Origin of the sequence: Flavobacterium sp. ZB4P23, from assembly GCF_003970375.1 — a bacterium.
In the GTDB taxonomy this organism is placed as follows: domain Bacteria; phylum Bacteroidota; class Bacteroidia; order Flavobacteriales; family Flavobacteriaceae; genus Flavobacterium.
Genome location: NZ_RYDK01000002.1, coordinates 284,440 through 342,110 on the forward strand (window position 1 = coordinate 284,440; position 57,671 = coordinate 342,110).

Annotated in this window: 54 protein-coding genes, 1 tRNA gene and 1 pseudogene (2 of these 56 only partly in view); 30 read left to right on the top strand and 26 right to left on the bottom strand. The window is 35.3% G+C overall.

Features of this window, described 5'->3' with window-relative positions; all coding sequences use genetic code 11:
• From htpG to EKL99_RS04455, 3 genes are all read left to right on the top strand, one after another.
• Positions 1–708: the final stretch of a molecular chaperone HtpG gene (htpG, locus tag EKL99_RS04445; RefSeq protein WP_126576470.1), read on the top strand. It extends 1,194 nt beyond the left edge of the window; only the last 708 of its 1,902 coding nucleotides appear in the window; its start codon lies beyond the left edge, outside the window; its stop codon occupies positions 706–708.
• Positions 709–1,088: 380 nt separating this feature from the next.
• The gene (locus EKL99_RS04450; RefSeq protein ID WP_126576471.1) at positions 1,089–1,520 is read left to right on the top strand and encodes a hypothetical protein; all 432 of its coding nucleotides are present in this window, start codon (positions 1,089–1,091) and stop codon (positions 1,518–1,520) included.
• Positions 1,521–2,376: 856 nt separating this feature from the next.
• Positions 2,377–2,793 (top strand): DUF4440 domain-containing protein, encoded by a 417-nt coding sequence (locus EKL99_RS04455; RefSeq protein ID WP_126576472.1) that lies wholly within the window; start codon positions 2,377–2,379, stop codon positions 2,791–2,793.
• A 50-nt stretch (positions 2,794–2,843) separates the two neighbouring features.
• Here the strand turns inward: EKL99_RS04455 and EKL99_RS14625 are convergent.
• Positions 2,844–3,062: pseudogene (locus tag EKL99_RS14625) on the bottom strand (RNA pseudouridine synthase); the annotation flags it as partial.
• An 85-nt stretch (positions 3,063–3,147) separates the two neighbouring features.
• Between EKL99_RS14625 and EKL99_RS04465 the strand changes: the two are divergent.
• Positions 3,148–3,702 carry a transposase gene (locus tag EKL99_RS04465; RefSeq protein ID WP_126576473.1) on the top strand — a complete coding sequence of 185 codons (555 nt, stop codon included), beginning with the start codon at positions 3,148–3,150 and terminating at the stop codon, positions 3,700–3,702.
• Between the two features lie 212 nt (positions 3,703–3,914).
• Here EKL99_RS04465 and EKL99_RS04470 read toward each other — a convergent pair whose 3' ends face one another.
• From EKL99_RS04470 to EKL99_RS04495, 6 genes are all read right to left on the bottom strand, one after another.
• Positions 3,915–4,880: a sodium-dependent bicarbonate transport family permease gene (locus tag EKL99_RS04470; protein WP_126576474.1), complete on the bottom strand. Its 966-nt coding sequence runs from the start codon at positions 4,878–4,880 to the stop codon at positions 3,915–3,917.
• A 36-nt stretch (positions 4,881–4,916) separates the two neighbouring features.
• On the bottom strand, positions 4,917–6,269 hold the full coding sequence (locus EKL99_RS04475) for a dihydroorotase (RefSeq protein WP_126576475.1): 1,353 nt from the start codon (positions 6,267–6,269) through the stop codon (positions 4,917–4,919).
• A gap of 3 nt (positions 6,270–6,272) precedes the next feature.
• Positions 6,273–7,232 (bottom strand): L-threonylcarbamoyladenylate synthase, encoded by a 960-nt coding sequence (locus tag EKL99_RS04480; protein WP_126576476.1) that lies wholly within the window; start codon positions 7,230–7,232, stop codon positions 6,273–6,275.
• A 3-nt stretch (positions 7,233–7,235) separates the two neighbouring features.
• Positions 7,236–8,072 carry a DUF6671 family protein gene (locus EKL99_RS04485; protein WP_126576477.1) on the bottom strand — a complete coding sequence of 279 codons (837 nt, stop codon included), beginning with the start codon at positions 8,070–8,072 and terminating at the stop codon, positions 7,236–7,238.
• Positions 8,065–8,367, bottom strand: a complete 303-nt coding sequence (locus EKL99_RS04490; RefSeq protein ID WP_126462128.1) for a hypothetical protein — start codon at positions 8,365–8,367, stop codon at positions 8,065–8,067. The genes EKL99_RS04485 and EKL99_RS04490 overlap by 8 nt, the downstream gene beginning before the upstream one ends.
• Before the next feature lie 301 nt (positions 8,368–8,668).
• Positions 8,669–10,105: an NADP-dependent isocitrate dehydrogenase gene (locus EKL99_RS04495; RefSeq protein ID WP_126453535.1), complete on the bottom strand. Its 1,437-nt coding sequence runs from the start codon at positions 10,103–10,105 to the stop codon at positions 8,669–8,671.
• Positions 10,106–10,195: 90 nt separating this feature from the next.
• Between EKL99_RS04495 and EKL99_RS04500 the strand changes: the two genes are divergently transcribed.
• The 11 genes from EKL99_RS04500 (at position 10,196) to EKL99_RS04550 (ending at position 18,877) form a co-directional block, all read left to right on the top strand.
• Positions 10,196–11,116 (top strand): LysR family transcriptional regulator, encoded by a 921-nt coding sequence (locus EKL99_RS04500; RefSeq protein ID WP_126453533.1) that lies wholly within the window; start codon positions 10,196–10,198, stop codon positions 11,114–11,116.
• Between the two features lie 99 nt (positions 11,117–11,215).
• A complete protein-coding gene (locus EKL99_RS04505; RefSeq protein ID WP_126576478.1) occupies positions 11,216–11,362 on the top strand; it encodes a DUF2721 domain-containing protein in 147 nt (48 codons plus the stop codon).
• A 109-nt stretch (positions 11,363–11,471) separates the two neighbouring features.
• Complete coding sequence (locus EKL99_RS04510) at positions 11,472–12,368, top strand: DMT family transporter (RefSeq protein WP_126555115.1); 897 nt, start codon at positions 11,472–11,474, stop codon at positions 12,366–12,368.
• Between the two features lie 68 nt (positions 12,369–12,436).
• A complete protein-coding gene (locus EKL99_RS04515; RefSeq protein ID WP_126462116.1) occupies positions 12,437–12,790 on the top strand; it encodes a MauE/DoxX family redox-associated membrane protein in 354 nt (117 codons plus the stop codon).
• 4 nt (positions 12,791–12,794) lie between these two features.
• The gene (locus EKL99_RS04520) at positions 12,795–13,403 is read left to right on the top strand and encodes an alpha-ketoglutarate-dependent dioxygenase AlkB (protein WP_126576479.1); all 609 of its coding nucleotides are present in this window, start codon (positions 12,795–12,797) and stop codon (positions 13,401–13,403) included.
• 45 nt (positions 13,404–13,448) lie between these two features.
• Positions 13,449–14,276 (top strand): sterol desaturase family protein, encoded by an 828-nt coding sequence (locus tag EKL99_RS04525; RefSeq protein WP_126576480.1) that lies wholly within the window; start codon positions 13,449–13,451, stop codon positions 14,274–14,276.
• A gap of 118 nt (positions 14,277–14,394) precedes the next feature.
• Positions 14,395–14,673 (top strand): DUF2805 domain-containing protein, encoded by a 279-nt coding sequence (locus EKL99_RS04530; RefSeq protein ID WP_126462107.1) that lies wholly within the window; start codon positions 14,395–14,397, stop codon positions 14,671–14,673.
• 62 nt (positions 14,674–14,735) lie between these two features.
• On the top strand, positions 14,736–15,080 hold the full coding sequence (locus EKL99_RS04535; RefSeq protein ID WP_126576481.1) for a hypothetical protein: 345 nt from the start codon (positions 14,736–14,738) through the stop codon (positions 15,078–15,080).
• Position 15,081: 1 nt separating this feature from the next.
• Positions 15,082–16,029 (top strand): alpha/beta hydrolase, encoded by a 948-nt coding sequence (locus EKL99_RS04540; protein ID WP_126576482.1) that lies wholly within the window; start codon positions 15,082–15,084, stop codon positions 16,027–16,029.
• Between the two features lie 55 nt (positions 16,030–16,084).
• Positions 16,085–17,953, top strand: a complete 1,869-nt coding sequence (locus EKL99_RS04545) for a peptidase M61 (protein ID WP_126576483.1) — start codon at positions 16,085–16,087, stop codon at positions 17,951–17,953.
• Between the two features lie 213 nt (positions 17,954–18,166).
• Positions 18,167–18,877 carry a DUF4369 domain-containing protein gene (locus EKL99_RS04550; RefSeq protein WP_126555130.1) on the top strand — a complete coding sequence of 237 codons (711 nt, stop codon included), beginning with the start codon at positions 18,167–18,169 and terminating at the stop codon, positions 18,875–18,877.
• Positions 18,878–19,065: 188 nt separating this feature from the next.
• Here EKL99_RS04550 and EKL99_RS04555 read toward each other — a convergent pair whose 3' ends face one another.
• The 7 genes from EKL99_RS04555 to idi all read right to left on the bottom strand — a co-directional run bounded on the left by EKL99_RS04555 (position 19,066) and on the right by idi (position 22,697).
• Positions 19,066–19,530, bottom strand: coding sequence for a hypothetical protein (locus tag EKL99_RS04555; RefSeq protein ID WP_126555133.1), 465 nt, complete (start codon positions 19,528–19,530; stop codon positions 19,066–19,068).
• A 130-nt stretch (positions 19,531–19,660) separates the two neighbouring features.
• A tRNA-Thr gene (locus EKL99_RS04560) sits at positions 19,661–19,734 on the bottom strand.
• Positions 19,735–19,812: 78 nt separating this feature from the next.
• Positions 19,813–20,079, bottom strand: coding sequence for a hypothetical protein (locus EKL99_RS04565; protein WP_126453511.1), 267 nt, complete (start codon positions 20,077–20,079; stop codon positions 19,813–19,815).
• 68 nt (positions 20,080–20,147) lie between these two features.
• A complete protein-coding gene (locus tag EKL99_RS04570) occupies positions 20,148–21,110 on the bottom strand; it encodes a type I phosphomannose isomerase catalytic subunit (RefSeq protein WP_126555135.1) in 963 nt (320 codons plus the stop codon).
• Positions 21,111–21,258: 148 nt separating this feature from the next.
• Entirely contained in the window at positions 21,259–21,714 is a 456-nt protein-coding gene (locus EKL99_RS04575) for a peroxiredoxin (RefSeq protein WP_126555138.1), read from the bottom strand.
• The gene (locus EKL99_RS04580; RefSeq protein WP_126555142.1) at positions 21,714–22,124 is read right to left on the bottom strand and encodes a 6-carboxytetrahydropterin synthase; all 411 of its coding nucleotides are present in this window, start codon (positions 22,122–22,124) and stop codon (positions 21,714–21,716) included. The genes EKL99_RS04575 and EKL99_RS04580 overlap by 1 nt, the downstream gene beginning before the upstream one ends.
• A 12-nt stretch (positions 22,125–22,136) precedes the next feature.
• Positions 22,137–22,697, bottom strand: coding sequence for an isopentenyl-diphosphate Delta-isomerase (gene idi, locus EKL99_RS04585; protein WP_126462079.1), 561 nt, complete (start codon positions 22,695–22,697; stop codon positions 22,137–22,139).
• A gap of 290 nt (positions 22,698–22,987) precedes the next feature.
• Here idi and msrB point away from each other — a divergent pair, with 290 nt between their 5' ends.
• The 5 genes from msrB to EKL99_RS04605 all read left to right on the top strand — a co-directional run bounded on the left by msrB (position 22,988) and on the right by EKL99_RS04605 (position 27,408).
• Positions 22,988–23,548 carry a peptide-methionine (R)-S-oxide reductase MsrB gene (gene msrB / locus EKL99_RS04590; RefSeq protein ID WP_126555145.1) on the top strand — a complete coding sequence of 187 codons (561 nt, stop codon included), beginning with the start codon at positions 22,988–22,990 and terminating at the stop codon, positions 23,546–23,548.
• Position 23,549: 1 nt separating this feature from the next.
• Positions 23,550–24,164 (top strand): peptide-methionine (S)-S-oxide reductase MsrA, encoded by a 615-nt coding sequence (msrA, locus tag EKL99_RS04595; protein ID WP_126555148.1) that lies wholly within the window; start codon positions 23,550–23,552, stop codon positions 24,162–24,164.
• A gap of 211 nt (positions 24,165–24,375) precedes the next feature.
• Complete coding sequence (locus EKL99_RS04600) at positions 24,376–25,683, top strand: amidohydrolase (RefSeq protein WP_126555151.1); 1,308 nt, start codon at positions 24,376–24,378, stop codon at positions 25,681–25,683.
• A gap of 251 nt (positions 25,684–25,934) precedes the next feature.
• Positions 25,935–26,099, top strand: a complete 165-nt coding sequence (locus tag EKL99_RS14410; RefSeq protein ID WP_156063255.1) for a hypothetical protein — start codon at positions 25,935–25,937, stop codon at positions 26,097–26,099.
• A gap of 220 nt (positions 26,100–26,319) precedes the next feature.
• On the top strand, positions 26,320–27,408 hold the full coding sequence (locus EKL99_RS04605) for a glycoside hydrolase family 130 protein (RefSeq protein ID WP_126462068.1): 1,089 nt from the start codon (positions 26,320–26,322) through the stop codon (positions 27,406–27,408).
• Positions 27,409–27,715: 307 nt separating this feature from the next.
• Here the strand turns inward: EKL99_RS04605 and EKL99_RS04610 are convergent, their stop codons facing one another.
• Positions 27,716–29,281, bottom strand: coding sequence for an NAD(P)/FAD-dependent oxidoreductase (locus EKL99_RS04610; RefSeq protein ID WP_126576484.1), 1,566 nt, complete (start codon positions 29,279–29,281; stop codon positions 27,716–27,718).
• Between the two features lie 212 nt (positions 29,282–29,493).
• On the opposite strand from EKL99_RS04610, the gene EKL99_RS04615 reads away from it, so the two are divergent.
• Positions 29,494–29,733, top strand: a complete 240-nt coding sequence (locus EKL99_RS04615; protein WP_126462062.1) for a hypothetical protein — start codon at positions 29,494–29,496, stop codon at positions 29,731–29,733.
• 95 nt (positions 29,734–29,828) lie between these two features.
• On the opposite strand, the gene EKL99_RS04620 is transcribed toward EKL99_RS04615, so the two are convergent.
• Positions 29,829–30,224, bottom strand: a complete 396-nt coding sequence (locus EKL99_RS04620; protein WP_126562241.1) for a hypothetical protein — start codon at positions 30,222–30,224, stop codon at positions 29,829–29,831.
• 9 nt (positions 30,225–30,233) lie between these two features.
• Positions 30,234–32,429 (bottom strand): ATP-dependent DNA helicase RecQ, encoded by a 2,196-nt coding sequence (locus EKL99_RS04625; protein ID WP_126555163.1) that lies wholly within the window; start codon positions 32,427–32,429, stop codon positions 30,234–30,236.
• 85 nt (positions 32,430–32,514) lie between these two features.
• On the opposite strand from EKL99_RS04625, the gene EKL99_RS04630 reads away from it, so the two are divergent.
• The 5 genes from EKL99_RS04630 (at position 32,515) to EKL99_RS04650 (ending at position 35,770) form a co-directional block, all read left to right on the top strand.
• On the top strand, positions 32,515–33,480 hold the full coding sequence (locus tag EKL99_RS04630) for an SIS domain-containing protein (protein WP_197037210.1): 966 nt from the start codon (positions 32,515–32,517) through the stop codon (positions 33,478–33,480).
• Complete coding sequence (gene tatC, locus EKL99_RS04635) at positions 33,480–34,295, top strand: twin-arginine translocase subunit TatC (protein ID WP_126576485.1); 816 nt, start codon at positions 33,480–33,482, stop codon at positions 34,293–34,295. The genes EKL99_RS04630 and tatC overlap by 1 nt, the downstream gene beginning before the upstream one ends.
• A complete protein-coding gene (locus EKL99_RS04640; RefSeq protein ID WP_126453460.1) occupies positions 34,288–34,641 on the top strand; it encodes a carboxymuconolactone decarboxylase family protein in 354 nt (117 codons plus the stop codon). The genes tatC and EKL99_RS04640 overlap by 8 nt, the downstream gene beginning before the upstream one ends.
• Before the next feature lie 94 nt (positions 34,642–34,735).
• Complete coding sequence (lptB, locus tag EKL99_RS04645; protein ID WP_126453458.1) at positions 34,736–35,476, top strand: LPS export ABC transporter ATP-binding protein; 741 nt, start codon at positions 34,736–34,738, stop codon at positions 35,474–35,476.
• A 57-nt stretch (positions 35,477–35,533) separates the two neighbouring features.
• On the top strand, positions 35,534–35,770 hold the full coding sequence (locus EKL99_RS04650) for a DUF5808 domain-containing protein (RefSeq protein ID WP_126555169.1): 237 nt from the start codon (positions 35,534–35,536) through the stop codon (positions 35,768–35,770).
• Here the strand turns inward: EKL99_RS04650 and EKL99_RS04655 are convergent, their stop codons facing one another.
• On the bottom strand, positions 35,771–36,634 hold the full coding sequence (locus EKL99_RS04655; protein ID WP_126555172.1) for a glycoside hydrolase family 25 protein: 864 nt from the start codon (positions 36,632–36,634) through the stop codon (positions 35,771–35,773).
• 7 nt (positions 36,635–36,641) lie between these two features.
• Positions 36,642–37,358, bottom strand: a complete 717-nt coding sequence (locus EKL99_RS04660; protein ID WP_126555203.1) for a phosphatidylcholine/phosphatidylserine synthase — start codon at positions 37,356–37,358, stop codon at positions 36,642–36,644.
• A gap of 531 nt (positions 37,359–37,889) precedes the next feature.
• Between EKL99_RS04660 and EKL99_RS04665 the strand changes: the two genes are divergently transcribed.
• Both EKL99_RS04665 and EKL99_RS04670 read left to right on the top strand, forming a co-directional pair.
• Positions 37,890–38,876 carry a PorV/PorQ family protein gene (locus tag EKL99_RS04665; RefSeq protein WP_126576540.1) on the top strand — a complete coding sequence of 329 codons (987 nt, stop codon included), beginning with the start codon at positions 37,890–37,892 and terminating at the stop codon, positions 38,874–38,876.
• Between the two features lie 218 nt (positions 38,877–39,094).
• Entirely contained in the window at positions 39,095–40,234 is a 1,140-nt protein-coding gene (locus EKL99_RS04670; protein ID WP_126555175.1) for a DUF4105 domain-containing protein, read from the top strand.
• A gap of 537 nt (positions 40,235–40,771) precedes the next feature.
• Here EKL99_RS04670 and EKL99_RS04675 read toward each other — a convergent pair.
• The 5 genes from EKL99_RS04675 to EKL99_RS04695 form a co-directional block, all read right to left on the bottom strand.
• On the bottom strand, positions 40,772–42,637 hold the full coding sequence (locus EKL99_RS04675; protein ID WP_126555178.1) for a S8 family serine peptidase: 1,866 nt from the start codon (positions 42,635–42,637) through the stop codon (positions 40,772–40,774).
• A 112-nt stretch (positions 42,638–42,749) separates the two neighbouring features.
• Positions 42,750–44,189: a RagB/SusD family nutrient uptake outer membrane protein gene (locus EKL99_RS04680; protein ID WP_126555181.1), complete on the bottom strand. Its 1,440-nt coding sequence runs from the start codon at positions 44,187–44,189 to the stop codon at positions 42,750–42,752.
• An 11-nt stretch (positions 44,190–44,200) separates the two neighbouring features.
• Complete coding sequence (locus tag EKL99_RS04685; protein ID WP_126555184.1) at positions 44,201–47,230, bottom strand: SusC/RagA family TonB-linked outer membrane protein; 3,030 nt, start codon at positions 47,228–47,230, stop codon at positions 44,201–44,203.
• Positions 47,231–47,962: 732 nt separating this feature from the next.
• Entirely contained in the window at positions 47,963–49,513 is a 1,551-nt protein-coding gene (locus EKL99_RS04690; RefSeq protein WP_126462039.1) for a RagB/SusD family nutrient uptake outer membrane protein, read from the bottom strand.
• A gap of 4 nt (positions 49,514–49,517) precedes the next feature.
• Entirely contained in the window at positions 49,518–52,622 is a 3,105-nt protein-coding gene (locus tag EKL99_RS04695; RefSeq protein WP_126462036.1) for a TonB-dependent receptor, read from the bottom strand.
• 199 nt (positions 52,623–52,821) lie between these two features.
• Here EKL99_RS04695 and EKL99_RS04700 point away from each other — a divergent pair, with 199 nt between their 5' ends.
• The gene (locus tag EKL99_RS04700) at positions 52,822–53,481 is read left to right on the top strand and encodes a ribonuclease HII (protein ID WP_126562336.1); all 660 of its coding nucleotides are present in this window, start codon (positions 52,822–52,824) and stop codon (positions 53,479–53,481) included.
• A 25-nt stretch (positions 53,482–53,506) separates the two neighbouring features.
• Here EKL99_RS04700 and lipB read toward each other — a convergent pair whose 3' ends face one another.
• Positions 53,507–54,238: a lipoyl(octanoyl) transferase LipB gene (gene lipB / locus EKL99_RS04705; RefSeq protein ID WP_126555190.1), complete on the bottom strand. Its 732-nt coding sequence runs from the start codon at positions 54,236–54,238 to the stop codon at positions 53,507–53,509.
• 1,325 nt (positions 54,239–55,563) lie between these two features.
• On the opposite strand from lipB, the gene lysS reads away from it, so the two are divergent.
• Positions 55,564–57,273, top strand: coding sequence for a lysine--tRNA ligase (lysS, locus tag EKL99_RS04715; RefSeq protein ID WP_126555192.1), 1,710 nt, complete (start codon positions 55,564–55,566; stop codon positions 57,271–57,273).
• Positions 57,274–57,605: 332 nt separating this feature from the next.
• On the opposite strand, the gene EKL99_RS04720 is transcribed toward lysS, so the two are convergent.
• Positions 57,606–57,671 carry the end of a carboxymuconolactone decarboxylase family protein gene (locus EKL99_RS04720; protein ID WP_126568854.1) on the bottom strand. 486 nt of this gene lie beyond the right edge of the window, so 66 of the gene's 552 nt are visible here — the last part of the coding sequence; the start codon falls outside the window, past its right edge; its stop codon occupies positions 57,606–57,608.

Here is a 57,671-nt window from a genome sequence, read left to right on the forward strand (position 1 = left end):
TTTTACGAAAAAGCTGGAGCATTTGTTTTGTATCCAACAGTGGATGGTAAATATTACACGCTGGAAGAATTAAAAGAAAACCTTGCGGCAAATCAAACGGATAAAGACGGGAAATTAGTGGTTTTATATGCTGGAAATAAAGAAGCACAACACTCTTATATCGAAATTGCAAAAGACAAAGGATATGAAGTTTTATTGTTGGATTCTCCAATTATCTCGCATTTAATTCAAAAAATTGAAGGCGACAACAGCAACATGACTTTTGTACGTGTGGATTCGGATCATATTGATAATATAATCAAGAAAGAGGAAACTACTATTTCTAAATTATCGGAGGAAGAGCAAACCAACTTGAAAACTGTTTTAGAAGCTATTGTTCCTAAACAAACGTATTCCGTACAACTGGAAGCTTTAGATAGCAATGCTTCGCCATTTATCATCACGCAACCGGAATTCATGCGTAGAATGAAAGAAATAAGTCAGTCTGGCGGCGGTGGAATGTTCGGAATGGGAAATATGCCGGAAATGTACAATTTGGTTGTAAATACTAATTCTGAGTTGGCAACAAGTATTCTAAACAATAAAGACAAAGACGCTCAGGAAAGTTTGGTCAAACAAGCGCTTGACTTAGCTAAATTATCACAAAACCTATTAAAAGGAGAAGCGTTGACCGCTTTTGTGAAAAGAAGTTTTGAGCTGATTAAATAAGCAGAGAACCCATTTTATGAAGTAAGTATGAATCTCTATTCTAAACTTGCTTCGGAATATTCAAAATATTAAAGCTGTCCAACCTTGGGCAGCTTTTTTTTTGGAGCAAAACGATTGTTTTCCAGAATCACTTACCTCCCGCTATACGCTGCAATCTTTGCTTATGGCTCCCGCCACAGCAAAGGATTTTCACTTCTATCGGGGCTATTTACAGCATTTTAGGGCTATAACTTCGTTTAACAAAAGGAATAACTGATTGATGATTTGTAAAGGATTATTTATATATTTGTTAGCAAACAGTTATTCAATAGCGTCAATCAACCAAATTTTGGATGCATACTGGCTTTAGAATGACGTATATATGATAATTACCCGCAATCATGAAAAAAATCATACTAACATTCATATTACTATTTGCAAGCTTTTACATCATAGCTCAAAATCCGAATATTGCTTTCCAAGATAAAATCATAAAAGTGAAACTTGTAAAATCAATTTCTTATGAGGCATGTGACAAAAAGGACTTGAAGAAATATGGAGTCGTATTAGAATTTGATGTTCTACATCCAGAAGATAAAAAAATCTTTGGTGATAAAATATATGCTGCCACTATTTGCTACGATTTTCCAGGAGATGCTACGTTTGACAGAAACAATGATTTGGATTTACAACTTTATGAGAAAAAATACTACCAATGGGAAATTTCAATTCTTAATGAAGCATTATTTGAAAAAAATATCGGAAGAAAGAAGTATTGGGTGAAAAATATTAGCAGAAAATTTAATTTATACTGTGGTCCGAAAAAAGAATAACTGCTAGACTGCCGTTTACGATCAATAGCTAATTTTTTGTTTTGTCCCCGATCGCTCCGATTTACCACAACAGTTAGAGCAGTTTTGCAAACTGTGCCCGATCGCGCGGATATACCCACAGCTATCGCGAGCGTCCCGCTCGTGAAAATTCTTAAGAGTAACTAAAGCTTCTACAGGAATTAATCATATTATACTAAAAACAAATAAATTATGTCAAGAATTGTAATGGTAGTAGGTTTAGTAATCGTTTTTATAGGTTGGATTTTATACCGACTAATAATTAAAAAAGACTTAAATAAAAATTTAAATAATGTATACCTTGGACTATTTTTTATAATAATATGGGCAGTGTTTTATTTTTTTATTGTTGAATATTTTTAAAAATCGTGTACAAGTGGTTATGCACCCTCAGAAGCTAGATCGCGGATTTACTTTTTTTTGACAGCGACAGCGCGGATTTGCAATCCGTGCGCACATAGAATATCTACAAAGGGAATTTGCAATTTCAAAATTTCAAAAAAAGTATCCTGTAACATATTTAATTGATTAATTGGAATAGGCACGGATTGCAAATCCGCGCTAACGGATTTTCATATTTTGTTTAAGAGAAGTATAAATAAAAACTAATTTTTTATCCTGAAAATGAATTCATGAGATGTACAGGAATAAATAATTAACGCTGCATTTTATATTGGGGTAAAATTGTACAAAAATTAAAAAGTAGTTCAAGTATTTTATAGTACAATATTTCATAAAATTAAATGGGAATGAACACGATTTTTTGAATACATTTGATTTATGAAAAGGGATAAAGGTTGTCCACAATAAAGTTAAAATCAATCAAATCGCAAAAAAAATGAGAAAAATCATATTATCAATAGTGCTCTTATTTTGTAGTCATTTATCAATTGCTCAAGAGAAAGAAATTAAAGCAGTTTTAGAAAAACAACGTTTAGATTGGAATAATGGGGATATGATTGGGTATATGCAAGGTTATTTAAAATCCGATTCTTTACTATTTGTTGGAAAAACAGGACCATTTTACGGCTGGCAAAAAAACTTAGAGATCTATCAACAAGTTTATCCTGACAAAGCTGCAATGGGTACTCTAACTTTTAATATCAAACAAATAAAAATGATTGATAGCGAACATGCCTTTGTTTTAGGTGCTTGGAATTTGCAAATGGAAAAAGGAGAACAAAAAGGATTTTTTACTTTAATAGTAGAAAAATTTAAAGAAGGTTGGAAAATCGTAGTTGACCATTCTAGTTAGTTTTTTTTTAGTGAAAGGTTGTGACGAAATATTTATATGAAATGAGTTTTCTAAATTGCATTCCAAATTACATCATCAGGAGTTGGCGCCAAGATTTCCATATTTTCTTTGGTAACAGGATGGGTAAAGACTAGTTTTCGAGCATGTAAATGAATGCCTCCATCTGGATTACTTCGATCAAAACCATATTTTAAATCGCCTTATATGGGTGAGCAAATAGCCGAAAGCTGTGCGCGAATTTGATGGTGTCTGCCCGATCGCACCGATATACCGCAATCGTTAGCGCAGTTTTGCAAACTGTGCCCACAATAATGTGCAAAAAATAGTGAGCAAACAATACAAATAACACAAAAAATGTCGACAAAGTATAAAGCCACAACAACTGAAGACGCTTATTTTATTACTATAACTACAATGGGTTGGGTAGATATTTTTACACGATTAAATCAAAAACAAATTATTATACAAGCGTTACACTATTGTCAAGATCAAAAGGGCTTAGAAATTTATGGATATTGTATTATGCACAGCCATATTCATCTGCTTTGCAAAGCAACAAACGGTTTTATATTATCCGATGTGATGCGTGATTTTAAAAAATATACATCTAAAAAAATTATTCAGGCTATTATTGAAGAACCGGAAAGCAGGAGAGAATGGATGTTGGATTATTTTAAAAAAGCTTGTCAGCATTTAAAACAAGAACAACAATACAAAGTTTGGCAAAACGGCTATCATGCAGAACATGTTTACAGCAATAAATTTATTAGACAAAAAATGGATTACATACACAACAATCCTGTAAATGAAAAAATTGTAACGATGCCGGAAGATTATTATTTCAGTTCTGCAAGAAATTATGCTGCATTAGAAAATGAATTAGAGGTGATTTTATTAGATTTATTTTAGTTGCCAATTGAAATGGGCACAGTTTGCAAAACTGCGCTAACGATTGTCTGTAAATAATAGCGATTGGATTTATTAAATTTAATTTAGTTGCCAATTGAAATGGGCACAGTTTGCAAAACTGCGCTAACGATTCTCTGTAAAGAACATTCATGTTATTACCAATAGTTTTTGAAACAATTAATAAGTGCTACTACATTGGTCAAAGCAACTGTCTAAAGGTGACACAGCACAATTGAAAAATAAATGGGCATCCCAAAAGTAATGTTAAAAGGAAACGTTACTGCCAAAGCCATGGGTAAAAATATTCCTGGATTCGCCTTTGGAACGGCTATTTTCATCGCGGCCGGAACGGCAATATAAGAAGCACTGGCCGCTAAGACAGCAAAAATAAAACGATTCCCAACATCCTCGGTAACGAATTGACTTAGAAAAGCAACAATACACCCGTTGATCAATGGGAAAACAATAGCAAAAAAGACGCTAAACCAGCCACTTTTGAAAAAATCATTTAATTTTCGTCCACTAACAATTCCCATGTCCAGTAAAAATAAAGCCAAAAACCCTTTGAAAATATCAGTAGTAAACGGCTTAATTCCTAAAGCCTGTTGCTCACTGGCCAAAAACCCAATAACCAAACTACCTAGAATCAAGAGCACGCTTCCATTAGTAAATGAATGTTTGATAATCGTGGTCATCTTCGTTTTTTGAACTTTTTCCTTACTAAATAATCGGATTAAAATCACTCCGATAATGATTGCAGGAGCTTCCATCAGCGCCATAACAGCAACCATGTGGCCGCTAAAATTGTAATTTTGAATTTCTAAAAAAGAGATGGCCGTTACAAAGGTCACTGCACTCACGGATCCATAAGCCGCAGCAATGGCTCCCGAATTCTCAATGCTAAACTTTTTCTTTAAAATAAAAAAAGTATAAAGTGGAATTAATACCGCAATCAATACCCCAAAAACAATAGACCAAAGTATGTCAACAGTAAAGTGACTGTGCGCTAGTTCCTGTCCGCCTTTAAAACCAATCGAAAAAAGAAGGTACAGCGATATAAATTTAGAGGTATTCTCCGGAATTTCTAAATCACTTTTGACATAGACGGCTATAATTCCCAACACAAAAAACAACAAGGCAGGATTAGTTAAATTATCCAGTAATAAACTAAGATTCATATTTTAATTATTTTAAAATTATTTTATACATTTTGATTATCTTATCTTTTCAAATCGCAATCTTTTTCCTTTTATATCTGTCTTTACTAGTCCTTTTTCATACACCAAATTTCCATTTACAAAAGTTGAACTGATGCTGCTTTTAAAAACCTGTCCTACAAAAGGAGACCATTTGCATTTATATAAAAGAGAGTCTGGAGTTACTTCCTGTTTTTTATTTAAATCGACTAAAACTAAATCGGCAAAATAGCCCTCCCTTATATAGCCTCGTTCTTTTATTCTGTAAATTTCGGCTACATTATGGCTCATTTTCTCCACTACTTTCTCCAACGGAATTTCACCACGATGAAATAATTCTAACATTGCTAAAAGAGCATGTTGTACTAATGGTCCGCCGGAATGCGCCTGAAAATAATTCCCTGCTTTTTCGGCAACAGTATGAGGAGCATGATCCGTTGCAATAATATCTATTGAATTATTGAGCAAATACTGCAGTAAACCTTTTCTATCTTGCTCTGTTTTTATGGAGGGATTCCATTTGATCTTGGAGCCCAGTCTTTCATAATCGGTATCCGAAAACCAAAGATGATGTATACAAGCCTCGGCGGTGATTCGTTTTTCTCTGATCGGTGTATGATTATCAAATAATTTGGCTTCCGCCAAAGTTGAAATATGAAAGAGATGCAAGCGTGTTTGGTGTTTTTTAGCAATTTTCAATACTCGTTCAGTTGCTTTTAGGCAAACTTCCTCATCCCGAATAAGAGAATGATAAAAAAAAGGAATTTCAGTTCCGTAAATTAGTTTATAATCCTCCGTATTCTTTTTTATCAGTGAATCATCTTCGCTGTGCAAAGCTACCAAGGTATCGGTTCTTGAAAAAAGTTGCTCCAAAAATTCTGGATAGTTGGCTAAAATTCCCTCGTCATTATTAAAATAAAGCCCATCATCCGTAATTCCACATACATTTTCGGTATTTGTTTTTAAAGCTTCTTCCAAGTTATTTTTTGAAATTCCCATAAAAAACGAATAATTAGCAATTGATTTTTCCGCCGCCATCTTGTATTTTTCTTCTAATAACTCTTGAGTCAGCGTATTGGGAATCGTGTTGGGCATATCCATAAAGGAGGTGATGCCACCAGCCACAGCGGCAACCGACTCTGAATAAATAGTCCCTTTATGTGTTAGTCCCGGATCTCTAAAATGAACCTGATCATCAATTACACCCGGAAGCAGATAAAGTCCTGTCGCATCAATTTCGATATATTTTTTTGCAGGATTTAGTCCAATTGATGGTGCTATCTTTTCAATTCTTTCTCCTGAAATCAGAAGATCTAAATTAAGTATATGTCCTTCATTGACCACTTTTGCATTTCTGATAATAGTATCCATATCTTATTTTTTAGTGGCTCTTTCTAATCGATCGTTTATCGTTTTGCCTAAACCCACATCTGGAAAACGTTCTGCTATAATCAAGTCAAGTGTACACTCATCTAATCGATGCAAAGCAGCATACAATTGCGATGCGGCTTCTGCTAAATTGCCTGTTGTCGATAGAATTTCCTGTTGTACAATTTTTGGATCACCAATCCCTTTTTGGAATACTAAAACTCCAATTTTTTGATCCGGAAACATTTTTAGCTTCTCCGTCACATCAGCTGTCAAAAAAGTCGTCGTCGAAGGAGCATAGTGCTTAGAAAACATGCCTGGTGCCGCTGGAGCAATATCATCATGGGTAATCATTTTTACCGGCCCAACAATTGCTTCAATATCCTCTACAGCCAAAGAACCCAAGCGATATAAAATAGGCTCCCCATTTTCAAATCCGATGATTGTTGACTCTATTCCCCTTTGACAAGCTCCACCATCCAAAACCATTGGTAACACCTCTTCAAAATAGTCAGCAACATGTATTGCTGTAGTGGGACTAAGAGAGCCAAACGGATTAGCACTCGGAGCCGCTAGAGGATAGGCTAACTGATTCAGCAGGGCTAAGGCTACTGGGTGATTTGGAACTCTGATCGCTACGGTATCTTTACCACCGGTAACCAAATCCGGAATGGAAATTTGCTTTTTTAAAACCAAAGTTAAAGGTCCCGGCCAGAAAGCTTTTGCTAACAAGTTCGCTTTTTCAGGAATGTCTCTCGCTATTTCAGAAAGGACAGTTGCCGATTTTATATGAACAATTAACGGATTAAAAAACGGACGTTTTTTAATCGAAAATATACGCTCTACCGCCTTTGAGCTGTAAATATTGGCGGCTAAACCATAAACCGTTTCGGTAGGAATTCCTATGGTTTGCTCCTGATTTAAAAGCGCAACAGCTTTTGGAATCGAACTACTGATTACACTCATATCTTATGGATTACAGGAATCGCAGAATCCTGGTTCTTCGGTTATTTTTTGATGGGGATACATTTTTTCAGAACTAAAAAAGCACTTTTTACAACTGTAAATAAAACTCAAGGTAGATCGTGTGGGCGCTGAACACCATGAACAAGGCAAGCCCTGTTTCGCATCTATCACACAATAACCCGGTGCTTTACAGCTTGGACATTCCGTTTTTATAGTTTCCAATAATTTTTGCGCCGCTACTTTTATCACACCCATACGAGTGGGGTTGTACAGCGCACGCATATCAGTTTCAGCATAAACACTCCCATATTTGTTCACAAGGTGCTGAAAAGTATCTTCCAATTCACTTTTTGTGGTAATCCCTTTAACTAGTGTTGTTAGATCATCAGGCTTGCTTCGCAAAATTATGGCATGGGCAGGAAATTGAATCTTATTTGCAAAATCCAAAAGCATTTCTTTACTAGAAATATTTTCTCCATGAAAATTAGTTTTCAAACTGAGTTCTCTGGCAATGATTTCTAAGTCGTTTTTTTTATCGATAAAAATTAAAAACTCATCATCGGCCTGGGCAAAAAAGATAGAAGGATGTGAACCAAAAGAGCCTTCGCTGGCAATAGCCAAATCGCAGTCAAATTCTTCCATTGCCGCCAAACATTTAGCCCTGACGGTTTCAACTGCCGTATTTTTCCGCTCCACTTCACCTGAAAAAGTGCCGAAAATATCCGAATCATAACTTTCAGGAACAAAACAGTGAACACCTAATCCTTTTTCAAAAATTGGAGCAATCACTTTTTCTTTGTGATGCTTGGTGGCAATGAGTAATTGTCTACCCTCAAACATTCAATTCAGTTTTTACTTTAGGACACAGTACAATTTGAATTACACTGTCAATTTTCAGTTCCAAATCCTTTGACGACGCTTCTTTGATGAGTTCCTTGATGTATTCAGAGGCTTCTAAAAGAGTTTCAAGCCTTATTTTTGAATGCGAACAGTCTTCATCAAATCGAATTTGATTGCTAAATTTTTCTAAATTATGATAATTAATCTTATTGTTGATTAACGAAAACAGTACTTTTCCTGCTTCTGATGGTGCAAACTGACCTTCAACTAGCTTAAATTGATATTCTTTTTCCATAATACTTTATAATGAAATTTTATTTTTTTGTAATGTGTAGATCGTGAAAAATATTCCCAAACCTAGAAACAGTGTGAAAAATAAGTTATTAGGTGCTACGATTGTCAATAGTATTCCACCAATCAACCAAACTATTCCAAAGACCAAACTAATTTTTTTATTTTTATTTTTCATAGGGACTAATTTTTTTTACTACTTAATGGAGCGTGTTAGGAATAACTCACCTTATTAAATTCTTTAAAGGAAACAGCACATTTAGTGAAAGAGTACCAATTAAATAAAGGAGAAGTTAACGCATTTCTTACTGTCCTTGACCCAATGAAAAAGCCATTTTCCCGTCAAATTTATATAAATTTTCAGTTTTGATGCTATCGATATTATGGTCGATGCATTGCTGCAATAATCCAATGATCTCCTCTTTGTTAACTAGTACTCCATCCTCAGCTTTGAAACGGCATCTCCAGTGATCTGTACAAAAGGTTTGTTTAAATCCTTCGGGCCAAACTTTGATTCCTCTATTGGAAATCATATTCAGTTTTAGATTTTCAGTCCCTATATTTTTTAGAATTTCGGCTAGCGAATTAGGATCGGTTCCATTCCAATGCACAAATACATCGTGACCTACCAATTCTTTTTTTGCAGCTGGTCTTCTCTTATATTTCGGGAGATCTAAGGCTTGAACATTTTTATAATCTACAGCAGGAAGCTGTTTTGGTTTTTGCCCTAAATTTAGGATTACTGCGTCGGCAAATTCTGAAGTCCCTACTTTTGCAGTGCTTACGCCTTCTTTGAAGATATCATAGGTATGTATTCCGTCTTCAAGCGTTTTCAGCCATGCATTTTGTACTTTACTAGCCACTTCGTTTTGCCCAATATGATTCAGCATCATTACTGCTCCTTGTAATAATCCCGACGGATTCGCAACATTTTGTCCGGCTCTTCTGGGTGCAGATCCGTGAATTGCTTCAAACATTGCACATTCTTCTCCAATATTTGCTGAGCCTGCCAGCCCCACAGAACCGGCAATTTGTGCAGCGATATCAGAAATCACGTCACCGTATAAATTTAAGGTTACAATAACATCAAAATTCTCTGGTGTATCGCTCATTTTTGCAGCACCAATATCTATAATCCAGTGCTCGTTTTCAATTTCAGGATACTCTCTCGCTAACTCATCAAACACTTCATGGAATAATCCGTCCGTCTGCTTCATGATGTTGTCTTTTGTGAAACAAGTTACCTTCTTTCTTCCATACTGTTTGGCATATTCAAAAGCATAGCGGACAATTTTTTCACAGCCTGGACGACTAATGATTTTCAAACACTGCACAACTTCATCCGTTTGCTGATGTTCTATTCCCGCATATAAATCTTCTTCATTTTCACGAACAATGACAATATCCATTTTTGGATGTTTTGTTTCCACAAAAGGGTGCAAACTCATACATGGTCTAACATTAGAATATAATCCTAAGAATTTTCTAGTGGTAACATTCAAGCTTTTATAACCACCACCTTGCGGAGTAGTAATTGGAGCTTTGAGAAATATTCTATTGTTTATTATAGAATCCCAAGATGACTTTTCAATTCCGGAGGTATTGCCTTTTAAATACACTTTTTCACCTACTTCAATTTCATCGAATTCGATTTGTGCGCCCGCTGCCTTAATAATTTTCAAAGTAGCATCCATTATTTCAGGTCCTATTCCGTCTCCTTTTGCTATTGTTATTCTTTGCATATCTTTTTGTTTGTTTTTTTTTTACAAAAGTAAAACCGGCTATCCATATATTTTTATTTATATTTGTAATACAAAACATAAAAATTATTTATGAATTATACACTACACCAGCTGCATGTCTTTTTAAAAATTACCCAAAATAAAAGCATCACTAAAGCCGCAATGGAACTGCACCTTACACAACCCGCAGTATCCATTCAATTAAAAAATTTTCAAGATCAATTTGATGTACCGTTAACAGAAGTAATCGGAAGAAAGCTGTTTGTTACTGATTTTGGCAAAGAAATCGCCATGGCTGCAGAAAAAATTCTAAATGAAGTGCATGCAATCAATTATAAAACAATGGCATTCAAGGGACAACTGACAGGACGATTAAAAATTTCTGTCGTATCAACCGGGAAATATGTAATTCCCTATTTTTTATCTGATTTTTTGAAACAAAATCAAGGTGTCGAATTGATTCTGGATGTGACCAATAAAACTAAAGTGTTGAAAAACTTAGAAAGAAATGAAGTAGATTTTTCTCTGGTTTCCGTGTTACCAGAAACCCTGCAAATCGAGAAAGTGGAGCTTATGCCTAATTCCCTTTTCCTAGTTGCTAATAGTGATCAAAAAATGGGAAAAGGAATTCAAGAAAAAAAAATCATAGAAACCTTACCCATCATCTATCGCGAGCAAGGATCAGGAACAAGATATGTGATGGAAAAATTTATAGAACAGAATCAATTAACAGTTTCAAAAAAAATGGTGCTGACCGGAAATGAAGCGGTAAAACAAGCCGTACTGGCTGGACTTGGATGCTCGATCATGCCTTTAATTGGTATAAAAAACGAGCTTAATAATGGAGACCTACAAATTATTCCGGTAAAAGGCTTGCCTATTCAATCCAACTGGAATTTAATTTGGTTAAAAGGCAAAAAGTTTTCACCTGTAGCCGATGCCTATTTAAAATTTATTCAAAAAGAAAAAACTAGAATCATCGAACAAACCTTTAACTGGATTACACTTTAAAAATTTAAGTCAGTAAAGGAAAACTCCTCTTATTCATTGCAATACTAAAATGCATCAAAAGATTAGCAATATTTGCCTTTACAATGATTCTATTAAATTATGATTTTACAAATAGAAACTTCAGCATTACTTTTTAGCGCAACTTCGTTGATTTTATTGGCGTATCTCAACCGGTTTTTGGCTAATGCTACAATCATAAGAGGATTAAAAAAAACCTTCCACGAAAAGCAAAATGATGTAATTTAATTGGAAATCAAAAACCTGAATTTATGGTTGACTCTGATATTATCTACCAATTTACACCTTATAACTAGGAACTAAACCCTATCTTTGCCCGCTTTTTAAAATTAAAAAAATGATAAAAAATAGTGTCTTAAAAGGAGTTTTCTTAGTTGGTCTCGGCGCAACGAGTTACGGAATGCTGGCTACTTTTGTAAAGATAGCCTACGGTCAAGGCTACACCACTCCCGAAGTTACCGTTGCCCAATTTGTATATGGAATCATGGGAATGCTGCTGATCAATATGTTTCAAAAAGCTAAGAAAGGAAAAACCGTTATAAAAGCATCCCAAAAAAACATCACTCAGCTGATGCTTGCCGGAACTTCTTTAGGATTTACGAGTATCTTTTATTATTTGGCAGTAAAATACATTCCTGTTTCTATTGCGATTGTTTTATTGATGCAAACCGTCTGGATGGGTGTTTTATTCGAAATGATTTTAGAAAAAAAAATTCCTTCTACTCAAAAAATAGTTTCCGTATTTATTGTCTTAACCGGAACTATCCTTGCTACCAATGTCTTCGAGAATAGTATCGTTTTAGACTGGCGCGGTATAGCTTTAGGGCTTTTAGCAGCAGCTTCTTTTACTACAACTATGTTTACCGCTAATCGTGTGGCAACTCATATTTCCTCGGCACAACGCAGTTTATTCATGTTGTTGGGAGGTGCTGTCATCGTGACCTTTTTTGCAATCTCAACACAAACTACTCCTTTTAACTTTGAAATTTTCATGAAATGGGGAATCATTTTAGCCCTTTTCGGAACCATAATTCCACCTTTATTGTTGAATGCCGGTTTTCCGCTGACTGGAATCGGACTGGGAAGTATTGTTTCGGCACTGGAACTTCCCGTATCGGTACTTATGGCATATCTCTTATTGAATGAGCAGGTAAACCTGATCCAATGGCTTGGCATTATTTTAATTATTTTAGCAATTATCATAATGAATGTAAACCTGAAGCGAACCTCCTAATTGCAGTTTCAATCCATTTGCACTGATTTTAATAAAATTTTTATAAATTCGTATTAAATAACTTTACTATGAATTTACCTTGGCATTTATATGTGATGGCTTTCGTCTACTTTATCGCAGGATTAAACCATTTCAGGAATCCCAGACTGTACTTGAAAATCATTCCTTCGTACTTTCCAAATCCAAAATTATTAAATTACATCAGTGGTTTAGCAGAAATATTTCTGGGAATTTCGCTTTGTATTCCGTTACTTTCCAACTATGCCGCTTGGGGGGTGATCGCTTTGTTGATTGCTATTTTTCCAACACATTTGTATATGTATTTTGATGAAAAAGCAAGAATGGGTCTGCCAAAATGGGCCTTACTATTGCGAATGCCACTACAATTATTTTTAATTTACTGGGCGTACCAATATACTTAATCTCGTGAAATCACTTTTCGAATCCACATCAGAATCCGTATTTATTGACTTGCCAGATGCGGAGATCATCTACTATCCTCAATTTTTTGACCAAGAACAAGCCGATATTATTTTTGCCGAATTAATGCAAGATATTCCTTGGCAACAAGACGATATTCGTGTATACGGGAAAATTCATCCGCAGCCTCGTTTGACGGCTTTATTTGGAAACGAAGGAAAACCTTACTCGTATTCGAATATAACGATGCAGCCACATCCTTGGAATTTGCTTTTGCAAAAGCTAAAATCTCAAATCGAAAAAAGTGCTGATACTACTTTTACAACCGTCTTACTCAACCAATATCGCGACGGAAAAGACAGCAACGGTTGGCATGCTGACAACGAAAAAGAATTAGGAATCAATCCCATAATTGCGTCGTTGAGTTTTGGAGCCCAACGAACCTTTCAACTCAAACATAATTTAGATAAAGACCTAAAAAAAACTATCATACTGGAACATGGAAGTTTGTTGCTGATGAAAGGAACGACACAACATTTCTGGAAACACCAGATTCCAAAAACCACAAAACCTATTGGCCCCAGAATAAATGGCACTTTCCGGGTAATCAAATAATTACTTTCATAAAAAATTATTAAATTTGGAATAAATATCTGAATTATGAATGATATCATTACTTATTTTTCTACCATTCCATCGTCACACCGAAGTTTAATTCTTGTGGGCGGAATCACTTTTTTCTGGCTGATCGAAAATGCTTTTCCGCTTTTTAACTTCACCTATAAAAAATGGCATCACGCCGGCATCAATATTTTTATGACCTTCACGACTATTGCTGTCAATTTTTGCCTAGCTTTTATTTTATTAAAAGCGGCTGACTGGACAATTGCTACAAATTTTGGAATTTTACAATGGCTTCCTGAAATGCCGCTATGGCTTTACGCCCTTATTGGATTGCTTTTATTGGATTTAATAGGCGCTTATCTGGTGCATCTAGTCGAACATAAAACCAAGTTCCTGTGGCGTTTTCATTTGATTCATCATACAGACACCTGGATTGACACCACAACCGCCAATAGACACCATCCGGGAGAAAGTGTGATCCGATTTACATTTACCGCTTTGGGTGTTTTAATCATTGGAAGTCCCATGTGGATGATTTTTCTATACCAAACATTATCTGTAGTAGCAACGCAATTCAATCATGCTAACATTTCACTTCCTAAAAAAATAGATACTATTATGAGCTATTTTATAGTATCGCCAGACATGCACAAAGTACACCACCATCATGTTTTGCCTTATACGGATAGTAATTATGGCAATATATTTTCAATCTGGGATCGGTTATTTGGCACATTTATGACACTTCCAAAAGAAGAAATTATTTACGGAATTGATACCCATCCTAATCCTGAGGAACACAATGCATTAAAAAATTTATTGAAAATACCGTTTCAAAAACAGCCATTAAAGAAAAAAAATTAAAAAAATTAAAAAAAATCATCTTTTGAGAAAAAGTAATTATAATTTTTCTTAATATTGAATGAAATTAAAAAATTTAATTTAATAATCATTAACACCTATTTGAATTAATTTTCACGTGATGAAAAAGAGTAACCGCAAAGAATTGAACTGGGAGCAAACAGAAAAACTTGTTACAATGGCTTTAGAAGAAAAAAATCCTTTTGAAATCATTAAAAAAGAATTTGGTTTGGCCGAAAAAGAGATCCTAGAGATAATGAAGAAGAAGATGCCGGCAGAAAAATTTGAAATGTGGAAAAAGAAAGCTACCGCAAATAAACCAAAACCAAAACCCATAAAAGTGGATGATTTTGACGAAGACTTAGACGGTAAATATTACATAAAAAACAAACTAGATTAAAATAAAACTCCTGATATTCGGGAGTTTTCTGTTTTAAAACAGCAGTCTCAACTCATACATTTATGGTTTCAGTAACATCAAACGAAAACGAATTTGTTTTTGATATTCTAGGAAGTCATACATTTTGGGCTTTCGAAAATAAGATTCGTGTACCGAAAGATAAAATAATCCGAGCGTATCAAAGCAACGATGAATTTACATTTTGGATCGGCTGGAAAATGCCAGGCACCCAATTACCATGGGTTATAACTGCTGGCACTTATATCAAAAAAGGAAAACGCAACTTTTGGGACGTTTGCAATAAAAAAAATGCAATTATTGTTGAACTCAAAGATTCCTATTACAATAAACTAATTATTGAAGTCGAAAATCCGGAAGAAACAATAAACGAATTAAATGCGAAATAAAATGAAAAAATTACTACTCGTACTCCTGATCTCGTGTTCAATACTCTGCCATTCACAAACAGAAACAGCAATTCAATCTTTTAATAAGGATGAAGTTACTATAAATCCATTGTTAAATGGGTCGTTGTACTCTCCTTTAAAACAAAACAAAAAGACGAATCTTGTCATCCTTATTGCAGGTTCAGGCCCTACAGACAGGGACGGAAATCAAAAAGGACTCCCCAATAATTCCCTGAAATATTTATCCGAAGAATTAACTAAAAATGATATTGCCGTTTTTAGCTATGATAAAAGAATCTTTGCTCAAATGAAGAGTGGAACGGTAAATGAAGCTACCCTTACTTTTGATGATTTCATCACTGACGCAACCACCGTTTTGCTGTTTTTTAAAAATCAAAAAAAGTACAACAAAATAATAATTGCCGGACACAGCGAAGGTTCCTTAATAGGAATGATTGCTGCAAATGGCAAAGCGGATGCTTTTATTTCATTAGCTGGAGCCGGAAGAACGATTGATGCTGTTCTGGTGGAACAAATAGCAAAACAAGCCCCTTACCTCAAAGAAGAAGTTCAGAAAAACCTAGACATTCTTAAAAACGGAGAAACTTTCGAGTTAAAAAACCCCATGTTAGCTTCCCTTTTTAGAGCAAGCATCCAGCCCTATATGATTTCATGGATAAAATACAATCCGCAAATTGAAATTGCAAAGTTAAAAATACCCGTACTACTGCTAAACGGAACTGCAGATTTACAGGTGTCAGTTGCTGAAGCAGAACTGTTAAAAAAAGCCAAACCGGAAGCAGAGCTAGTTCTGATCGAGAAAATGAATCATATTTTCAAAGAGATAAATGGAGATGACTCTGTAAATATGAAATCCTATTCTAATCCGGACTTACCCATTGCTCCAAAAGTGGTGACAGCAATAACTGGCTTTATAAAATCGTTATAAGGGGTGACAATTCCCACTTGTAAAAGACCTATACAATAAACAAAAAACAATACAAATGAAAAAAATATTTTTTGCAATAGCATTTGCTACTCTTCTTTGGAGCTGTAAAACTGTTGGCACTTCAGCAAATGTTTCAAAATCAATTACCGATGTAGTACACGTAGCAATCAACTTAAATGACGTTAAAGAGGACAAAGTAATGGTTACGATTACCGCACCAAAAATTAGCACTGATGAAGTCACTTACAGCATTCCTAAAATTGTCCCTGGCACCTACTCTATTGATGATTATGGAAAATACATTGAAGATCTAAAAGCTTTTGACAGTAAGGGCAATATACTTCCGGTTAACAAAACGGATGACAACACCTGGAATATCAAGAATGCCAAAACTGTCACTAAAATAACCTATTGGGTTAACGACACATTTGATACTGAAAAGGGAAGCGGCTTTGGCAAGAATGATGTTTTCTCTCCTGCCGGAACAAATATAGATGCAGGAGTCAATTTCATGCTAAACATGCATGGTTTTGTGGGCTATTTTCAAGACAAAAAAGACCTTGCTTATACGGTAAATATAGCCCATCCGGAAACACTTTGGGGAGCAACTTCCATGACAGATCAAGACGCAAGTACTACAAATGATGTATTTACAACAGCTCGTTATGCTCAATTAGTTGAAAATCCAATTATGTATGCTAAACCGGACTACACTACTTTTACTGTAGACGGTATGGAAATATTGATCAGTGTTTTTTCGCCTACCGGAAAAGTAACTGCTGAAAGTATTACTCCAGAGATGAAAACCATGATGACTGCTCAAAAAACATTCTTAGGAAAAATAAACGCTACCAAAAAATATACCGTCTTGTTGTATTTATCAAGCATGAAAGATACTGATGCAAAGGGATTTGGAGCCTTAGAACACCCTACGGCCACTACAGTGGTTTTACCGGAAATGATGCCAAAAGAAGAATTGGTACAATCAATGAAAGATGTAGTTTCGCATGAATTTTTTCATATCGTAACTCCTTTAACCATTCATTCTAAAGAAATTCACTATTTTGATTACAACACGCCTAAAATGTCAGAACATTTATGGCTGTACGAAGGGGTGACGGAATATTTTGCCAATCTTTTTCAGATTAATCAAGGATTAATTACAGAAGAGGAATTTTATACGCGTATGTCTGAAAAAATTGCACATGCAAATGCAATGAATGACACGATGCCTTTCACAACGATGAGCGCAAATGTGTTGACTGAACCTTACAAAGCCCAATACTTGAACGTATATGAAAAAGGAGCTCTTATTGGAATGTGTCTGGATATCATTATCAGAGAAAAAAGCAACGGAGAAAGAGGAATTCTTGATTTGATGCAAAAGTTATCAAATGAATATGGCGCTTCAAAACCGTTTAATGACAAGGACCTTTTTGCAAAAATAACTTCATTTACCTACCCTGAAGTAGGGACTTTTTTAACAACTTATGTTTCCGGACCAACACCAATACCGTATGAAACGTACTTAGCTAAAGTAGGCATCACAAAAGCTATGGCAAAAGTACCTGGTAATGTGTTCTTAAAAGGACAATCCCCGTACATAACCGTGAACCAACAAACAAAGGAAATTATCGTAATTCCAACTATAGAACTAAACGATTTTTATACCACTTTAGAGCTAAAAGGAGGTGACATCATCATCTCTATAAATGAAAAACCTTATTCGTTAGACAATATTTATGAAATGATTGCTGAAAGTCAAAACTGGAAAGAGAACGATACAATCACAATTAAGATAAAACGGGATGGAAAAGAACAAATAATCAAAGGAAAAGTTACACTTCCTTACGAAGAAAAAGAAGTTCTTAAAGCCACTGATACGTCCAAAACCGTTTTAAAAGAAGCCTGGTTAAAAGCTTAAATTGATAATTTAATGAGGAACATCTCAATTTAGAAATAAATTGGGATTTTTTTTGATAAATTTGAATGTGTTAGCAAAATCATTCCAACAATTTTCTTTATTTTGCGCCAAAATCTAAACACTAATCAAATCGCCAGGATTCTATCCCGAGATATCAGGACAAATCATAAAAAATGACGATGCCATGTCCTAAAAAACAAATTTTAACTTCACATGAAAAAAACTATTCTAGCATTTATCACTTTAATCCTTTTATCGTCCTGTAATAAGGAGGAACCTGGAGGGAATGTACACATTACCGGAAATATTAAAGGATTAAAAAAAGGAACTTTATACATCCAAAGAGTCGTTGATACAATGCTGGTTGCAATTGACACGATTCATATTGACGGAAGCGCCGTTTTTGAAAGTCACTTAGATCTAAAATCACCTGAAATGCTATACTTGTTTCTAGACAGAGGCGTGAGTAATTCCATGGACAACAACCTGCCTTTCTTTGCTGAGCCGGGAAAAATAACTATTGAAACCAGTTTAGATCGCTACTTATCTGATGCTACAATTACAGGTTCTAAAAACAATGAAATCTTTGAAGAATTTAAAAAAATAAACAGCCGCTTCACCGATGAAAGTCTTATTTTAATAGAAAAAAAATTCAATGCAGTAAAAAGTCAAAACATAAAAACCATTGATAGCATAGGAGCAAAACAGGATTCTAACTTGAAAAGAAAATACTTATTTGCCACAAATTTCGCTCTAAACAATAGAAACTACGAAGTGGCACCTTATATTGCCTTATCCCAGATTTACGACATCAACATAAAATACTTAGATACGATTCAAAAATCAATGTCTCCTAAAGTGGCAAAATCTTTTTATGGAAAGCAATTAACAGAGTATGTAGCAACAATCAAAAAACAGCAATAATCATACAAATTAAGAGAAGTACTATTAGAACCTCCTCGTATTCTATCCTGAGTAGTGTTTTTTCATAATTTATGTTCTAAAAAAAAATGAAACAAAAACCATCTTGTTAAGGCAAGATGGTTTTTTGTTTTATAATTACAGTCCGATTAATATACTGAATAAAAGCAGTTTAAGAACCTAAAAACACACTATAGCGCACTAGAAGTTATTCCAGCAACAATCATTCCTACAAATAGTAAAAGATAAAGAGAGAAAACAACCAGAGTCATAATTCCAATGTATTTATAATGTGACTTTAGGTATTCTAACGAAGTAGTCAAGGCATCTGAATCATTGTTTTGGAATGCTGCTTTGGCATTTGAAGCAAACTTATTCAAGTAATATACTGGAAAAAAATAAAGAATGGCTATCAAAAAGTATACAAAAGCCATTACAAACCCAAAAGAAGATCCCATCATTCCCATAGCAGGATTCACCTTAGCCATAGCAGAGAATAGCGTTCCGGCGAATAAAGCGGCAAAAATAATAAACCCAATTCCGATGTAACCAAGAATGGACAAAAAATAGGCCCACTTTGCGGTTTCTTTCAAAAAGCCCTTAGCAGAGGCGCTAAGTTTCATTTCGAAACTTTCAATCACTGAATGCTCTTCCATATGTATTTGTTTTTTTTGTTAGAACCCAAATTTAACAAAAAAAATTATGAAAAGCATTAAATAGGAATCAATTGTCATGTCCCCAAAAACAAAAAACCATCCCGCTTAAGACGGGATGGTTTTATCAAAGAGCCGGCGGAGGGACTCGAACCCACGACCTGCTGATTACAAATCAGCTGCTCTAGCCAACTGAGCTACGCTGGCGACTCATTACGGGTGCAAATATAGGTCTGAATTTCTGTTTTCCAAAACAAATTCAAACTTTTTTTGCTTTTTTTTTGACTACAATTCGTTGATTTTAGCAATCAATTGATTAGCAGTTTGTTCCAATTCAACATTAATTTGTTTGAAGTGTGCTTTTTTATTTTCTACTTTTTTAACATTTACCTTTGTGATTAAAGTGTCAAAAGCAGCAATCGCTTCGTCAATTAAAGCATTCGTTTCTGTTGTTGGTTTTCCTGTTGTAGAAATTTCGAACAAGTAAACTGCTTCAATAATATCTCCTAAAACGTAGTTGATGTCTTTTTTTAAATTCTTAATGTTTGCCATTTTTATTTTTTTAAAATTTGAATTTTAATTTGCGTCTGCAAAAGTACACATAATCTTTCTATTACCGACTATGAAATGTAAATTTCTAAAATTGAAGCTTTTCCATTGATAATGAATGCATGCATGGCAGCAGGAATCAAAACGGTATCTCCCTTTTTATATTCTAGTTTTGAATTGTCAAATTCTATTTCAAATGCTCCTTCCACACACATATATACGGTAAAGCTTTCTCCAGATTTAGAAACTGAAATAGCTCCATCTAGCGGGATAAAGTTAGTGGTAAAGTAAGGACAATCAACCACTGGATTAGACTCATTGCTATTCTTAGAGTATTCTTTTTTAGTTTCAACTGTGTTGTAATTGATCGCTTCCAACGCCAAATCCACATGCAATTCTCTGGTATTCCCATTCGTGTCTACTCGATCAAAATCATACAATCGATACGTAATATCCGAAGTTTGTTGAATCTCGGCCACCATTAACCCAGCACCAATAGCGTGAACAGTGCCGGTTTCCAGAAAGAAAATATCTCCTGCTTGTACCTTTATATCATCCAGAATAGAGAGCAGGGTTTTATTTTTTAGGTTTTCTAAATAGGCTTCGGGATTCGACTTTTCTTTGAAACCTACAATAATTCGGGCGTCATCATCTGCTTGCAAGATATACCACATTTCTGTTTTACCAAAAGAATTGTGGCGTTTTTTTGCTAAGGCATCATTAGGATGTACTTGAATAGACAAATCTTGACGGGCATCTAAATATTTAAAAAGCAACGGAAATTGCTTTCCAAAGCGATTATAAACCGCTGTTCCTAGGATTTTCTCAGGAAACTCATTAATAATATCTGTCAATGCACTGCCTTTCCAATCTCCGTGAGCCACAATACTGACATCTCCTGCTACAGTCGATAACTCCCAACTTTCGCCAATATGCGTTGAGGCAATGGGTTTATTAAGTATTGTTTTTAATTTTTCACCACCCCAGATTCTTTCTTTCAAAATGGGTTTAAACTGTAAGGGATAAAATGTCATGTAACTATTTTTTTTGAGTCCCAAATGTAAACAAATCAATATTGTTTTCTACCAAAATAGGTTTCCATTTACAGGAGTCCGTTAAACTACCGAAAAAAGTATAAATTAATTCCAATCAGAAAGGTAGCAAATCACATCTTGTAATTGATTATACTAATTTTTTAATGGCTTCAAGTGCTTTAGGAATATGTTTTGTTGCCAGAATACTGTCAAAAATCATTTGTACTACTCCGTTTTTATCCGTTACATAAGTCACTCGTCCCGGAAGCAACCCGAACATTCCAGAGGGAACCCCAAAAAATTTTCTTATTTTTTTATCAGAATCGGACAAGAGAATAAAAGGCAGTTTGAATTGTTTGCTGAATTTTTGATGTGAGGCAACGCTATCGCTGCTAATCCCTATCACTTCTGCACCCAAATCCTTAAAATCTTCGTATTGATCCCTAAAACTACAGGCTTGCGCAGTACATCCAGGCGAATTATCTTTAGGATAAAAATAAATTACAAGCGGTTTTTGGCCTACTACGTTTCCACTGTCAAAATCAGTTCCATTGGTGTCTTTCGCCATGAAATGGGGAATAGTATCTCCTACTTTTAGCTCCATTATTCTCCTTTATAAGTTACAAAATTCCGAGGTGTTTCGTACAAAACCACTTCTAATTTAAACTCTGCCTTGATTCTTTTTCTAATTTTATTCCAAATGACTACTACAATATTTTCAGCTGTTGGATTCAAATCCTGAAACTCCGGAACATCCAAGTTCAGATTTTTATGATCAAACTGATGCTCAACTTCCTCTTTAATAATATCACTCAGAAATTTCACATCCATTACATAACCCGTTTCCGGATCAATTTCCCCAGTCACACTTACTATCAGTTCATAGTTATGCCCGTGGAAATTTGGATTGTTGCACTTGCCAAAAACGGCATCATTTTGTTCAAAAGTCCAATCTTTCCTATGCAATCTGTGAGCCGCATTGAAATGGGCTTTTCGTGAAATAGTCACTTTCATAAAACGTATAAATTAGGGGTTATCTGTGCTCGAGTTCAGAGACAAAGGGCTTTTATGTTCTTCCAAAAAATAATAAAACTCGTCAAAAATTATTTTGAACCAAACGGTGTATAAGGCCGGCTGCAATTCCATATCCATTTTAACATCCTCAATTTTCATCCATTTCCAGTCTTCCACTTCCTCCGGATTGATGACCGGTGCGTCGTTATAATAGCCAATCATCACATGATCGAGTTCATGCTCCGTCAAGCCATTATCAAATGGCGCTTTATAAATAAAATGAAAAAGTTCTTTGAGTTCTGTTTTAAAACCCATTTCCTCAAATAGCCTTCGGTTTCCCGCCTGAATATTTGTTTCTCCCTCGCGTTGATGACTGCAACATGTATTAGTCCACAATAACGGGGAATGGTATTTTTGACCTGCCCGCTGCTGCAGCATGATTTCATTCGTACTGTTTAGTACAAAAACTGAAAAGGCACGATGCAGAACTGCTTTTTCATGCGCTTCAAGCTTAGGCATCAGCCCTATCTGCTCATCATTTTCATTAACTAAGATTACATTTTCTTCTAACATGTGGCTTTATAATTAGGTCAAAAATACAAAAAAAGAACGGGTATCTATACCGTTTTTGAATTTGTGAAAAGTTTAACGAGTGTTGAATACCCTAATATTCTAATTTTATATTCTTTGTATTAGTCTTCTAATTTACAATTTAGCGTGGGTAAGACCCGCAAAACTAAATGGCTGTTTTTTTCGTAAATAATAGAGGAATCAAAAACTTAAATAAAAGAAAATTCAATTGCAAAGTAGCCGACATTTTAAAATAAAAAGCGCTTTACATTTGTACTGTAAATAAAAAAAAGATGAAAACAAAAAACCAATTCGTAAGTGTATTATTTTTAACCTCTTTATTCATGTTCACTGCCTGTGCACAAACAACAAAGAAACAAGATCCTATAAAAAAAACTGTCACAATGAAAAACACAATTGAAAAACCTGAAAACCCATATTACTCCAATACAGATACTGCAAAACTCAAAGTAAGTAATACCGAATGGAAAAAAGTTCTACCCGAAGATGTCTATGAAGTAACTCGTAATGCGGATACGGAAAGACCTTTCACAGGAAAATTCTGGAATACAGATGACAAGGGGACTTATTATTGTGCCGCCTGTGGCAACAAATTATTTCGTTCCGGCGCCAAATTTTCCAGCACTTGCGGCTGGCCAAGCTTTTTCGAACAAGACAATAAAAACAGTGTGGTTTATAAAACCGATAATTCACTGGGAATGGAAAGAACTGAAGCGCTCTGCGGAAGATGTGACGGTCATTTAGGTCATCTTTTTGATGACGGGCCGGAACCAACCAAAAAAAGATACTGCATGAATTCAATCGCACTGGACTTTATACCTGATACCAAATAACATGAAAAAATTATTTTTAGTGTGTATTTTAACGACCAGTAGCTTGTTTGCGCAAGGTCAAACACCAAAGCAATCCAATCTTGAATCCATTACTTTAGCCGGTGGATGTTACTGGTGTGTTGAGGCCGTTTATGAGAACCTCATTGGAGTACAATCGGTAATCTCAGGATATGCAGGCGGCAAAAATACCAATCCTACCTATGAAGATGTGTCAACTGGAAGATCGGGTTATGCGGAAGTGGTAAAAATTACCTATGACAAAAACGTAACGAATCTAGATGAGATTTTCAAAGTCTTTTTTACGGTACATGACCCAACGACACTTAACCGGCAGGGCGCCGATGTAGGAACACAATACCGCTCCGCTATTTTTTATAAAAATGAAACACAAAAAAAATCAGCACAAACGATAATCAACGCAATGAAAAAGGCCAAGATTTATGATAGTCCGGTAGTAACAACACTAGAACCGTTGACTAAATTTTACAAAGCAGAAGATTACCATCAAAATTACTACGCCAACAATAAGAACCAACCCTATTGTCAAATGGTAATTCAACCTAAAATGGAGAAATTCGAAAAGCTTTTTAAAAACCGATTGAAGAAACAAAAATAAAAGAGTAAGAATACCGTCTTGTTTGAAATAACAAGACGGTATTTTTATATCCTACTCAAAAAAAAGACACTTTACACCCCTATTTAAAATTAATGCCAGACGAAATAATTTTGCTATATTTGTTTCTAACTGACCTTCTTTAGAATCGAAACAGCTGTGTTTTTAACTAAAATAAAGGCTGTTTAGCAACCAAATTTTACACTACCAACTAATGAAAAAAATTATTCTTTTTGCTGGCTTATGCTCCTTCTCCTTTTTTGCTACTGCACAAAATTCCGTTCTTAAAGCCACGGTTGCCCAAAAAGCAGCCTCCTTAGAATCTAAAGTCAGTACCTGGCGGAGAGACTTTCACCAAAACCCTGAATTAGGCAATAGAGAATTTAAAACTGCCGAAAAAATAGCAACACATTTGCGTTCTTTGGGCATGGAAGTACAAACTGGTGTGGCCAAAACTGGCGTGGTAGGAATTTTAAAAGGCGGAAAACCCGGTCCGGTTGTAGCACTTAGGGCAGATATGGATGCCTTGCCTGTAACAGAAAGAGTCGCCATTCCTTTTGCCTCAAAAGCAATGGGAGAATACAACGGTCAGGAAGTAGGTGTCATGCATGCTTGCGGACATGATTCGCATATAGCCATGCTGATGGGAACTGCTGAAATTCTGGCCGCTATCAAAAGTGAATTAAAAGGAACGGTTAAATTCATTTTTCAACCTGCTGAGGAAGGCGCTCCCGATGGTGAAGAAGGTGGAGCTGCACTAATGGTAAAAGAAGGCGTTCTGGAAAATCCAAAAGTAGATGTGATTTTTGGCTTACACATCAGCGCAGACACCGAAGTCGGCAAAATCAATTACCGTCCAAAAGGAGCGATGGCTTCCTCAGACTGGTTCAAGATAAAAATAAAAGGAAAACAATCACACGGAGCCAGCCCATGGCAATCCGTAGATCCTATTGTTACGGCGTCCCAAATAATATTGGGATTACAAACTATTGTGAGTCGCAATGTAGATTTAACGGAGTCCGCGGCCGTGGTTAGTGTTGGAAAAATTACATCTGGCGTAAGAAGTAATATTATACCGGAAGAACTTGAAATGGCAGGAACGATTCGGACCCTAGACAAACAAGTTCAGGAAATGATCCATAATAGATTGAAACAAATTACCACCAATATTGCAGAAAGTGCCGGAGCTACTGCCGAGGTGATCATCACTAAACAAACCCTGATTACCTATAACGATCCTATATTGACTGAAAAAATGCTCCCTACATTAGAAACTGTAGCGGGGAAAAACAATGTGGTATTGACTCCTGCAGCAACTGGAGCCGAAGATTTTTCGTACTATCAAGACAAAGTTCCCGGACTTTTCTTTTTCCTGGGTGGAATGCCAAAAGGCAAAAATCCTGCCGAAACAGCCTCACATCATACCCCCGATTTTTATATCGACGAGGGTAGTTTTGTATTAGGAATGAAAGCGATGTCCGACCTAACTATAGATTATATGGAAATGAGTGCTAAAAAATAAATCAGTACCTGAATAGACAATTTTAAAAAGTTTTTAAAACTACAACCGAAAAGAAATTTTCGGTTTTTTTACACCTTTGTATGATTCAAAAAAATAATATTCAAATGGTTTATTTAAAGCAACTTAACCTGTTTTTTTTTAACGATTTTTAGTAAATTTATGTCTGCATCTTAAAAGTTGATTCTGTCAAGGAAACACTAAACATATTCAAAAGAAATCTCTAGGAAAATTGCCAACTAAAAAGCTGTAAAATGAAAGCACTTGAAACCTATTTTAAATACCAAAAAGGGCGTAGAACCTCGTCTTATAAAAAACGTCTGACTCCTATACTGTTAAAACTTTCCATGAGTTGCGGGTTGAAATCAAGAAACAGAGAGCTTTATTTGAATTGGTTGCCTTTTGTAACAAAAAAATAAGCCAAACAATTTCATCTTATGAGCCGAATACATGTGAAAAAACCATCTTAAAAGCATTAAAATCATAGTAACTTCAAAAAGAGAATTGTTGTTTAATAAAATAGATGCAACTTTACCGTACAAGACTCTTTCACACCTATTGGAGACAAATAAATACTAAATAACGCTAGGAATCATAAACTCCTTCAAGAATACTTAAAACCATATTTATATAACCATTATGAAACTAACCATCATGCTCATATTCGCATTTATCCTACTGAGTTGCGGCGGTAATTCTATCTATAAATCACAAAGTAAAAGTAAGGATTGGGCGATGCTCGACTTTGTAAAAGTAGATAGCCTAAACCCTATTTTAGAACCACAGTTACATCCTGTTTTTCAATCTCCAATAAGCAACAAAAAAGTCCACTGGGAAGAACGAAATGTTCTTAATCCATCCGCTATTGTCAAAGACGGAAAAGTATACCTCATCTACAGAGCGCAAGACAAAGACATGACATCAAGATTAGGCCTAGCTATCAGCGATGATGGACTGCACTTTAAAAAACAACCCACACCAATATTCTATCCGGACAACGACACGATGAAACAATACGAATGGAAAGGAGGTGTTGAAGATCCTAGAATTATAGAAAGCGAGAATGGGACTTACATTATGACTTACACATCCTATGATGGTAAAACTGCGCGTCTTTGTTTAGCCAGTTCAAAAGATTTAAAAACATGGACAAAACACGGTTTAGTATTAAGGGAAGAAAAATACAAAGACTTGTGGTCAAAATCCGGAGCTATAGTTTGCAAATTATACAAAGATAAAATCATAGCTACAAAAATTAAAGGCAAATACTGGATGTATTTTGGGGATACTGATTTGTATATAGCAACCTCTGAAGATCTCATCCATTGGGAAGTAGCCGAAAATAATGAAAACAAAAAAATGATTACTGTTTTACATCCCAGAATGGGATATTTTGATAGTCGTTTAGTAGAACCCGGTCCTTTTGCATTACTTCAAAAGCAAGGTATCGTGCTGATTTACAACGGAAGTAATGCCGAAAATTATAATGATTCAAGTTTACCTAAATTCACTTATGCAGCAAGCCAGGCGCTATTTGACAAAGAAAAGCCCTATAAATTAATAGACCGAATGGATAGTTATTTCCTTCATCCGGACAAGCCTTATGAAAAAACAGGCGAAGTAAATGAGGTTTGTTTTGTAGAAGGATTAGTTTACTTTAAAAAACAATGGTTCTTGTATTATGGAACGGCTGATTCAAAAATTGCCGTTGCAGTCAAAAACAGATAATACCCATCTTGTTGACATTAATTAATCAACTACTAAACTTCCTAAATAAGCCAAAAATCTGAATATTATATCCCTTTTATTTTGGGGATTAATTCTTTTTTTTTAACTTTTTCAAATTCATTGAAAGTAGAAATAAAGAACGCTATAAAAAACTGGTTAGATTTAGTGGGAAAACTTAAAGTTGGCACGGCTGCAATTCTAAGTATAAGCCACCAATGCCAATTAATAATAATTGATATTGGTGGCAATTAGTGAAGTTTATTTCAAAGCTGGAAAATCTGTAGTAAAACCTAAATTCCTATTCAGATTATTTTTGGTTTAAAATCGCTCCAATCATCAACGCACATTTCTCGCCATCAATAGCGGCAGAAATAATTCCGCCTGCATAACCTGCGCCTTCTCCACAAGGATACAGTCCTTTTATTTGAACATGTTCATAGGTCAAGGGATCTCTGGGAATACGCACCGGGGATGACGTTCTGGATTCTGGCGCATGAAGCACGGCTTCATTAGTCAAATAACCTCGCATTGATTTTCCAAATTCAGTAAATCCTTCCCGTAATATTTGCGTTAAAAAATCGGGGAAAACCTGTCCCATTTCTACCGAAGTAGTTCCGGGAACATACGATGTTTTTGGGATATCCGATGAAACTCGGTTTTGTGTAAAATCAATCATGCGTTGTGCTGGCACTTTTTGGCTTTCGCCAGCTAAATGCCAAGCGCGTTGCTCGATACTTTTTTGGAATTCCATTCCGGCCAAAGCACCAAATTTAGCAAAAGGTTTAAAATCCTCCAGTTGCAATTCGATTACAATTCCCGAATTAGCAGTAGCCTGATCCCTTTTGGATGGGGACCAACCATTAGTAACCACTTCCCCGGGACTCGTGGCGCAAGGAGCAATCACGCCGCCAGGACACATACAAAAGGAATACATTCCCCGGCCTCCTACTTGTTTCACAATAGAATACGGAGCGGGAGGTAAAAACTCCCCACGGTAATCACAACTGTACTGAATGCTGTCAATCAAAGATTGCGGATGTTCTGCCCGCACGCCCAAGGCAAAAGGTTTGACCTCGATAAAAATCTTTTTTCGGTCTAACAATTCGAAAATATCACGAGCTGAATGTCCCGTAGCCAAAATGAGTTTATTGGCAAGAATGGTGTCGCCGTTTTGAGTAACAACACCCTGAACTTCATTATTTTTTAATAAAATATCGGTCAATCGGGTTTCAAATAAAACCTGTCCACCACATTCGATGATTTTCTCTCGAATGTCCTGAATAATCTGAGGTAATTTATTTGTTCCAATATGCGGATGCGCCTCAATCAGAATATCTTCAGAGGCTCCAAAAGCGACAAACAATTCCAAGACACGCGTTACATCACCTCTTTTTTTAGAACGCGTATACAACTTCCCGTCCGAATAGGTTCCGGCACCGCCTTCGCCAAAACAATAATTGGAATCTTCATTGACGATATGATCGAGATTGATGGCTTTCAAGTCTCTTCGTCTGCCCCTAACGTCTTTTCCACGCTCGATAACTATAGGCCTTAACCCTAACTCGATCAATTGCAAAGCAGCAAAAAGTCCGGCGGGTCCGGCACCAACAATAATTACTTCTTGAGCTGAGGAAACATTTTTATACTCCGGAAGTTGTGTTTTTTGCTCTTGAAAAAGCTCTCCTTTTAAATAAATTACAACTTTAAGATTGATTTTAATGGCTTTTTGGCGGGCATCGATCGACCTCTTTAAAATAGAAACATGCTGAATCTCATTTACAGAAACGGTAATTTGTTTTGATAAATGTTTTTTTAGCAACACATCATTTGCTGCAATTTCCGGGGATACTTGTAATAAGAGTTCTTGAGGCATTTTTTTAGATTATTCGATTTTCAGATTATTTGACTTTTAAAATGTCAAAATAATCCACGTACAAAAGTAGTATTTTGTACTGACTTCTTCTTGTAGAAAACAGAATCCGTTTTCAATTTTTAAAATTGACTAGTTTTCGAATTAGAGGTTGTAACTTTGTATGCTAAAACAGTTACCCAGTTAAACCATTAACCGATTAATCTTAAGGAAAAATGTCCAGAAAAATAAAATTGATATGGGATTTCCGTGGGCCAGCTTCCGCAAAAACTGCCGAACACCATGAAATCCATTTAAAAGAATACATCGCTATTGAAAAATTGCCATTGAATATCACTGGGTTCGAAATCCAAAGCGAAATGCTTGCCATTGCTTTTATGGTGGTCACCGATGAAAACATGATTCAGGTACGAGATGCTTTGAAACCGCATCGTGGAGAATTATTTACAGTCTAAAGTCATAAAGCCGAAGGTCTAAATGTACAAAAAAATCAAAACAACGGTTGTTATCAAAATTTAAGCCTAATCATAGAACCTTACATCACTTTAAATCAAGTTTGCACTATTTTTCCTGAAGGACATATTAATAAACCCGAATAATAATTGCATTCAAAAGTAACATTTGTCCCAAAAACATCTTTATAAATAGAGGTCAGAAAATAATCAGTCTTACCGTTGCTATTTTCTTTATAATCTTCTTTATAAATGTTTTCAACAACAAATTTTCCATCTATAAATTTAAAATAAGCAACATAACCTCTCCAATTGGCACTGGAAAGGTTAGTTATTAATTTTTCTGGAATTGGATGATCTTTAAAATACCCTTCTAAAGGATTTGATTGTATGGCTAAAGTATCTTTTTCGATAATTAAATAATCCGGAACCTGACCTGTTGCAAATGAGCTGACTGATGCTAAAAAAGCAAAAAACACTTTTAAAAACTTCATAAAATTATTTTAATTCGCCACTTCGCTAATGAATTTTATTCGCATCAGACGCAATTCACAAAGATCATATTCACCGTCAAATTCCTTGAGCGCTGCTTCAATATTATCCGATTCGGATTCCATGAAATACTCGTGAATTTCTTCTTGTTGTTCATCGTCAAGCATGTCGTCAATCCAATATTTTATGTTCAGCTTGGTACCAGAATACACAATTTGTTCCATTTCTTTTATTAAAACATCCATCTTAATCCCTTTTGCGGAAGCAATATCATCGAGCGATAATTTTCTGTCAATATTCTGAATGATATAGAGTTTATTTACTGAATTGACTCCTGTCGATTTTACGACAAGATCTTCCGGACGCGTAATGTCATTTTCTACAACATAGCGGCTGATTAATTCCAGAAATTCCTTTCCATATTTTTTGGCTTTTCCTTCTCCAACCCCATGAATATTAATCAATTCTTCTTGAGAAACCGGATATTTCAAAGCCATATCTTCTAGTGATGGATCCTGAAAAACCACAAATGGTGGAACGCCAACTTTTTTCGCTACTTTTTTACGTAAATCCCGCAACATACCCATCAGAACTTCATCTGCAACTCCGGTAGATTTTGATGCGGTTACAATAGCCTCATCGACTGACTCATTGTATTGATGATCTTCCGACATCATAAAGGATTTTGGTTTTTTTATAAAATCCAGTCCTTTGCCGGTAATTTTAACAATGCCATAGGTTTCTATATCTTTTGATAAATAGCCAGCTACCAAAACCTGTCGCAGCAAGGCCATCCAATATTTTTCATCGTGTTTTGAACCGCATCCAAAAAAAGACTGCGCATCCGTTCTATGCGCCTTGATCACTGCATTGACACGACCAATCAAGGTAAAAACAACTTCTTTTGATTTGTATAAATGTTTGGTATCACGCACCACTTCCAGCAGTTGTACTACTTCCGCTTTAGCTTCTGTTTTTGTTTTTGGATTTCTAACGTTGTCATCCATATCTGCTCCTTCGCCCGTGACATCGTCAAATTCTTCTCCAAAGTAATGCAACAGAAACTTTCTTCTGGACATCGAAGTTTCGGCGTAAGCCACAACCTCCTGTAATAAAGCAAATCCAATTTCCTGTTCTGCAACGGGTTTCCCGGACATAAATTTTTCTAATTTCTCGACATCTTTATAGGAGTAATATGCCAAGCAATGGCCTTCACCACCATCTCGACCGGCACGTCCTGTTTCCTGATAGTAGCTTTCTAATGATTTAGGAATATCATGGTGAATTACAAAACGCACATCCGGCTTGTCTATTCCCATCCCAAAAGCGATGGTGGCCACTACGACATCGACATCCTCCATAAGGAACATGTCCTGATGTTTTGCACGGGTTTTAGCATCTAATCCCGCATGATATGGCACGGCACTTATCCCGTTGACTTGCAACACCTCGGCAATAGCCTCGACTTTTTTACGGCTCAGGCAATAAATAATACCCGATTTGCCTTTATGCTGTTTGATGAACCGAATAATATCCGATTCAATATTTTTTGTTTTAGTACGGACTTCATAATACAAATTGGGTCTATTGAAGGATGCCTTAAAAGTGGTAGCATCACACATATCCAAGTTTTTGAGAATGTCTTCCTGTACTTTAGGAGTAGCAGTAGCCGTTAGTCCTATAATAGATAAATCACCCAGTTGTTTTATGATGTGTTTCAGGTTCCGGTATTCTGGTCTAAAATCATGTCCCCACTCTGAGATACAATGAGCCTCATCTATGGCTACGAAAGAAATGGGTACGGTTTTTAGAAAATTGACATATTCTTCCTTTGTCAACGATTCCGGCGCAACGTACAAAAGCTTAGTCAATCCAGAGGTAATATCCTTTTTTACTTGCGCAATTTCAGTTTTGGTCAGGGAGGAATTTAAAACATGAGCAATCCCGTTTTCTGAGGATAAACTTCGAATGGCATCAACTTGATTTTTCATCAAAGCGATTAAAGGCGATACTACTATTGCAGTTCCTTCCTGAATTAAAGCTGGCAGCTGGTAGCAAAGTGATTTTCCCCCACCAGTTGGCATTATCACAAAAGTGTTCTGCTTATTCAACAGACTTTTTATGACTTGTTCTTGCAATCCCTTAAATTGGCTGAAGCCAAAATATTTCTTTAATTCTTTGTGTATTTCAATTTCGTTTGAATTCATTCTTTATTATGTGGTATTTTGTATAAATTTGCATCATCTAAAGGTACAAATTTCTTTTACACACACAAATTTTAATTATTCAGTTTTGATAACTACAGAAAATATATTGGCCAGTGCCAAAAAAACTATTTTATCGGAAAGCCAATCCATTGCAAAACTCGCTGATTTTCTGGATGAAAACTTTATTAGTGCCACACAAAGCATCTATAATACTGCCGGAAGACTAGTAGTAACAGGGATAGGAAAAAGCGCTATTATTGCCCAAAAAATGGTGGCTACTTTTAACTCTACCGGAACTCCGTCGTTGTTTCTTCATGCCTCCGAAGCCATTCATGGTGATTTAGGAATGATACAAAATGACGATGTGATTATTTGTATTTCGAAAAGCGGCAACAGTCCGGAGATAAAAGTACTGGTTCCGTTATTGAAGCGTTTTGGCAATACCTTGATTGCCATTACTGGAAATACGTTCTCTTTTCTTGCCAAAGGATCTGATTTTGTATTGAATACTACCGTCACCTCCGAAGCTTGTCCAAACAATCTTGCCCCTACAAACAGCACTACCGCACAACTTGTCATGGGGGATGCACTTGCGGTTTGCCTGATGGAAATGCGCGATTTCAAACCGGAAGATTTTGCAGTCTACCATCCTGGGGGCGCATTAGGAAAAAAATTATTGCTCAAAGTGAAAGATATGTTAGAACACAGTCTCAAACCGATGGTTACTCCGGATGCTTCAATTAAGAAAGTTATTTTCGAAATTTCAGAAAAGCGTCTTGGCGTCACTGCAGTTGTAGATCAGCATAAGGTAATCGGAATCATTACGGACGGAGATATAAGAAGAATGCTCAATGAACGAGATAATTTCACTGATTTAACCGCAAAAGATATTATGACAAAAAACCCAAAAATGACTTCTTCGGAAGCTATGGTAGTTGAGGCATTCAACATAATGGAAGATTTTTCTATCACCCAATTAGTAGTGGTTGATCATGGCGAATACAAAGGAGTTTTACATATACACGACATTTTAAAAGAAGGAATACTATAATGGCAAAGAAAAACTTAAACGAAATGTCCTTTTTAGATCATCTTGAAGAATTAAGATGGTTATTAGTTCGAAGTACTGTGGCTATATTAATCCTGGCCACTGTTACATTTTTTATCAGTGACTATATTTTTGACGTTATCATCTTTGGACCAACCAATCCAAATTTTATTACCTACCGTGCTTTTTGTGATTTATCACATTATTTGGGTTTTGCTGATAGTATTTGCGTAACCGAAATGGCTTTTATCATTCAAAACACCAATATGGAAGGACAGATCAATGTATTGATCTGGACCTGTATCACCGCCGGTTTTATATTGGGATTTCCTTTTGTATTATGGGAAATCTGGAAATTTATAAGCCCAGCATTGTATGAAACCGAAAAAAAACACGCAAAGCTTTTTGTGATCACCTCCTCCTTGCTCTTTTTCATGGGTGTCCTTTTTGGTTATTTCGTAATTGTCCCCATGTCGATGAACTTTTTTGCTACATTTACCATAAGTGATGTAGTAAAAAATCAGTTTAGCGTTGATTCCTACATTGGGATGGTAAAAACCAGTGTTATCGCTTGCGGATTGTTTTTTGAATTACCAATAATTATCTATTTCCTGACTAAATTAGGCTTGGTAACCCCTGAATTTTTGAGGAAATACTGGAAATATGCCGTAGTCATCATCCTTATAGTAGCGGCAATTGTAACGCCTCCGGATGTGGTGAGTCAAATAATTGTAACCATCCCGATGTTGTTAATCTATGAAGCAAGTATCTTAATATCGAAAATAGTTGTAAAAAATCAAAAAAAAGCAAATGGCTGATATCATAAATGAATTCAACGAGTACCGTTCGAAAATGAACGAAAAATTATTGGCAGACAATAATAAAATTGTAAAGCGAATTTTTAATTTGGATACCAATGCGTATGCTCCAGGCGCTTTGGATGTAAAAACAAAAGAGCTTTTAGGCCTTGTTGCTTCAGCCGTTTTACGCTGCGATGATTGCGTAAAATACCATTTGGAGACGAGCTTCAAAGAAGGTGTCACCAAAGAAGAAATGATGGAGGCGATGGGAATTGCTACACTTGTTGGCGGAACTATTGTTGTGCCTCATTTGCGCAGAGCCTATGAGTTCTGGGAAGCACTGGAGGAAACCGCAACAAAATAATTTGTTAAGAAGTTCTATCGTTTAATTGTTTATTCGTTTATTTGACGATTAAACAATTAAACTATTGATGCGTTAAACGATTAAACCAAAAAAAATGAAATTACGTGCCGAAAATCTAATCAAAACCTACAAAGGACGCAGTGTTGTCAAAGGCATTTCGGTAGAGGTAAATCAAGGCGAAATCGTTGGACTCTTGGGGCCTAACGGTGCCGGAAAGACAACTTCATTTTACATGATTGTGGGATTAGTAAAACCCAATTCCGGAAATATATTCCTAGATGATTTGAACATCACAGATTACCCGATGTATAAAAGGGCACAGCAGGGAATTGGTTATTTAGCTCAAGAAGCTTCCGTTTTTAGAAAATTAAGCATCGAAGACAATATATTAAGTGTTTTGCAATTGACAAAATTATCCAAAGCGGAACAAGAAGCAAAAATGGAAAGTTTAATTGATGAGTTTAGTTTAGAACACATTAGAACCAATCGTGGGGATTTACTTTCCGGCGGTGAACGCCGCAGAACTGAAATAGCCCGTTGTCTGGCTACAGATCCAAAATTCATTTTATTAGATGAACCATTTGCCGGTGTCGATCCTGTTGCCGTTGAAGACATTCAGCGAATTGTAGCACAATTAAAAAATAAAAATATCGGAATTCTTATTACAGATCACAACGTTCAGGAGACCTTAGCCATCACTGATAAAACCTACCTGATGTTTGAAGGTGGCATCCTTAAAGCCGGAATTCCAGAAGAATTAGTTGAGGATGAAATGGTACGTCGTGTGTATCTGGGGCAAAATTTCGAGTTACGAAAAAGAAAGTTGGAGTTTTAAAAGAGTGCTTCGTTTTTAGTGTTCCTATTTGAGAATGGAAAATCAAAAATCAAAAAAATGAAAAATCAAGATAAACCAAGTCAAGAAACATTAGAAAGATGGAGTAAAGACCCCGACAACTGGATCTTGGGCCTGTTTTATTATAACAAAAAAGACAAACGCATTTTGCCCCCTAAAAAAATTGCTTGGATGGGAAACACCATAAACTTTGCTAGTCCAAAATCGGTACTTTTTATGATTGGAGCCTTATCATTTTTTGTATTTGTAGTCCTTTCCATAGTGAAAAATAAATAATTATTCCACAGTAATAAACCGCAACTGCTCCAAATCTCCATTGTAAATATTGACATCTACATTGCCATTTATTCCTGGAACAGAAGCTTTCTCCGTAAATTGCCAAAACAACCAGTCTTTGGCTATTTCCTCCCTGTAAAAATTATAATTGGCTATCCAAAAAAGATAATCGCCGAATTCCTCTTTCAAAAAATCATCGTAATAGCGCTCGCCGGTATAGATAATAGGCCTCACCCCGTAATGGGATTCTACAGCATTTAACCACCTTTTCAAGCCTAATTTAAGATTTTCAATCGACTGGTTTTTAGGTAATTTTTCAATATCCAAAACTGGCGGTAAATCTCCCTTTTGAAGGGTGACGGTTTTGATAAAAAGTTGGGCTTGTTCAATTGAATTTTCGTTAGGACGATAATAATGATAGGCGCCTCTAATCATTTTATTTTCTTTGGCACCCAGCCAGTTCCGCTCAAAATTTCGGTCTTTCCGGTCTTTCCCAACCGTAGCGCGAATAAACACAAAATGTAGTGGATATTTATTTTCTAAAGTATCCACATAAGTCCATCTGATTTTACCTTGGTATTCTGAAACATCTAAACCGATACTTTTTCTTTCGTGTTTTTCTAAAACCTGAAAATTTCGAACATCAGAAATGCGCTTGGCTTCAGTTTCTTCTTGTAGAATTTTATCCGATTTAAAACTAAAATAATACGCTAAACCATCTCTATAATGATATCCAACAGCAGCCATCAGTGCTACTAAAAGAGTACCAATAGAATAGCGTAAAAACTTTCCGGAGAAAACAGTTGCTTTCTTCTTATGTTTACGGACAAGGGTAGTTTTTCTTCGTACGGTTTGTTTTCTCATTCAAAAATTACTTTTTGACTACTTTATTATTCAAAACCGACAGTAAAACATAAAACAGTATCAGTAATGGAATTCCTAAATAGCGAAAGAAAACCAACAATAGAAAAGCACAGATCAAAAAGACAATTTGAAGGGTGTTTTCTTTGAAACTGAACTTCTTGATTTTCAGAGAAAATAACGGAATTTCCGCATTTAGCATAAAGGCGCTCAATACGGTTAGCACTAATAAAAACCATGGGTTGGTCAATAGTTCAACAATAAATATAGAATCGGTATATTTCAAAACCAACGGCAGACTCAGAATAAACAGTGCATTGGCAGGCGTTGGCAAACCAATAAAAGAATCTGTTTGACGGGTATCGATATTAAAATTAGCCAAACGATAACAAGAGCCCAACGCAATTACAAAACCCAAATAAGGGAAAAACTGCAAATAACCTGCTGGTGCTGTTGTTGCATGACTAATCATCATTTGAAACATCACTAAACCCGGGACAACTCCGCTGGTCACCATATCTGCCAAAGAATCCAACTGCAAGCCAAGCGGACTTGACACCCTGAATAATCGGGCAAAAAAACCATCAAAAAAGTCCAAAAATATACCCAGACAAACAAAATAAAAGGCCATTTCAAAATCTTTATTAAAAGCAAATACCAGCGCAATGCACCCACAAAAAAGATTCAGTAACGTAATTAAATTCGGGATATGCTTTTTAATAGTCATCATAATAAAGTTTAAGTACACAAAGATGGCAAATTTAACATAATAAGTGAATGAAAAGTACGTTTTGTAATAGAGATTTAAACCGCTACAGCCAAGTAGCTTTTTAAGGACTCAAAACTCTGAAAGGGGCATTTCTAAATTATGTACAAATAATTCAAACAACAGCTGTAAAAAAGGTATTCTTCCTTTTGTAATTTACTATGATTCTAAAAAAATGAATAAAAACAAACTTTTCAAGTACTATCCGCGTATTAGTTTAATTCTTTACGACCATTGTTACCTATAATTTTTTCAGCTCAAGGAACTAGAAGATCCAATAAATTCAGGACTAATCCACACTAAATTGATCCGCAATACTAAATTCAACAGCAAAATGAAATATCCTCAGTAAAAAATTATATTTTTGATGAAAATTAAACAGACTTTTAGTTCGTAAAAATGATGCCCTTAAAAAAAAGCTTTTTAGTAGCAATCCTCTTGGCAAGTACCCTCACGTATGGCCAAGCGGTTAGAAAATACTCCAATGAATTCATGAATATCGGGGTTGATGCGGCTGCATTGGGCATGTCAAATACTGTCGTGGCTTCAACCAGAGATGTCAATTCAGGATATTGGAATCCCGCTGGCCTGATTCATCTGGAAGACCATCAGGTTTCAGTAATGCATGCTAATTATTTTGCAAATATTGCCCAATACGATTACTTGGCCTACGCCAGCCCAATTGATGATCACAGTGCTTGGGGCATTTCATTAATACGTTTTGGAGTTGATGATATATTAAACACCACTGAATTAATCGATAGTCAGGGTAATATTGACTACAACCGAATCAGTCTTTTCTCTACGGCTGATTATGGATTTACCTTTTCCTATGCCAGAAAACTACCCGTTCCCGGATTTCAATATGGTATAAGCGCTAAAGTGATTCGCCGAATCATCGGGAAATTTGCTAATTCTTGGGGATTTGGTTTTGATGCCGGAATCCAATTCGAAAAAAACAACTGGCAATTTGGGCTAATGCTCCGCGACATTACAACGACGTATAACGTGTGGAATATTGACGAAGACGAATATAAAAAAATTGCTGGTGCCATTCCTGAAGAAAACCAAAAATTACCGGAAAGCACTGAAATTACTGCCCCAAAAGCACAATTGGGTATTACTAAAAGGTTCATCATTCGGTATGATTACAGCATTCAGGCTGCAGCCAATGTGAATATGCGCTTTGCCAGAACCAATGATTTAATTGCAACTAATTTTATAAGTATTGATCCCGCTTTAGGACTGGAATTTGGCTACACTGATTTGGTCTTCGTTCGTGCCGGAGTGGGTAATTTTCAAAATGTACAGCAATTAGACCAGACGAAAAGAGTAGGTTTCCAACCTAATATTGGCTTGGGATTTAAATACAAAGGCATTCAGATTGACTATGCATTGACCGATTTAGGCAATCAAAGTACCGCTTTATACTCAAATATTTTTTCAGTGAAAGTAGATTTGGGAATGTTCAGAAATTAATTTAACAGAACCTTTATAATCAAATAATGCTGTGGATTATGATTCCATTTTTTAAAAGTTCACGATACGTTAGAAAACATGAATTCTGATTTTAACCACCAAACTTTCTGCTTCATTTTTGTTTCTTTGAGTATCTTTGGAAAACAAATACAATCAATGCGGACGCAAATTTATTTTTTAAATACATAAGCGCCCTATTACCCTTTAAAAGCTAACGAATGCAAACCTCTTCTTTCAAAAAAATAATTTTCTTCCTGTTTTTATTTTTAACGGCACCGTGTAGTTTTGGACAAAACATCCAATTATCAAAAAACACGAAGGTCAGTGTACTAACCTGTGGAACAGGCAATGAATCGTATTCTCTTTTTGGCCACACGGCAATTCGCGTTCAGGATACAATAAATGCAATTGATGTGGTATATAATTATGGAGCTTTTGATTTTAACACCCCTAATTTCGTGATGAAATTTATAAAAGGAGACCTACAGTATTTTGCTGTAGCAAATTCCTATCCAAATTTCATCAATCAATATCAGTACGAAAGAAGATCTGTTTATGAGCAGGAGCTGAATATTCCTAAACATTTAAAACAAAAACTGTTTGACAACCTCAATACATCCTTAGCATCAGGAGAAAGTTATTACACCTATAAGTTTATCGATAAAAACTGCACCTCGATGGTTGTTGCCATTATCAACAAAACACTAGACACAACCGCTATTGTAAAAAATGCTGATACTGACCTCACCTACAGAACTATTTTGTGTCCGTATTTTGACGGTCATTTTTATGAGAAACTAGGAACAAGTATCATTTTTGGAAAAAAAGTAGATCAATTAGGCACGCAATTATTTCTTCCCTTTGAATTGCAAAAAAGCCTAAAAAAAGTTTTTTTTCAAAACCGACCGCTGGCACCGGAAAACAAAACCATAATCGAATTCAAAAATGAAGTTCCCTTCTCTTGGTGGAACAATCCGTATACCTATTTTTTACTGCTTGCTCTAATCATTTTTATAAACAAAAAGGGTATCAATTTGTTGTACCTTATTCTAATGGCAACAATAGGACTATTCTTTACGTTTATTGGGTTTTATTCAGATCATCTTGAGCTGGGTTACAACTACAATATTTTGTTGTTTAACCCAACCTTAATAGGGTTATTGTATTTTTATTGGAAAAAGAGCCAAAAAGGGATCTATAATTTGGTTTTATTTAATCTGCTCTCGGTTGTACTCTATTTCTTTTTGATAATCAACAAAGCACATTTAGTAATAGTTTTACCCTTAATGGTAACCAGCGGAATTATTTTAGTGCGACTGGCCATCCAAAATAAAAAAAGAATTCCTACACTTCTGTAATACTCTCATTTACGCATACTTGAATTACTCTAAACAAACGTTAAATAATTTTTAACTGCCAATTTAATGGCTGATTAAAAGGCTTTTATAAGAATAAAAAAAGAATGCTTTTTTTGAGTTATTACATAATATTTTTCTGATTATACTAATTGAATTGATTTTATTTAACAAATAAACCCGCTTAAGGGACTTCAAAAAATACTTTTAGCTACCGAAATCGTATAATTAACATACTGCCTTGTAAGGTATTGTTTAGCATCCATCATTTGTTAAAGGGTAATGATAGCAAAAATTTTCGATAACAGCCTCACTAAATAAAAAACTAAAATATAAACTATTCTACAATAAAACAGCTTCTCTTATTTACTTAGTAAAATTGGAGCTAATTGAGCTAAAAATATCTTATTTCAAAAATAGTGTCCAAATTAGATATAGGCACCACTATTTTGTTATTAAAATACTATTACCTAATTAACTGTAAAAAAAACATCCAGTGTAAGTGGATATTTTTTAAAGGTTGAGTTTGTGCCAAAGTATTTATTTTTTTATAAACTTAACTTGTAGGCTCTTATCTTGACTAATAAACTTGACGATATAGACCCCTGGTTTCAGGTTTCCTACCTTTACATTATTTTCTTCTTCGTAATTAATACTTCGAATTAATCTACCTGAGATGTCATAAATAACAACTTCTAATGGAGAGAAGAAATCTGGTAAATCGAAGGATAAATTTTCTTGCACTGGATTAGGATAGACTCTAATCATACTATTTCTACCGTAATCCTTAGTAGCCAAGGTCAAATCATCCAAACCGCTTGCAATCAATGTATAATCTTGAACACCAGCTAATAAATTCCCTTTGTTAGTAACCTGAATAGTATATTTACCAGCAGCAGCGTTAAGAATTGATACTTTTTCAATATTATCAACATTATTGTCAGAATCTTGAGTTGCCGCGCTATTCATCGAAGTAGGAATCAATTTCCATGGATAGTATACCCTGCCGGACTCATCAATAATCTTAAGATCAAGATTATTCACCAGATTCGTATTTCTATTATCCTCAACTACAGGAGTGACGACGGAACCAAATTTAACTGGATCAGTCCATGCAATAGAAACATTTAAAGCTCTAGGGGATGAAATAGAAATCTGTCTTGTAAAAACTACTTGATCCGTTAAAGTATTTTCTAAAACTAGTGAGGTCTTCCCTTTTGAACTAATTAATTTAGCAGCTTCTTCTCCATTAGCTAAGCCCCACCCGTACTCATAATCTGGGCCTATTGACAAACCTGCTTCATCTGCAGTATGGCAAAGCAAGCCACGAGCTGTTGCAGCTTTCATAAATGAAGCATTCAAATTGTTATAATGCTGCTGCAGTAAAACAATTAAGCCTGTGATTGCTGGAGCTGCCATTGAAGTACCACTTAACGTCTCATAGGTATTATCATTAGGTCCATTACAAGAATATACCCCTACACCTTTTGCACTGATATCTGGTTTAATTCTTCCGTCATCGGCAGGTCCATAATTACTAAACGAACTCATTGTTATGCTTCCTGGGCCTGTATAATTAGAAACCGAATTAACCGCCGCAACTACAATCGCATTTTTAGATACTGCACTTCCTGTAAGCATATCAAAACCACCTTTAGCATTTATTTGTGAATGAGTGCTATTTCTTGAGTTACCCGCAGCTACAACTATTTGATAATACGGAAACACCTCTGAAATTTTATCAAAGTCGGATGAGGTCTGATCATAATAACCAAATCTCGCGTTAGGAAAAGAATTAGAAATACCATACCCATATGAATGGTTTGATACTAAATACCCTTCGCCTGCGAAACTCGCCATTTCCTCAACATCACTATCCCAATAATACGTTTTTGCTTTCGCTTGATATGCGAACCCTCTCGCTTTAGGCACCACTCCTATTCCCACTATGGTTCCAGTAACGTGGGTAGAATGGGCACTAGGAGATATTGCTCCATCACCAAAAGATATCTTTGAACCAGCCAACTCCTGATGAGTCTCACGGACTTTACCTCCATCCCAAACACCAGCAGTTATTCCGATACCAGTCAAATTAAGACCTAAAACACCATTTGGGTGCAATGAATTTGCACGAATGGTAACAACAGAAGCATCATTTTCTATTGTGTAAAAAAAAGGTAATCCATCATAAATACGCTGAAGTGAATTCGTTTCAGAATCTAACAATCTGTATAGAAGCTTATAACTTTGAATTTTACTTTTTTGCTCCTTTTGGGCTTCTGCTAATTTAAGAACAAAACTATTAATTTTTTCATTGTCATAGGTCTGCATCATTATCTTTCGTTCTTGTACGGTCTGCGCAATAGAAAATTGAAAAATTAGTATATAAAATAAAATTTTTTTCATTTATAAAAAATTAAGAATTAATTTCAATAAACTACTATATAAAAACACTTTAAACAAAAAACCTCCCAAATGGTTAAATAGGGAGGTTTTTTAAAATGTTAATGTTTAATAATTAGTAACCAGGATTTTGCTGTAAATTACTATTCAAATCTATTTGAGATTGCGGAATAGGAAGTTGCCATTTAAAATTACCTGCAGGAATAGTTAATGCAGAAGTTTCTACTTTTGTACCAGCACCGCTAGCATAATCTCCTTCAACAGAATTTCTAACCATTCCCAAACCTAGTCTTTTTAATGTAAAGAAACGGTCCATTTCGAAAGCAAGCTCTAATCTTCGTTCAAGTAAAATAGCATTTAGTAAGGTAGCTCCAGTCTCATTACCTGAAACAAAAGAAGAATATCTCTGAGATCTTACTGCATCAAGAAATGCTAAACCTCCACCATTGATTCTATACTGAGCCTCAGCCATGTTCAAATACACTTCTTCTACACGTAATACTTTTATATCAACTATAGCCGGGTTACCTGTCAAACGACTAAGGTACTTAATAACATGATTATAAGGAATACTATTGAACGGACTAGTAACAATGTATGCTGATTTTCTAATATCAGTCGTTTGAAATAAATCTGAAAAGCTCTTAGGTACAACATATTCAGAACGAATACCACTTGCTACTGTTTGATTGTATACAACTCCAGGCGTAACACCATCAACTTGATCTATCCTAAGTTTAAATAAAACACCAGGGGCTTTTATATCTGTATCCTTCCATAGATTAACAAAATCCGTTCTAGGACAAACTGCATTACCTGCAATAGCAAGATTTCCATATTGAATAACCTTTGAGAAATCTCCTAAATAAAGATACACACGAGATAATAAAGCATAAACAGCAGCCTTTGACGCCTTTCCTGAGGCAACGGTATTAGTTGTGCCAATTTTGTCAGCAGCAATAAGCAAATCATCTACTACTTTCTTGTAAGTATCTTGAACAGTCGGCCTTGTTGGTTTAGAAAAAGGGGCAACAACATCTAGATAATACATACCTAAAGAGGCGTTAGCGTCAGCTGCTTGAGTAGGGATTTTAGAATAAATTCTTACCATATCAAAATTATTTATTGCTCTAATAAAACGAGCTTGCCCTTCGATGTTATCTCTAGCAGCATTTTGAGGTATAATTTCAATATTTTCTATAATCCTAGTAGCAGTTTCTGCGGCTCTGTATGCACTGATATAATAGTTAAAATGAGAACTATTAGGCACTGAAAGCAATCTAAAACCATTAGCATTAGACTGACGCCCTTCTATTTTAAGAATTAGATTATCTGTCATTACTTCAGAGTCAATAACAAACTCAGTACCATAACCACCGTCACCTCCATTTTTAATCATGTAGGAGTACGCTCCAGTTAACATATTCTCAAAATCGGTCGAATTACGTAAAACAATGGACTCACTGATCGCATTGTAAGGTGCGAATGTGATATCTTCATCATCGCAAGAATTTAATGCGAAAGATAAAGCAACAAGATATATTATTTTTTTCATAATTTTTTTAATTATAAATTAATTGATACTCCAAAAAGGAATGTTTGAACAGTAGGATAAGAATACAATGCAAATTGTCCAGGAACTAATAACCCTGTTTGACTCTCAGCACTACCTATTCCTACCTCTGGATCACCATTGAACTTAGTCCATGTAAATAAGTTTTGCATTTGAGTATATATTCTAATATCGTCTACCGGTAAGTTAGAGAATGCTTTCTTCGTAAATTTATATCCAATATTAAGATTTCTAAATCTAATGTAGCTTGCATCTTCTAAGAAACGATCTGACTCAAGGTTAGAGTTGATGCCTGATAATTGTCTTGGTGCAGGCAAAGAGGCAGTAGTGTTAGTTGTAGTCCAATAGTCAAAGGCAGCGACAGCTTGGTTTCTATTTGGCGCATTACCATCTGCAGTCATATTTTGCCACATGTAATTGTAAGTATAATTGCCTTGTTTGAATACAAAATCAGTAGAGATATCAAATCCTTTGTAAGCAAATTGCATACCAAAACCACCTTCGTACTTAGCATATGGAGTTTTTCCAGTAAAAACTCTATCTCCAGCATTGTAAACATCTGTAGTTGTCCCATCTAACTTAGTATACATTGCACGACCGTTAGTAGGATTAACTCCTGCATAAGGCACAAGGAAGAAATCATCAGGTGAACGACCTACTTTATTCCATGTCAATCCTCTTGAAAGCTGATTATTTGGATCTCCAGGACGGTTTAACTCATTAATTTCTCTATCAAAAGCAGCGGCATTGACATAAAAAGACAAAGTAGTATTTTCATTTTTTATTGCAAAAGCTTTTAACTCAATTTCAGCTCCTTTAGAAGTCCAGTCACCTGCATTAATAAGCGCAGAAAACGAAGTACCAACAGTAGTATTATCACTATAAATAAAATCATTTCTTTTATCTTGAAATATCGAACTTGATAAAGTCAACCAATTGTTCAATACTGCAGCCTCGATACCAACTTCGTATTTCTCCGCTTTTTCAAACTTCAAATTATTGTTACCAACTGTGCTTCCTGTCAAGATTGTTCCAATACCTCCTCCATATTGTGAAGTGCTAAAAAGACTTTGAGCAGTATAACTACCAATACCATTAGTTGAATTTAATTCTCCGTATGATGCTCTCAACTTTAAATTATTCAACCATTTTACATCACTCATAAAAGATTCTCTGGTAACATTCCATCCTAAAGAGATTCCCTTAGCGAATGCGTATTTATTGTTTGTTCCTAGAACGGATGAACCATCACGTCTTCCATATAATGACACTAAATACTTGCCATCAAAATCGTAATCGATGTTACCAAAAATAGAAACAGTAGCATTTTCATTTCTTCCAGTAAAAGGAACTCCAACAACTGCTGTTCCTGCAGTTGGCAAATCACCATTTACGTACCCTTTTCTAGTTAAAGAATATGATCTAAAGTTCGATTTAAAATATTCATATAATACAGTTGACTCAAAATTGTGCTTGCCATTGATACTATATTTGTAATTCAAACTGTTCGTTAATTGATACTCTAATCCATCCGATCCATTATCTGTTTTTATACCTCTAGCAGAAGGATCTCCAACAATTAAATCCAAAAATGAAGATGGCTTTACGAAAGACTCCCTTTGATATCTTTCGTAGTTTATATTCATTTGGGTTTTGAAGGTCAAATCTTTAACTATCCCTAACTCAACATATGGACGTCCATATAATCTAAAGAAACGACGTTGTTCAGTATTATTAACAATCGCCTCTTGAATAGGGAAACCTGCAAGCAAACTTGTATTAAAAACTGGTTTACCAAGTACATCATTAACTACGTTACCATTAGCATCTCTTGCAAAAAATGGCTCATAAGGATTGTAATCGTACATTGCTCTAATTGGACTTTGGGCATTGTTACGATCTCTTGAATCATTAAATTTCTCGTATGACCCCCCTATATTGAAGCCAAACTTAACTCTTTCATTCGGTTTGTATTCACTGTTATACCTTCCAGTAATTCTATTGAACCCTTTAAGCTTGTCGATAATTCCACTATCTTCAGTATAACCAATAGACATAAAGTTAGTAAATTGATCATTACCCCCTGAGTACGAAAAATTATTATTTTGAACGAATCCCTTTTTCAGTAAGTCATCTTGCCAGTTGTGATCGTAAGAACGCAACAAAGCCAACTGAGCCGCTGTTTTACCAACAGTTGAACCAGCACCAATCAAGGCTTCATAACGAATTTTCTGATCAGCATTCATCATATCAAACGGGTCATCAATTTTTTGAGTAAATCCAAGCGAATTATTAAACTGGAACTTACCTTTTGCATTTTTACCTTTTTTCGTGGTAATAACTACAACTCCATTTCCACCACGTACTCCATAAATTGCAGCAGACGCTCCATCTTTAAGTACAGAAACAGACTCGATATCATTTGAACTTAAAGCAGATGCTTCACTTCCGCTCACGAATGCACCATCCACTACATAAATAGCTTCAGCTGTACCTCCTGTAATACTTACAGCTCCACGAACTGTAACATAAGCAGCCGCTCCCGGTTTACCGTTTTGAGCAGTAACTTGTACCCCTGCTGCCTGTCCTTGTAATGCATTCTGAATAGTTAAAGCAGGAGATTGCTTTGCAATTTCATCTGCAGAAATTGTAGACACTGAGGAAGACAACTTTCTTGAATCTTTTGAAAAGTATCCCAAATTAGTTTGAACAACAACCTCATTCAAACTTACTCCATCTTGTAGGGAAACATTCACTGTATTTGAAGGCCCAACCGTTTTGGAAGCATCTGTCATTCCCACAAAAGAAAACAGCAATACATCTCCTGTTTTCGCTTTGATGGAGTACTTTCCATCCAAATTAGTTTGAACTCCTACTTTGGAACCCCTCACCAAAACATTTACACCTGGCAAAGGTCCTGTGGCATCAGACACTACACCTGTAACAGTTTTCTCTTGTGCGAACACAAATTGCATTGACAAAGCCAACAGCAACGAAAAAATCCATTTGAATTTTGATCTCATATTAAATTTGTTTTTTGAATTAGTTATTTTACAAATTTCTTAATAATTTCTTAAAGAAACAAGCTTTTATAAAATTTAACATATTATATTTTTGACACCATTCCTTTTCAAAAAATAAACATACCAATGAAATTTAGTTATTATGACACTACAAACTGCGGATAATCACTTCAAAAATTATATTTTTGTCAAAATTAATTTAATGTTAAGTCCTTTTTTTTAACGCCATATTTAGAAACTGGAGCGGATTTAATTATCAACAATTATTAGGTCCAAAAACTGAAACTATTCTTTAAATATGAGACTATTTGAATCTTGTATGCCTGAAACAGTTCAAAAGACACAAAAATCAAGGATTTTTTATCAAGACACTCGACATAATAAACTTGACAACCTATTAGAAAAACCAAACAGAAAAGTTGATTTAAAAACTTATTGAAAAGACAAATTGGTCAAACTTTAATATCAGTAACAGATTTTTCATTTTGAGTGAACAAACCAAAACGAGCTTCATCTTGAAAACATAAGTTAACTTAGTTAAAATCACCTACCGTATTTAGTACTATTTCTATATTATATTTTCGTTTGGTATAACTCAATGAATTTTCTTATCAAATAAGCCATGAATTTTTACCTTTATAACGCTGAAATACTAAAAATCATTAAATAAAAAAACCTTCCACAATCAAAATGACTGGGGAAGGCTCTCTCTTGTTAAAATATGAATCTACATTACCAGCCTGGATTTTGCTGAGCAGCTAAAATTTTATTAGTTGTTGTTACTAATAATGGTATTGGCCATAAGAATCTAAAATCACTTCCTGGGATAGCAGCATTTGTTCTTGGACCTGTGTACGATGTTCCCAAAGTAAATGAACCAGCAGGAGGATTACCATTAGCTAATTTAGAAGGAATTCCATCAATTGGAAACAAATCATCCCCTTGTAATCTGTGAATATCTGACCATCTTCTTCCTTCACAAATAAATTCTATTCTGCGTTCTTTTAATATTGCACCAACTAAATCTTTTGCTGTTGCAAAACTTGCTGTAGTATAAGTTTGAGTAGATGGAACAGCTAATGATCTATTTCTTACTCTATTCAACTGTGTCAAAGCTGATGTTAAATCCGGCGAAGTTTTTCTAGCATTAGCTTCTGCCATATTCAAAAGTACTTCTGCGAAACGAATTACTGGAGCGGGATCAGTTGAATTTGTAATATCAGTATATTTGTTTGTTAAAACATTACCCGCATTGATCGTTGTCATCACACCATTCTCTCTTCTTTTATCATCATTTAACCACATCGCGTCTCTCCAAATGATTGGACTAATACAAATTAAAGCTCTATTTTTATACATTGACGCAAGTGAACCGTTGACACCAGGGTTTTGACCAGCTGTGGCACCATGTTGAATTGAAAAAATAGTTTCAACATTCGTACCTAACGTAAAAGCACCGGCTGGAGTTGGAGCTAAAGAAAGAGCAGATAATTTCGACCCTTCAACTACAACATTATCCCAATCTCTTTTTTGCAGATACACTCTAGTTTTAAAAGCGATAGCAGCTTCTTTTGTTGCTCTAAATTTATTAGTACCAATGAGGTTGCTCTCAGCAAAATTCAAATCAGCTAAAACTTTAGCATAGCACTCCGCTACTGAATTTCTTCCTTGCGCTTTTTCGCTCTCTACTTCCGCGTCAGTATCAACACCTACCTCTCTGTATGGTAGACCAGGGTGACTAGCACCGACAGTAAAATTGTAAGGCCTTGCGAAATAATTCAACATTTCAAAATGTGTTATTGCTCTTAAAAATCTTGCCTCCGCTATGTAACTATTTCCAAGCTGAGCTGTAATAACATTTTTACTTACAGCATCAGTTACACCTTCAATAATTAGATTACATCTGTTAATTAATCGGTAACCATCAACAAAATAATAGGTGTTGTTTGCCGTACCAGCATCGTATGTACCTGTATATGTTAACTGATAAAATCCGGCTAAATTAATTACATCTTCTCCTCTATTATCTCCTTGCTGAACAAAAGCTGCACCCCAGATATAACCTCGACCACTATTCGGATTGTTTGCTGTATTATTAAAAATACCAACCGAAGCCGCGTTATACATACCGTTCATTGAAGCCGTTATCAAAGTAGGTGTTGTGAATGCAACATCAGACGCTACCGCATTTATAGGAGTTAGTTCCAATATTTTCTCATCTGAACAAGAAAACAATCCCATTACTAGCATTACACTAGTTACTATTTTTATGTATTTTTTCATTTTTTTATAAATTTACGTTAATACCAATTGAAAAAATTCTTGCTCTTGGTGTACCGTTTAAATCAACTCCAGAAGTTTCTAATTCTGGATCTAATCCTTTGTATTTCGTTATTAAAAATAAATTTTGTACCTGAGCTGACAATCTCACTCCTTCAACGCTTATTTTTTCGGTTAAAATTTTTGGAAACGAATACCCTAAACTTATGTTATCTAAACTAATAAAGTCTGCATCTTCTACAAAACGAGTTGTTAGATTACTTGCTTGGTTAATAAATGGATTTTGGTTAGCAACTAATCTAGGCGTAACTCCGTCACCAGGATTTGTTGGACTTTGCCATCTACCAAGGATTTCTGTGCTATTGTTGCTTAAACCTAAATTAAGTAAATCTCTTCTAGTACCATTAAAAACTTTGTTTCCACCACTGAAACGAATCAAGAAGCTAAAATCAAAATCCTTATAGCTCATTCTAGAATTAAATCCACCAAAATAAGTAGGAAGTGAATTTCCCTGAATCTTTTTATCGGCTTGTGTTAAAGACGATGCAACGGATACATTTGTGGGATCGGCTGGATTAAATACTTTGTAATTAGCTGTTGCGATATTTCCTTGAACCAAGCTACCATCAGCTTTATAATAGACCGGATTACCGTTTGCAGCGTTTACACCCCAATATGTAAATCCATAAAGTGAGTTTAATGATTCACCTTCCCGAATAATGATATTTGGCTGAATATTTATATCTCCTGAGCTTCCACCAATGATATCTGCACCATTATTTGGCAAATTGTAAACTTTATTTTTCTGTAAGGTTAAATTTGCATTGACATTCCACTTGAAATCTTTAGTGTTTATAACACTATAATCTACTCCAAATTCATACCCTTTGTTTAATACATTTGCAGCATTTCTATCTATTGCATTTCCTGGAACGCCTAATGAAGGATCTATCGGAAACTGAAGTACTACATCTTCAGAGGTATTCTTGAAATAATCAAAGTTTAAAGTCAAACGATTATTAAATAAAGACAAATCTACTCCATAATCAATTTTAGTACTTGTTTCCCATTTTAAATTTCTGTTTGCAAAAGTTGTAAATGCGATACCATTGTTTGGTCCATAAAATGAAGGAGAATATGTACTCAAATAAGGATAATTACTTCTTCCCACATTTGTGTTACCCGTTAAAGAGTAAGACCCTCTGATTTTGAATTGAGAAATGACACTTTTAAAATTTTCCATAAAACTTTCATTCGCAATATTCCAACCTCCAGAAACACCAGGAAAACTTTGGTAGCGAATGTCTGAATTAAATTTCGATAGTCCATCACGTCTTATAGTACCTTGAACAAAATATTTTTCTTTATAATTATAACTTGCTCTTCCAATATAAGAAATAATACCTTCTTCGCTGACACCACCCCCTGATTCTTGAGTACCAAAAGCCCCTGTTACCACATTTTCATTAAAAAATGGATCAGTTATATTGGTACCTGTACCAAAAAAACCTTCATTTCTCTCTTTTTGAGCTTCATAAACTGCTGTCAAAGATAAATTGTGATCATCACTAAATGTTTTATTGTAGGACAAAACATTTTGAACATTCCAACGAGTTAAAGTATTATTATTATTACTTAATCGTCCATTAGTTCCACGTCCATCACCATGTAATGGATTCCAATATAAAAATCCGTTTGTTGAAGCGTTATCAACTCCAATTTGGAAACGATAATTTAAACCTTTAAGGATATCAGCGGATAAAAAAGCACTGGATATAATCCTAGTTACCTTAGATTCAAACTTGTTGTTTGCTAATACAAAGCTAATATTGGATAAATTATCCGTGGCTTGTGTAAGATTTGTACCTTGACCAATATTTCCGGATGCATTAAGGTTAAAACCTGTTGGGTTTGTTGCATCAAAAGGAGAAGTATTAGGCAACTGTCTTATTGCACTAAAGATATTTCCTGAAATAGAGTTCCTTCCTGTATTCAATCCGTAAGTATTAGTTTTGGTAACCCCAATGTTAGCTCCGGCTGTTAACCATGACGTCACTTCATGTTCTAGATTTGACCTAAGAGAATAACGATCTAAACTGTTTGACTTCGCAATACCATCTTGAGTAGAGTAACCTAAAGACATGAAATATCTAGTCTTGTCAGAACCTCCACTAAAAGATAGAGAATGATCTGTTTGAACAGCACCTTTATTCAAAACCTGACTTTGCCAATCAGTATCAAAATTACTTCCAGCTGCCCAAGCCGCTTGACCAGCATTTAATCTTTTTTCGTTATTAATAACTAGAAAATCAGCAGTTTTAAGTAAATCAAATCTTTTTGTTGCTGAAGCAAATCCAGTAACATTACTATAAGAAACTTTCATTGTTCCTTTTTTACCTCTTTTAGTAGTAATTAAAATCACACCGTTTGCAGCTCTAGAACCATATATTGCAGTCGCAGCACCATCTTTCAAGACTTCGAAAGACTCTATATCGTTAGGATTAATATCGGCCAAACCATTGGTATCAGCAGAACCTCCAATATCTCCAGAGTAAATTGGTAAACCATCCACTACATACAAAGGTTGAGTACCACTATTAATGGTAGCCACACCTCTAATTCTAACCCTCGGCGCTACACCCAAAATCCCGTTTTGTGTAGTAACTTGCACACCTGCAGCTCTTCCTGCTAATTGACTTTCAAAACTAGGTGTAATTAGACCTTTTATAGCTTCTCCACTAATGGAGGAAATCGAACTAGTAAGGTCTTTCTTTTTCTGAACACCATAACCTACAACAATAACCTCTTCTAGGGTATTATCTGCTTGTAACATTTTAATGTTAACTGTGGATGAAGCTCCAATATTTGCTGTCATATCTTTCATACCAACAAATGAAAATACTAAAACTTCCCCATTACTTCCTTTAATGGAATATTTACCATCAAAATCTGTTTGTGTGCTTCTATTTGTTCCTTTAATAATAACATTCACTCCAGGAATAGGTCCTGTAGCATCAGACACTACTCCTGTAACGGTCTTTTCTTGTGCGAACACAAATTGCATTGACAAAGCCAACAGCAACGTAAAAATCCATTTAAATTTTGATCTCATATTAATTTGTTTTGAATTAGTTATTTCACAAAAATCTTAATAATTCTTTAAATAAACAAGCTTTTATAAAATTTAACACTTTGTGTTTTTGACACCATTCCTCTTCAAAAAATAAACATACCAATGAAATTTAGTTATTATGACACTACAAACTGCGGATAATCACTTCAAAAATCTTATTTTTGTCAAAATCAATTTAATGTTAAGTCCTTTTTTTTTAACGCCATATTTAGAAACCGGAACTGATGAGGCCGGTCGGGGTTGTCTGGCGGGCCCCGTGACTGCAGCAGCCGTAATACTACCTGCGCATTTCCAAAATGAGTTATTAAATGACAGCAAACAATTGTCTGAGAAAATAAGAGAAAAATTAAAACCTATTATAGAACAAGAATGTGTTTCATTTGCCGTAACCCATCTGGAACCGTTGATTATTGACCAAATAAATATTTTGAACGCCTCCATAAAAGCAATGCAGGAAAGTATTTTAAAACTAAATCCAAGACCTGAATCCATTATTGTAGACGGAAATACTCTATTGATTCCTAAGGGTGGGATTAAAAATCGCGGAGGAAAGATTTTTACCGATGCTGAAATTGAAATCCTACATTCGATTCCGAATACCAGTATCATAAAAGGAGATTCAAAATTTATGAGTATTGCCGCCGCTTCCGTATTAGCAAAAACGTATCGGGATGAATATATGAATCGGATTCATGAGGAATTCCCAATGTACAATTGGAAACAAAATAAAGGATATCCTACCAAAGAACACCGGGAAGCCATTCGGAAATATGGGGTTACAAAACACCACCGAATGACATTTCGTTTGTTGCCGGAACAGTATTGTTTTGATTTTTGAATTTAGATTGCTTCGCCAGTTCGCCTTACAGGCTCGTGTAACGATTTTTGAGTGCAGGTTTCTCAAAAGTGGCATCAAAAAGAATGGCAAAATGTTTCAGGATTTTTTCTTTGACTTCTTGTTCATTCACTTTGGATACGCCTAGTTCTACGTTCAAAGAAGTTACGGCTTTACCGCGAATCCCACAGGGAATAATATTGTCAAAATAACCCAAATCAGCATTTACGTTTAAAGCAAATCCGTGCATAGTGACCCAACGGGAAGCGCGAACGCCCATTGCACAAATTTTTCTGGCAAATGGTGTTCCTGCGCCTAACCAAACGCCGGTTTCGCCTTCGCTTCTGCCACAAACAATTCCATATTCTTCAAGGGTAAGAATAATAGCTTCCTCCAGAAACCGTAGGTATTTATGAATATCCGTAAAGAAATTTTCTAAGTCTATAATAGGATACCCTACGATTTGTCCAGGTCCGTGATAGGTAATATCGCCACCACGATTGATTTTATAAAAAGTAGCTCCTTTAGCTTCCAATTGTTTTTCAGACAAAAGTAAATTACTTAAATCACCACTTTTGCCTAATGTATATACATGCGGATGTGCTACAAAAAGGAAATAATTGGGTGTTTGTAAACTCGTTTCTTCTCTCCTATTTTTAATTTTTAAGTCAACTATTTCTTTGAACAATTCTTCTTGGTATTCCCAAGTTTCTTTGTAACCTTTAGTTCCTAAATCTTGAAGTTGGATGTTTTTATTCATGTGTCATTGCGAGGAACGAAGCAATCCTATTTCGTTCACTTATTTTTGAATGACAAAGGTACAACGTTTTGAGTTTACTGTTTTTTCCTATAAGGTTTTTTTTCAAACCTTGCAGGTATGATATAAAATTATGAATCAAAAATAATTAGTCTCGGACTTGAACTAATTTCGATGTTTTATCATTGCGCCAAAAAAGTCACCTACAAGATTTGAAAAAACCATTGAAGGATTAACTCATATTTCTGTCAAGTTGAGCGCAGTCGAGACTAACCAAATGAGTCTCGACTGCGCTCGACTTGACCATAAGGCGATTATTTAAGTTCAATATTATTATTCCAAAACAACTTCAAGATTTATACTCTCCGGGTTTTTAAACAATCTGTGATTAGAAATTGCATTTCCATTGCTTTTTTGTCATCGCTTATTTTTGAATTTATATTTGAAACCGATTTTATTTTTCGAGGAAAATGATATTTCAGAACATAAGACTGCGTAATTTTGAATTTAGAAACTTGCGTTTGGATCCTTTAATCTTATCCTGTTGTCTTATTAGTTCAACTGCATTTGTTATTTTTACTATTCTCCTGAAAAACACTTGCATCAAAAGCATAGTTCACACTATAATAATGTTCTTCGGCAACCAGTGCGTAATTATTTTCTATATCATCTGCCTATTCTTCGGTTTTGTATAAATCAGCAACTTCGGCTATTGTATTGAATTTTTGACAGATTGTTGTGCAAAATTCTTTCTCGAAGGAACTTTTCTTACTATGGACTTTTACCGTAGTAATTTTTTTAAAAATGGCTTTTTAGGATGCTGGTAATTTGGAAAACGTCTCGGAATTTTTGGTTATCAGATCTTTAAAAACATAAGTTGTATCAAGAAAAACGTCTTCTTTGGAGTGATTTTCAGCAATAAATTGCATCCAACGATGTTCATCGCGGAGTAATTCTGTTTCAATTTCTCCGGTTCCGTCTTGGTTTAGACAAATGGTTTCTGTTACTTGGCAACTGATCAAAAATAATACTAAAAGCAGTAAAGCGTATTTTTTTCATTGAGGTATTTACGAAATGATTTGATTTCAAATATACATGATTTGTACTATTTTTCATGTTGATTTAAAAAAATAAAAGTCGTAGCATAGCCCCGATAGCAGTGGCATCCTTTTTTTCTTGTTTTTTTTTGAACAAGAAAAAAAGATAGAACGAATAGCGGGACGGATCGTCTTGAAGAAACAAAATATTCTGCTCCAAAAAACGGTACATTTTAAACTTTAAATTTTAAAACTTATATAGTATCTTTGCGCTCTTAAAATCAGCATAAAATGGCATTATCCGAACAAGAAATATTACGTAGAGAAGCACTTACAGAATTACGCAATTTAGGTATTGAGCCTTATCCTGCAGCCGAATTTATTACAACCGCATATTCTAGCGAAATCCTAGCTGATTTTGCAAAATACGAAGGTAAGGAAGTGGTTTTAGCAGGTCGTTTGATGGGGAAGCGTATCATGGGAAAGGCGTCATTTGCCGAATTGAAAGATGCTGAAGGGCGTATTCAAATCTATGTTTCGAGAGATGATATTTCGACAGATGAGGAGAAAACCATGTATAATGTCGTTTTCAAAAAACTGTTGGATATTGGCGATTTTATTGGGATTCGCGGAACGGTTTTCAAAACGCAAGTGGGAGAAATCTCGGTTCATGTTTATGGATTGACGGTTTTGGCCAAAGCCTTGAAACCACTTCCGGTAGTAAAAACGGATGCTGATGGAAAAACACACGATGCTTTTGCTGATCCGGAACAAAGATATCGTCGTCGGTACGTGGATTTGACCGTGAATGATCATGTAAAAGAAACGTTTATCAAAAGAACAAAATTGTTCAATGCAATGCGTTCTTTTTTTAATGACAAAGGATATCTTGAAGTAGAAACGCCTGTTTTGCAACCAATTCCCGGTGGTGCTGCAGCGCGTCCTTTTATCACGCATCACAACTCGCTTGATATGCCTTTGTACATGCGTATTGCGAACGAATTATACTTAAAAAGATTGATTGTTGGTGGTTTTGAAGGGGTTTATGAGTTTTCGAAAAATTTTCGTAACGAAGGAATGGACCGTACCCACAACCCAGAATTTACTGCCATGGAAATATATGTAGCCTACAAAGACTACAACTGGATGATGAAATTTGCCGAAGACCTTTTAGAACATTGCGCGATTGCCGTAAATGGAAGCTCAGAAGTTACTTTTGGAGAACATACCATCAATTTTAAAGCGCCTTACGCCAGAGTGACAATGACGGACTCTATCAAACATTTTACTGGATTTGATATTTCAGGAAAAAGTGAAACAGCGTTATTTGATGCTGCCAGAGGAATGGGAATTGATGTAGATGCAACCATGGGGAAAGGGAAACTGATTGATGAGATTTTTGGCGCGAAATGCGAAGGAAATTACATTCAGCCTACTTACATCACGGATTACCCAAAGGAAATGTCTCCGCTTTGCAAGCAACACCGTGACAATCCAGAATTGACAGAACGTTTTGAATTGATGGTTTGCGGAAAAGAAGTGGCAAACGCCTATTCTGAATTGAATGACCCAATTGATCAAAGAGCCCGTTTTGAAGACCAAATGAGATTGGCTGAAAAAGGAGATGATGAAGCCACAGGAATAATTGACGAAGATTTCTTGAGAGCATTAGAATACGGAATGCCTCCAACATCCGGAATGGGAATTGGAATGGATCGATTGATTATGTATTTGACAAATAATGCTTCTATCCAGGAAGTGTTGTTGTTCCCGCAAATGCGCCCAGAAAAAACTCAAGTTAAAATTGAATTGGAAGACGATGAAAAATTGATTATTGACCTTTTGAAAGTCAATGAAAACCAAATGGATTTTGGTTTACTAAAAATCAAATCGGAACTGAGCGGTAAAAAATGGGATAAAGCCATGAAAAATTTATCTTCTTTAGGATTGACCGAAGTTGTGGTAAATGGCGACAGCAAAGCGTGTCGATTGAAAGCCTAAGTGTATTATAGAGCTATATTTATAAAAAAGGAGCTTCAAATTGAAGCTCCTTTTTTATAAAGAATATTATTTTTTATGACTGTCCGTAACTGATACCAAGTTGTTTCTAAAGCAGTAATCATCAATCTAACCCGATATCGCGGATTTCATAGCAGTTACTTTTTTGATTCAGACCCAAATATATACTTTTTTGCCATTGATACAAGTAACGTATAGTCATATAGTTTAAATAGGACTTCAATGGTTACTACCCAAGGAATCCATCCATTTACGACTTGTGGTAAAAGCCAACACAGTGAGTAACTGCATTGACAATTAAAAAAGATGTCTGATTATTTTTTCCAAGCTCTTCCGGCAAAAGCATCATCTAATTCAGGATTTGTGTTGTGATTAGAATA

What these genes read in the sequence shown, in the direction of transcription:
- EKL99_RS04450 (WP_126576471.1), top strand. Translation starts at nt 1,089, where the DNA reads ATGAAAAAAATCATACTAACATTCATATTACTATTTGCAAGCTTTTAC.
- EKL99_RS04455 (WP_126576472.1), top strand. Translation starts at nt 2,377, where the DNA reads ATGAGAAAAATCATATTATCAATAGTGCTCTTATTTTGTAGTCATTTA.
- EKL99_RS04465 (WP_126576473.1), top strand. Translation starts at nt 3,148, where the DNA reads ATGTCGACAAAGTATAAAGCCACAACAACTGAAGACGCTTATTTTATT.
- EKL99_RS04470 (WP_126576474.1), bottom strand. Translation starts at nt 4,880, where the DNA reads ATGAATCTTAGTTTATTACTGGATAATTTAACTAATCCTGCCTTGTTG.
- EKL99_RS04475 (WP_126576475.1), bottom strand. Translation starts at nt 6,269, where the DNA reads ATGGATACTATTATCAGAAATGCAAAAGTGGTCAATGAAGGACATATA.
- EKL99_RS04480 (WP_126576476.1), bottom strand. Translation starts at nt 7,232, where the DNA reads ATGAGTGTAATCAGTAGTTCGATTCCAAAAGCTGTTGCGCTTTTAAAT.
- EKL99_RS04485 (WP_126576477.1), bottom strand. Translation starts at nt 8,072, where the DNA reads ATGTTTGAGGGTAGACAATTACTCATTGCCACCAAGCATCACAAAGAA.
- EKL99_RS04490 (WP_126462128.1), bottom strand. Translation starts at nt 8,367, where the DNA reads ATGGAAAAAGAATATCAATTTAAGCTAGTTGAAGGTCAGTTTGCACCA.
- EKL99_RS04495 (WP_126453535.1), bottom strand. Translation starts at nt 10,105, where the DNA reads ATGCAAAGAATAACAATAGCAAAAGGAGACGGAATAGGACCTGAAATA.
- EKL99_RS04500 (WP_126453533.1), top strand. Translation starts at nt 10,196, where the DNA reads ATGAATTATACACTACACCAGCTGCATGTCTTTTTAAAAATTACCCAA.
- EKL99_RS04505 (WP_126576478.1), top strand. Translation starts at nt 11,216, where the DNA reads ATGATTTTACAAATAGAAACTTCAGCATTACTTTTTAGCGCAACTTCG.
- EKL99_RS04510 (WP_126555115.1), top strand. Translation starts at nt 11,472, where the DNA reads ATGATAAAAAATAGTGTCTTAAAAGGAGTTTTCTTAGTTGGTCTCGGC.
- EKL99_RS04515 (WP_126462116.1), top strand. Translation starts at nt 12,437, where the DNA reads ATGAATTTACCTTGGCATTTATATGTGATGGCTTTCGTCTACTTTATC.
- EKL99_RS04525 (WP_126576480.1), top strand. Translation starts at nt 13,449, where the DNA reads ATGAATGATATCATTACTTATTTTTCTACCATTCCATCGTCACACCGA.
- EKL99_RS04530 (WP_126462107.1), top strand. Translation starts at nt 14,395, where the DNA reads ATGAAAAAGAGTAACCGCAAAGAATTGAACTGGGAGCAAACAGAAAAA.
- EKL99_RS04535 (WP_126576481.1), top strand. Translation starts at nt 14,736, where the DNA reads ATGGTTTCAGTAACATCAAACGAAAACGAATTTGTTTTTGATATTCTA.
- EKL99_RS04540 (WP_126576482.1), top strand. Translation starts at nt 15,082, where the DNA reads ATGAAAAAATTACTACTCGTACTCCTGATCTCGTGTTCAATACTCTGC.
- EKL99_RS04545 (WP_126576483.1), top strand. Translation starts at nt 16,085, where the DNA reads ATGAAAAAAATATTTTTTGCAATAGCATTTGCTACTCTTCTTTGGAGC.
- EKL99_RS04550 (WP_126555130.1), top strand. Translation starts at nt 18,167, where the DNA reads ATGAAAAAAACTATTCTAGCATTTATCACTTTAATCCTTTTATCGTCC.
- EKL99_RS04555 (WP_126555133.1), bottom strand. Translation starts at nt 19,530, where the DNA reads ATGGAAGAGCATTCAGTGATTGAAAGTTTCGAAATGAAACTTAGCGCC.
- EKL99_RS04565 (WP_126453511.1), bottom strand. Translation starts at nt 20,079, where the DNA reads ATGGCAAACATTAAGAATTTAAAAAAAGACATCAACTACGTTTTAGGA.
- EKL99_RS04570 (WP_126555135.1), bottom strand. Translation starts at nt 21,110, where the DNA reads ATGACATTTTATCCCTTACAGTTTAAACCCATTTTGAAAGAAAGAATC.
- EKL99_RS04575 (WP_126555138.1), bottom strand. Translation starts at nt 21,714, where the DNA reads ATGGAGCTAAAAGTAGGAGATACTATTCCCCATTTCATGGCGAAAGAC.
- EKL99_RS04580 (WP_126555142.1), bottom strand. Translation starts at nt 22,124, where the DNA reads ATGAAAGTGACTATTTCACGAAAAGCCCATTTCAATGCGGCTCACAGA.
- idi (WP_126462079.1), bottom strand. Translation starts at nt 22,697, where the DNA reads ATGTTAGAAGAAAATGTAATCTTAGTTAATGAAAATGATGAGCAGATA.
- msrB (WP_126555145.1), top strand. Translation starts at nt 22,988, where the DNA reads ATGAAAACAAAAAACCAATTCGTAAGTGTATTATTTTTAACCTCTTTA.
- msrA (WP_126555148.1), top strand. Translation starts at nt 23,550, where the DNA reads ATGAAAAAATTATTTTTAGTGTGTATTTTAACGACCAGTAGCTTGTTT.
- EKL99_RS04600 (WP_126555151.1), top strand. Translation starts at nt 24,376, where the DNA reads ATGAAAAAAATTATTCTTTTTGCTGGCTTATGCTCCTTCTCCTTTTTT.
- EKL99_RS14410 (WP_156063255.1), top strand. Translation starts at nt 25,935, where the DNA reads ATGAAAGCACTTGAAACCTATTTTAAATACCAAAAAGGGCGTAGAACC.
- EKL99_RS04605 (WP_126462068.1), top strand. Translation starts at nt 26,320, where the DNA reads ATGAAACTAACCATCATGCTCATATTCGCATTTATCCTACTGAGTTGC.
- EKL99_RS04610 (WP_126576484.1), bottom strand. Translation starts at nt 29,281, where the DNA reads ATGCCTCAAGAACTCTTATTACAAGTATCCCCGGAAATTGCAGCAAAT.
- EKL99_RS04615 (WP_126462062.1), top strand. Translation starts at nt 29,494, where the DNA reads ATGTCCAGAAAAATAAAATTGATATGGGATTTCCGTGGGCCAGCTTCC.
- EKL99_RS04620 (WP_126562241.1), bottom strand. Translation starts at nt 30,224, where the DNA reads ATGAAGTTTTTAAAAGTGTTTTTTGCTTTTTTAGCATCAGTCAGCTCA.
- EKL99_RS04625 (WP_126555163.1), bottom strand. Translation starts at nt 32,429, where the DNA reads ATGAATTCAAACGAAATTGAAATACACAAAGAATTAAAGAAATATTTT.
- tatC (WP_126576485.1), top strand. Translation starts at nt 33,480, where the DNA reads ATGGCAAAGAAAAACTTAAACGAAATGTCCTTTTTAGATCATCTTGAA.
- EKL99_RS04640 (WP_126453460.1), top strand. Translation starts at nt 34,288, where the DNA reads ATGGCTGATATCATAAATGAATTCAACGAGTACCGTTCGAAAATGAAC.
- lptB (WP_126453458.1), top strand. Translation starts at nt 34,736, where the DNA reads ATGAAATTACGTGCCGAAAATCTAATCAAAACCTACAAAGGACGCAGT.
- EKL99_RS04650 (WP_126555169.1), top strand. Translation starts at nt 35,534, where the DNA reads ATGAAAAATCAAGATAAACCAAGTCAAGAAACATTAGAAAGATGGAGT.
- EKL99_RS04655 (WP_126555172.1), bottom strand. Translation starts at nt 36,634, where the DNA reads ATGAGAAAACAAACCGTACGAAGAAAAACTACCCTTGTCCGTAAACAT.
- EKL99_RS04660 (WP_126555203.1), bottom strand. Translation starts at nt 37,358, where the DNA reads ATGACTATTAAAAAGCATATCCCGAATTTAATTACGTTACTGAATCTT.
- EKL99_RS04665 (WP_126576540.1), top strand. Translation starts at nt 37,890, where the DNA reads ATGAATATCGGGGTTGATGCGGCTGCATTGGGCATGTCAAATACTGTC.
- EKL99_RS04670 (WP_126555175.1), top strand. Translation starts at nt 39,095, where the DNA reads ATGCAAACCTCTTCTTTCAAAAAAATAATTTTCTTCCTGTTTTTATTT.
- EKL99_RS04675 (WP_126555178.1), bottom strand. Translation starts at nt 42,637, where the DNA reads ATGAAAAAAATTTTATTTTATATACTAATTTTTCAATTTTCTATTGCG.
- EKL99_RS04680 (WP_126555181.1), bottom strand. Translation starts at nt 44,189, where the DNA reads ATGAAAAAAATAATATATCTTGTTGCTTTATCTTTCGCATTAAATTCT.
- EKL99_RS04685 (WP_126555184.1), bottom strand. Translation starts at nt 47,230, where the DNA reads ATGAGATCAAAATTCAAATGGATTTTTTCGTTGCTGTTGGCTTTGTCA.
- EKL99_RS04690 (WP_126462039.1), bottom strand. Translation starts at nt 49,513, where the DNA reads ATGAAAAAATACATAAAAATAGTAACTAGTGTAATGCTAGTAATGGGA.
- EKL99_RS04695 (WP_126462036.1), bottom strand. Translation starts at nt 52,622, where the DNA reads ATGAGATCAAAATTTAAATGGATTTTTACGTTGCTGTTGGCTTTGTCA.
- EKL99_RS04700 (WP_126562336.1), top strand. Translation starts at nt 52,822, where the DNA reads ATGTTAAGTCCTTTTTTTTTAACGCCATATTTAGAAACCGGAACTGAT.
- lipB (WP_126555190.1), bottom strand. Translation starts at nt 54,238, where the DNA reads ATGAATAAAAACATCCAACTTCAAGATTTAGGAACTAAAGGTTACAAA.
- lysS (WP_126555192.1), top strand. Translation starts at nt 55,564, where the DNA reads ATGGCATTATCCGAACAAGAAATATTACGTAGAGAAGCACTTACAGAA.